Origin of the sequence: Chromobacterium haemolyticum (assembly GCF_002081825.1) — a bacterium.
GTDB classification, from domain to species: Bacteria; Pseudomonadota; Gammaproteobacteria; order Burkholderiales; family Chromobacteriaceae; genus Chromobacterium; species Chromobacterium fluminis.
This window is the reverse complement of the sequence record NZ_MUKU01000025.1, coordinates 1-53,913: the sequence shown is the minus strand read 5'-3', so window position 1 is coordinate 53,913 and position 53,913 is coordinate 1. Positions and strand designations below refer to the sequence as shown.

Below are 53,913 nucleotides of genomic sequence, written 5' to 3'. Positions count from 1 at the left end.
TGTTGCAGTTGATCCACGAGAGCGGCCGGCTGTATCCGGCGCTGGGTGGCGGCATCAGCCGGCGCAGCGGCGCTGAGCTGAGGCTGGATCTGCGCCTGAAATGCGAGGGTGGCGCCTGCGACGGCAGCCGCGTGGTGTTGAAGCCGCGTTTCTGGCTGGGAGAGGAGGCCAAGCCGGATGCGTTGCCGTCGCAGCAGCCTGAACCGCTGATGGAGGGCTACGCCATCGTGCCGGTCGGCCGCGGCGAGGTCGGCGTTGGCAAGCGGCTGATGGGTTGGGGTCCGTCGATGCTGTACAGCCCCACCAATCGGCTGTTTCCGGACAACGGCGCGGTGACGCCGCGGCGTGAAATCGCCGGCAAGCCGATGGCTTTCGCCAGTTTGCCCTTATCCGAGCGCGGCCGGCTTAACCTGCTGGCGGCCAATCCCAATCTGGACCCGGTGCCGGGTGTTCGCGCCAGCGACGGCCTGTTCATGCTGGTGCGTGGCGAATGGAACTGGACTGATCAGCCGGCGGCCACCGCGGGCGCGGTGCTCGCTGGCGGTGGCGGCTTCCAGCCGTATTTCGGCGGCTATGCGCAATACGGTCTGGACGACGCCTGGACTCTGAGCGGTGAGTTCGCCGCCTCGCGCGGTTACGCGCGCCGCGACATGGCCGGGCCGTGGCTGGCCCAGGACGACGAGCGCTGGCGCTGGGACGGCACGCTGGGACTGCGCTACGGCCTGGCCTCCGGCGCCGAGATCGGCCTGGAGCTGATATACAACGGCTACGCGATGACGCCGGAGGAGTGGGCCAATCCGCTGCGCGCCGCCGCGCCGTCCAGCGGCAGCAAGCCCTCGCATAACCGGCCGCTGCACCCGTTCGCGCAGCAGCGTTACGCACTGCTGCAAACCACCTGGCCCAAGCTGTTCGGCGATCGACGCTGGGGGCTGACCGCGCGTTGGCAACAGGGGCTGGACCGGCCCAGTTCCGATGCCTTCGTCGAACTGTCCTTCAGCCCCGGTGACGCTGCCACCGTTTACCTCGGTGTGTCGCGCAGCCGCGTGACGGACGATTTGAAGCAGACCAGGGCGTTGCCGCACAACGCCTACCTGGCGCTGGAAATCCATTTCTAAACCTGATCAAGACCTTATCGGAGGATTGCCGTGTACCTAGTTGAATTTGCATCGGTCACCAAGCGCTACCAGCTTGGCGATGTCGAGGTGGTGGCGCTCGATGGCGTCGACTTCCACGTCCAGCCTGGCGATTTTGTCGCCATCACCGGCCCCAGCGGCAGCGGCAAGACCACCATGCTCAATCTGATCGGCTGCCTGGACTCGCCCTCGGACGGGGAGGTGAGGGTGATGGGCAAGGCGGTCAACGCCCTGAGCGAGCCGGCACTGGACCAGTTGCGCAGCCGCACCTTCGGCATGATTTTCCAGAACTTCAATCTGATCCCGGTGCTGACCGCGGAGGAGAACGTGGCCCTGCCGCTGCATCTGCATGCGTTGTCGCGGCAGGAAATGCGCCAGCGCGTCGCCGAGGCGCTGCGCGCCGTGGGCCTGGAGCGCTTTGCCGGCTTCCGCCCGGACCAGCTCTCCGGCGGTCAGCGCCAGCGGGTGGCGGTGGCGCGCGCGCTGGTGACGCGTCCGCAGCTGATCCTGGCGGACGAACCCACCGCCAGCCTGGACACCGTCAACGCCATCGCGCTGGTGGAACTGATGAAGCAGTTGAACGCCGAGCAGGGTGTGACCTTCGTGTTCTCCACCCATGACGACCGGCTGCTGCAGCACGTCCGCCGCATCGTGGAGCTGCGCGACGGCAAGCTGTCCGTCACCCGCGAGCCGCAAGTGGCCGCGTCGCGCGACGGCCTTGTTCCACAAACCGACCGTTACGAGGTGATGTGATGTGGGGAATGGCATTTCGTAATTTGTACCGCGACCGGCGCCGTACGCTGGCCACGGTGGTGGCGGTGGGCGTCGGCCTGCTGGCTGTGCTGCTGTTTCTCGGCTACATCCGCTTTGTCGAAGGCTCGCTGGCCTCCGTGGTCATTTATCGCGAAGCTAACGCGCATGTGCAGATCTACCGCAAGGACGGACCGGAGCAACTGGCCGCGACGCCGGCACAGTATTCGCTGGACCGCGCCGAGCAGCGGATGCTGCATAAGCAGGCGCAGGAACTGGCGCACTTCCGCCGCGTGTCCGACCAATTGGTCGGCGTCGGCATGGTCAACGCCGGCGGCGAGAACGCGGTTTTCCTTGGCCGCGGCATCGATCCGGCCTTCGAGGCCGCGTTGCAGGCGGAAAGCCCGCTGGTCGCGCCGCCATCGGCGCTGGGCCGCGATGGCCTGTTGCTGACCCGCCAGTTGCAGGACTTGCTGGGCGCGCCGGCCAAGGGCGGCGATTTGCAGCTGTTCGGCGCCTCTTATTCCAACCGCCTCAACGCGGTGGAGGCGCCGTTGAGTGGCGAGTTCTCCACCGGCATCGAGGCGATCGAGGACAAGGGTCTGAAAGCGCCGCTGGGCCTGTTGCAATCGCTGTACGACACCGACGCGGTGTCGCGCGTGGTGGTGCAGCTGGACGACCGCGGCAATACCGCCGGCTACCGCGACGCGCTGGCGGCGCGGCTGGAGAGTCTGGCGCCGGGCCGCTACGAGGTGACCACCTGGAATCACCCGCAGATCGGCCAGCTTTACGTCAGTTTCATGGGCTTCTTCAACATGGTGTTCGCCTTCACCGGCACCGTGGTGTTCGTGATCGCCCTTACCACCATCCAGCACACGGTGGCCATGAACGTGGCTGACCGCACTCGCGAAATTGGCATGCTGCGAGCCATGGGCTTCAGCCGCGGCAAGATAGCCGGCCTGTTCGTGAGGGAAAGCGTGCTGACCACACTGATAGCCGCCTGCGCGGCCCTGGGACTCGCCTATATGACCATTTACGGAATCTTTTCCGCCAATCTGCAAACCCAATTGCCGCGTATTGCCGAGCCGGTGAAGCTGGCGTTGGATCTGCCGCTGGGCTGGGCGCTCGCCGCAAGCGCCGTGGCGGCGCTGGGCATCGCGCTGGGCGCGGCAGTCACCGCGCGCAAGCGCATTGGCGGCGAAGTGCGGGCCAAGGGCAAATCGGTGCCGCTGACTCGGCTGCTCGCCACTACCTCCTGCCTGATGCTGGCCACCTTGCTCACCGTCAGTCTGGCCCACGCCGAAGACGCGCCCAACGAAGCGACCATGCGCGACTGGCTGCGTAAGGCCGACCTCGCTCGTGGCGGCTGGGGCGCCTACAAGTGGTCGCTGAGCATTCACACCGAAGACCCGGCCGGCGCCACTACCACCACCTACGACATCGCAGTGCGCGATGGCAAGGCGCTGGCGCGCACGGTGGAGCCGAAGCGCTACCAGGGCGAGAAGATCCTGATCGCCTCGCGGGCGATGTGGTACGCCAAGCCCGGCCTGCGCAAGCCCGTCAGCATCAGCCCGCAGCAGCGGCTGGTGGGAGAGGCCGCCAACGGTGATATCGCCGCCACCCAGTACGCCCGCGACTACACCCCGGCCTATGTCGGCAGCGCCCAGGTCAACGGCGTGGACTGCCACAAGCTCAAGCTCGTCGCCGCCACGCCGGGCGCCACCTACGAGAGCATCGTCTACTACCTGGACAAGCGCAGTCTGATTGGCGTGAAGGCGGATTTTCTGACCGCCGGCGGCGTGGTGTTCAAGAGCGCTTCCTTCGAGTACGGCAACAAGGTCAAGGTCAACGGCCGCGAGCAGCCCTTCGTGTCCAGCATGAAGATCGTCAACGCCAACTTCCCGGACCGCTACAGCCGCCTGCAATACGGCCAGGTGGCGCCCAGCAATCCGCCGGACAGCCTGTTCGCGCTGGATACGCTGATGACCATGTGAGAGAGGCTGCGAGATGAACGCCAAATTGTTATTGAGCATGTCGCTGCGCAATGTGCGGCGGCAGGGCCGTAAATCCGTCGGCACCCTGGTGGTGATGGCGGTGTCCATCCTGGCGCTGTGCCTGTTGGCCGGCTATATGCAGTCCAATGTGGAACTGATCCAGAACGCCTTCATGCGCTGGGGCGCGCGCGGCCACCTGGTGATTGAGCGGCCGGCCTCGCAGCTGGCGCGCGAAGTGGAAGGCGCCGGCCAGAACCCGATCGGCGCCGCGATGCAAGCCGGCATCGACAAAGTGTTGGCCGCCGATCCGGAGGTGGCCGCCCGTGCCCGTATCCTGCGCGTTTCCGGCATAGTGTCCAATGCCCGCGTCAGTACCATCTTCGCCGGCATCGGTCAGGATGTGCAGGAAGTGCGCCGCATCAAGGGCCCGGCCTATGAGTATGACGTGGTGGCGGGCACGCCGCTGTGGCAGGAAACCCGCGCCCATCCGCTGGTGTTGGGCCAGGGGCTGGCCGCGATTCTGGGTTGCGAGGTGCCCAAGGTCGGCTTCGCCCCGGCGCAGCCGGGCCAGACCCCGGCCTCGCGGCCGATGCGTTGCCCGCCCGGGCCGCTGGAACTGACGGTGTCCACTCGCGGCACCGCACGCATCAACGCTACCCAGGCGTTGCCGACCGGCATCATGGATTGGGGCATCAAGGAAATCAACGACCGCCTAGTGGTGATGCCGATGGCCGAAACCCAGGCTCTGCTCAATACCCGCGAAATCAGCGAGTACCACGTGCTGCTGGCAGACGGTGCGGATCTGGACGCCGCGCGCGAACGGTTGTCTGCCAAGCTCAAGGCCGCTGGTCTCGACGTCACCGTTTTCCGCTGGTCCGACCGCGCGGCTTTCTATCAGCAGGTCAAGGCGGTGCTGGGTGGTTTCCTCAACTTCATCGCCATCGTCGCCGGCATCGTCGGCTTCACCAGCCTGCTCAACGCCAGTTACATGAACTTCGCCCAACGCGCGCGCGAATTCGCCACCCTGCGCAGCCTGGGCTTCACCCGCCGCTTCGTGATGACGCTCACCGCCCTGGAGAACAGCTGCCTGGCCGCGGCCGCGGCGCTGGCCGGCATCGCCTGCGCACTGGGCGTCACCTGGGCGGTGCGCGCGGCCAAGATCATGTGGACTCCGCCCGGCTCCAGCAACGCGGTGCCGGTGGAAGTGGCCTGGGTAGTGCCGGTTTACGCCCTGACCCTAGCGGGCGTGGTCATCCTGGCCGCGCTGGCCAGCGCGATTCCCACCCGCAAGATCCTGCGCCGGCCGATCCGTTCGGTGCTGAGCGAAGGCTGATCCCCCGTTGGACACACACAGCAACAAGGAGGCTTGAATGACTGAAATGGCACGTAAACGTCGCTGGTCCCGCTTTGTAGACCGGCAATCCGGCAAGGCCCTGATCGTTCCCATCGATCATGGCCTGACCATGGGTCCGTTGGATGGCTTGAATCGGGTGGAGGAGGTGCTGCGCTGGCTGGACCCGGAGATGGTGACGGGCATCGTCGCCCACAAGGGCTTCGCTCAGCGGTTGGGTGGTGCGCCCGGCTGCGGCCTGATGATCCACCTTAACGGCTCGCTCAATATCGGTGCCACCCCGGACCTCAAGCAGATGGTCACCAGCGTGGAAGCCGCGGTGCGCCTGGGTGCGGACGCGGTGTCGATCCAAACCAATTTCTGTGCCGACACCGCTGGCTACAACCTGCAATTGATCGGCCAGGTGGTGGACCAGGCCCACGCCTACGGCCTGCCGGTGCTGAATATGGTCTACGACAAGGGGCCACTGGCGGGTAAGACCCTCAACCATTTGCGCCATTTCATGCGGGCGGCAGTGGAGTTAGGTGTGGACGCGCTGAAAGTGGCGGCGCCGGAAGACCTGAACGCTATCCCGGAATTGGTGGATGGCATTCAAGAGCATACCCCGGTGTTGTTCGCCGGTGGCGCGCTGGCCGATGAACTGGCCTTGCTGGAGCTGGCCTCGGCGGTAGTTCGCCACGGCACCAGCGGCATCTGCGTTGGCCGTAATGTGTTCCAGCGCCCCAATCCGCTGTCGACGATGACCCGGCTACGCGACTTGTTCCGCTGCGGCGTGCCGGCGCTGGACTACCGCCGCCTGGCGCAGCCGGAAGTCGAGGCGCTAGAAAGCTGAGCGCGCGCGGCCAACGGCGGCCGGCATTTTCAAATTTGCGAGGTTCAAGACATGTCTATTGATTCCAGCCCCGGTTGCGTCGACTTGATGGTGGACCGTCATGTGCGCGCCGGGCGCGGCGATTGCGTCGCCCTGATCGAACGTGGCGCGGAAGGGCGCCGCGTCCTCAGTTATCGCCAATTGCAGGCTTTGAGCCTGACGGCGGCGCGAGAGTTGGACTTCCTGCTCGCCGGCCGCCGCCAGGGCCAGCGCGTGGCGCTGGTGGGGTCGGCGACTCTGGAAACGGTGATCTACTGGCTGGCGGCCATGCGTTCGCAGCGGCTTGCCTTCATGGTGCACCCGGACCTTCCGGCCGAACATTACGAAGGGCTGTGGCAAAGTTACGACCCGGACCTGATCCTGGCGGATCGCACCGCGCGTCAGCCACGTGCCGAGGCGATGACCGACCTGGCGACGCTGACGGCGCGCAAGAGCGCGCCGTCAGCGTCGCACTCGGTCGGGGACATCGAAGCCTGCTTCGACTTGAGCCCGGCGCTGGTGCTCGCCACCTCCGGTTCCACTGGGCGGCCCAAATTGTGCGCACATGCCCACCGCTCGTTCTGGGAGTTCGAGCGCACCGTGACTCGGCCGATGTGGGGACTGTGCGCCGAGGACAGGGTGCTGGCCAGCACCGGGCCCTTCTTCTCCTTCGGCCTGCAGGGACTGCATGCGCCACTCAGCGTCGGCGGCTGCGCGGTGCTGCTGCCGGAGTGGAGGCGTCACGGGGATTTTCTCGACGCCATCGAGGCTGAATCCGTTACCGCTTTCCTGGCGGTGCCGACCCTGTACCACCTGCTGATGGCGCGGGCGGAGCGTGCTTACGACTTCAGCGCGTTGCGACTGTCCTTCTCCGCCGGCGAACGCCTGCCGTCGGCGATCCGCCAGCGCTGGGAGGCCTGGACCGGTTCGCGGATGCTGGACTCTATCGGCACCACCGAAACCTTCGCGCCCTATCTGTCCGAAACCGTAAACGGCGGAGCCGGCCTGCGCTGTGTCGAAGGCTTCCGTTACCTGGAAACGCCGCATGCCAGAGGCGCCGACGAGCCGTCCGATGCCTTCACCTTGGACCTGTCCGGCGGCTGCCTGATGCTGGGCTATTTGCGGCCTGGCGAAGCCGGCACCATCGAAGCGGCGTCGGCAAGCTTCCCCACCCGCGATTTGTTCGTGCGGACCGACGAGGGCCTGAGTTTTGTCTCGCGAGACAGCGAACGCATCAAGGTGGCCGGCTACTGGGTCAGTCCACAGGAGCTGGAAGCCTTCCTGCTGGACGATAAGCGGGTGCTGAAGGCGGCGGCGCTGCCGGTGCTTACCGCCGAAGGGCTGACCCGGCTGCGCGCTTACGTGGTCGCCACCGCCAGCGGCTACGCCGGCGCGGCCTTGGTGGAGGATTTGATGAAACGCGCCCAGAGCGAGCTGAGGCCCAAGGCGCTGCGGCCGGACCGCATCGAGCTGGTGGCAGACATCGCCACCACGCCCAGCGGCAAGCTCAAGCGTCAGGAGTTGCAAGGCCTGGTCAGTCATCCGTCGGCCACCGCCGGTGCGGTCCTGGCCGGGTGAATCAGGCAGGGATCAGCCCTAGGGTCAAGGCTCTGGCCACCGCCTGGCGCCGGTTTGACACCTTCAACTTGTTGATGATGTTGCGGATATGAAAATTCACCGTCGACTCAGAGCAGCGCAGGATGCGCGAGGTTTCCCAGGAGGTTTTGCCGGCGGCGGCCCAGCGCAGGCATTCTTGCTCGCGCTGCGTCAGACTGACCGCTGCGGCCTGACCGGCCTCCTCGATGCGGCAAACGGCTTCATAAGCGTAGGAGCACAGCAAATGCACCGTCGGCGTCAGCGTTTGCAGCCATTGGTCGGTGCGCGCGTCGGCGCGGGCGTCGCAGGCCACGGTCATCATCATCGGCTGACTGCGGCCGACGCCGCGCAAAGAGGCGGCCACGCCGGCGGAAACGCCGTAGGAGGACGCTTCTTCGAACAGGTGCTGGGCGGACTCGTCCTCAAAGCGGCCGCGGTGCCAGATCAGCGGCACCGCCGACTGCCGGCAATGACGCACAACCGGATCACGGCCCATCCATTCCAGCCGCGCGTAACGCTCCATCCAGGCCTCCGGATAGTTGGTTTCCACCCGGAGCGAGGGTGTGCCGCCGCTCATGGACTCAATGCCGATCAGGAAGAAGTCCAAACCGATATTGGAAACCAGCTGTTGGCAGTGCTGTTTGACCTGCTCGATCGTCGCCGCCGACAGCAGATCGGGCAAAGCGCGGATGACATGCTCTTGCGGATGCATCTGACCCTCTTTGACTTTCAACTGGGGCTCTAGGAGCAAAAGGGCAATTAAGCGCACGGTTTGTCTTGCCGGGAAAAGTCTGACAGCCGCATCAAAAAATAACAAATGAAAATTATGTCAAGTTGAATATTTATGTCAAATGATTTGTATTTAGTATTAATTTATTTGTTTTGTCAATGTAATGACTTTTTATAAAAAAAGACAAATGGCAGATATTTGCCGGTTTTGCTGACAATTGCCGATATTTGGCTTCTTTAATGGCGCGGTAACGCGCCAAGCCCGGCATCTGGCCCGCGCCGAGTGGCTCTCCGTAGCCGACCGCAAGGCTGTGCCATTGCCGCAACGCATTAACCGCCGGTCCGACAGGGCCTTCTCAATCTTGGTGTTGGAGCAAACTCATGGACATGCAAATGGCGCTCTTGGAATCGACCAAAGAGCAATTGATCGAACGCATTCGTTCTCATTCCTTCCTGACGCGCTGTCGCGCCGGGGAAGTCTCGCTCGACGAGTTGAAGATCTTCCTGGTGCAGCAAGGTTTGTACAGCGCCTACTTCACGCGCTACCTGTGCGCGATGATGGCCAATCTGCCCAGTAACGAGGAAGTGCTGGAGCTGGCGGAAAACCTGTTTGAGGAACTGGGACTGGCGCCGAACAGCCCGCGCCCGCATCATCTGATCTACCGCGAAATGCTGGAGCATTACTCGGTGTCGCTGGACGGGGCTCAGCCGCTGGCCGGCACGCGCCGGCTGATCGACAGCATGTTCCAGCATTGCCGTAACCTGAACCCGGCAGCGGGTCTGGGGGCCTTGTGTCTGGGCGCTGAGGGGCTGGTGCCGCCGATGTACGGCGACATCATCCTCGGCTTCGAGGCGCTGGGCGCGGCGCGGCGCGACATCGAGTTCTTCCACATTCATGTGGAGTGTGACGACGGCCACGCCGAAACCATACGCGACATCATGTTGGACATCGCCAGTTCCGCGCCGGAGCAGATCGACCTGATGTTGAACGCCGGTCACCGTCTGGTGGACGCGCGCCTGGAGTTCTTCAGTTCCATCGAGGCCGCGCTTTGGGAGGCGCCGCACTCCCAGCCCGCCACCGCATGAGGGCGGTCCTCCCGTGCGGGGAGGCGTTCCGCGTCCTTCGGGCCGGCCTCGCGCGGAGCGGCCGGCTCTTTTCAAGAAAGGAGACGCCATGACCGACACCATGGCAATGGACAAGCAAAGCCTGATCGAACGGGCGAAGACGCAGATGCAACAGCATCTGGGCACGCCGGACTGGTCACTGCGCGAAAAAGTGGCCCTGACCTGTCGCATCCTGTTCGCGCAGGGCCACGATTCCGGCCTGGCCGGACAGATCACCGCACGAGCGGAGCGACCAGGCGAATACTACACTCAGCGCCTGGGCCTGGGTTTTGACGAAACAGCCGTCGGCAACCTGCTGCGGGTCAACGCTGACCTGGAGGTGCTGGAGGGCGACGGCATGGCCAATCCGGCCAATCGCTTTCATAGCTGGATCTACCGGGCACGGCCGGACGTGCGCTGCATCATCCATACCCACCCGATCCACGTTTCGGCGCTATCCATGCTGGGGCGCCCGTTGACGATCGCTCACATGGACGCCTGTATGTTGTACGAGGACGTGGCCTTCCTGCCGCAGTGGCCCGGCGTGCCGGTGGGCAATAGCGAGGGTGAGATCATTAGTGGCGTGCTTGGGGACAAGCGCGCGGCGCTGCTGGCTCACCATGGTTTGGTGGTGGCCTGCCGTTCGGTGGAAGAAGCCTGCATGATGGCGATCCAGTGCGAACGCGCAGCTCGGCTGCAACTGCTGGCGGAAGCGGCAGGAGAAATCCGTGAAGTGGAGCCGGTGCTGGCGCGGGAAGCGCATGACTGGATCTTGCAGGACAAGCGCTCCCAGGCCGGCTTCGCCTACTACGCGCGCCGCGCGCTGCGCACGGTGGAGGCTGGGGCCGGGCATCCGCTGGCGACATCGGGCACGGTATGAGCATTGACGCCATCCTGCTTTCAGTCAGTACCGGAAGCGTGATTCCAGGCTTTAAGCTGCGTGACTGGTCGGCGCTGCGACCACGCCGGTCGGCTCACGTCTTTCGCCGAAAAAGGGATTGTATGTTGCACAAGTTACACCGCTTGTCCGCCTGTCTGATCAGCCTTTACATCCTATTCCACCTGCTCAATCATCTGACCGCTTTGGCCGGCATCCAGGCCCATATCGACTATATGCGGGCCTATCGCCTGCTGTACCGCTTCCCGCCGGCGGAAACCTTGTTGCTGGCCTGTGTGTTGTTCCAGGTGGGCTCCGGCCTGTATTTCGTGTGGGCGCGGCGCGGCAGTCGGCAGGGGTTTTTCGATCATGCCCAAGCCTGGTCCGGCCTGTACCTCGCTTTCTTCCTTCTGTTCCACCTTAGCGCGGTGCTGTACGGCCGCTGGGAACAAGGCGTGGACACCAATTTCTATTTCGCCGCCGCCGGCCTGCACCTGGGCAATTATTTCCTGTTCTTCATGCCTTATTACTTCTTGTCTATCGTTGCCTACTTCACCCATATCGGCTGTGCGCTGGGCTGGTTGCTGCAACCGCGGTTGGGACCGCGCGGTGGCGATCGGCTGGCCTGCGGGATGATGGTGGCCGGCGCGTTGCTGTCCGGCGTCGTCATCGCCACCTTCAGCGGTGCCTGGTATCCGGTGGTCATTCCGGCCGCCTATCAATTCACCGGCTTAGTGCGATGAGGGCACCGACGCTGGCGCAAAGACTCGAGCGGGCACTGGCGCGCCGCGCGCTACGGCTGCCCGCGCCCTTGCTCAAAGTGCTGGCTGGTGCGCCGCGCCGCGTCGACGGGGTGACGCTGAACCCTCAGCTGCAACTGGTGTTGCGGCTGCGGCGTCTGGGCCGCAAGCAGGGTTGGCATCGTCTCGGCGTGGCCGCCGCGCGGCGGGAGCTGGATTGGGAGGGCAGCCTGCTGGCTCAGCAGACGCCGCAGCGCGTGTTGGTAGAGGATGCGATGCTGCCTGGGGCCGCCGGCATGATCCGCGTGCGCCGCTACCGACCCGCCGGGCTGGCATTGCCGGCGCCGACGCTGGTGTTCTATCACGGTGGCGGCTTCGTGGTCGGCTCAATCGAGTCGCACGATCTGCCTTGCCGCGCTCTGGCCGTCGACGCGCGCTGCCAGGTGATTTCGGTGGATTACCGGCTAGCGCCAGAACATCCCTTTCCCGCCGGAGTGACGGATGCCATCCACGCTTTCCGCGCGCTGGCAGCGGATTGCGCCGCCTGGGGCATGGACCCGAAGCGGCTGGCGGTGGGCGGCGACAGCGCCGGCGGCAATCTTGCCGCCGTGGTCGCGCTTGTCACGCGCGAGGACACCACGCGGCCGCGTCTGCAATTGTTGTGGTATCCGGTGGTGGACAATAGTGCCGGTTTTCCCTCTATCCAGCTTTTTGGCGACGGTTTCTACCTAGAGCGGGCCACCATGGACTGGTGTGTGCGCCACTATACCGATGGTGGCCAGTTACGCCATCCGCGGGTATCGCCGCTGTTCGACGAGCTGGACGGCGCGCCGCCGGCCTATATTCAAACCGCCGGTTTCGATCCGCTGCGCGACGAGGGCGAGGCCTACGCCGCCAAGCTGGCGGCCGCCGGTGTGTCGGTTCGCTGCGAGCGGCAAGCGGGGCTGATCCATGGCTTCTTCAATATGGCCGGCGGCATCGACGAAGCTGCCACAGCCTTCGCCGCCGCTGTGGCCGCGCTGCGTCGGGCCTGGTTAGTCGAGGTAGAGCGGGAGCCTGAGCCGGCGATATAAGCGGCGATGTGCGCCGACTTATTCTGCAAGAACCTGTTCAAGGCCTGCGCGTATTCCCGTTCGCGAGGCGGGGAGCAGCTTGGGCAGTGTCCAGCGGAGGCGAAAATGCGAAACGTAATATGGTGGATCGTGGGGTGCTGGGCAATGACGGCGGCGGCCGAGGTGCCGGGCTGGGCCAGTTATCAGCATGGGGACTACGCCGCCGCGCGAAGGCAGTTCGAGCAGGCGGCCCAGGCGGGCGACCGGGTGGCTGCTTTCGATCTGGCGATGATGCATTGGAGAGGAGAGGGCGGCGCGCCTGACCGGATGCAGGGAGAGCGCTGGTTGCGTCGCGCAGCCGACGCGGGTCTGCCGCAGGCGCAGCACGCTTTGGGAGTGTTGTACGAAAACGGCCAGCAGGTGGCCAAGTCGCAGGCCGAGGCGACGCGTTGGTTCCGGTTGGCCGCGGATCAAGGCTATCTGCCGGCAGAGTTGGATCTGGGCACTCAGTACTTCCTCGGTCGCGGCGCGGCCAAGGATTACCGGCTGGCGGCGTATTGGTACGAGAAGGCCGCCCGGCAGGGCGACGTGGGCGCGCAGTATCTGATCGCCAGCATGTACGAGCATGGCGACGGGGTGGAGCGGGACTTGCCGGCGGCGATCCGCTGGTACGCCAAGGCGGCCGCGCAGGGCGATGTCGGCGCCAGGCTCAAGGCCTTGGACCTGGCCAAGCGGGCCAAGCCGCCGGCATGACGGCTTGAAACCTGCTCAGGCGCGGGCCGGGCCGCGGCGCATCGCCGCCAGGCACTGGCAGGCGGCCTGCCAATCCTGAACGCCGCGCAGGCCGCGCACGATGATGCCGGCCAGAGTGTCGTTGCAGGCATCCGGGCCGAACTGCATCAGCATTTCATGCAAGGCGAAATGCAGGGAGGCATTGTGCTGAAGCAGCAAGCCCACCTGTTCATGGACGAAGCCGTCCACCGTGGCCTGGCCGTCGCGGTCCACGTGAACATGGTGGCGCGGACAGAAGCCGGAGCGGATCAGCGCCTGGTCCGCGCGCACGTCGTCGAGAAAAGCCTGCGCGCTGTGGTGCAGAAAGCCGCACGCCATGATCAGGCTGGCTACGGAGTAGGGTTTGGTGGTGGTGGCGTCGGCGACGAGGGCGTTGTCCGGCAAGGTGGCAAGCATTTATGTTCTCCTGTTATCTTTGTAAACCGCGCTAATTGGCATAAATCGTCGGTTTTAATATTTTTTCCGCGCTTTTGTATCATTCATGCGAATGGATTGGCAAGCCCGTCGAAAGGACGGTTGCCAGCCGCGGCTGCCAGGGTTTTTCTTGGGACGATGGCCATTTAGAATGAACGCTTTATTGACTGTTTGTTCCCATCCGCATGCACATTGTTTACCTGCACGGCTTCAATTCCGGTCCTCAATCGCTGAAGGCGAACGAAACCGCCGCTTATCTGCAACAGAACGCTTTCGATGCGACGCTGCACAGCCCGCAGCTGTCGCCGCATCCGGCCGAGGCGATCGAGCAGGCGTCCGCCCTGGTGGCGTCCTTGCCGGCCGACACCTTGCTGATCGGCAGTTCGCTCGGCGGTTATTACGCTACCTTTTTGGCCGAGCGCCATCAACGCCCGGCGGTGCTGATCAATCCGGCGGTGCGGCCTTACGACGATTTGGCGCGCTTCATCGGCGAGCAGACGAATCCTTACACCGGCGTGGTCTACACCTTGAGCGATGCTGATATGCACGCCTTGCTGGCGCAGCGCGTGCCGCAGCCGTCTGCGCGCCGTTACTGGCTGCTGTTGGGCAGTTGCGACGAGGTGCTGGATTGGCGCGAAGCAGCAGCGCTGTATCTGGATTGCCGCCAGACAGTGTTCAACGGCGACGACCACAGACTTGAAGCCTGGCCGCGCATCCTGCCGGAAGTGTTGGCTTGGGGACGAGGGCAATTATTGGTCTGATGTAGAAACAGTCTGTTCTGCGACAGCGGCTTGCCCGGGACGGCGGCGCTGCCGCACACTGGATTTTTTGAGCCTAGGAGGCCGCCATGACTCAAGCTGTCGTTTTCTCCCACACCGGCGGGCCGGAAGTGCTTGGTCTGCAAAGTCAGGAACTGGCCGCTCCGGGACCGGGCCAGGCGCGGGTGCGTCATACCGCCATCGGCGTCAACTTCATCGATACCTATCAGCGCAGCGGTCTGTATCCGTTGCCGCTGCCGTCCGGCCTGGGCCAGGAGGCGGCCGGGGTAGTGGAAGCGTTGGGGCCGGGGGTGTCCGGTTTGGCGGTGGGAGACCGCGTCGCTTACGCCGGCGGCCCGCTGGGCGCTTATAGCACCGAGCGGCTGCTGCCGGCGACGGTGCTGGTGAAGATTCCCGACGGCATCAGCGACGAATCCGCCTCCTGCATGATGTTGCAGGGCATGACTGTGGAGTATCTGGTGCAGCGCACCTACCTGGTGAGGCCGGGCCAAACCGTCTTGTGGCACGCGGCCGCCGGGGGAGTGGGACAGATCGCGGTGCAATGGTTGACGGCGCTGGGCGCGACGGTGATAGGCACCGTTGGTTCCGACGCCAAGGCCGACATCGTGCGTGGTCTGGGCTGCCAGCATGTGATCAATTACAGCCGCGAAGACGTGGTGGCGCGAGTCAGCGAGATCACCGGCGGCCAGGGGGTGCCGGTGGTCTATGACTCGGTGGGCAAGGATACTTTCCAGATATCGCTGGCTTGCCTGAGTCCGCGCGGCATGTTGGTCAGCTTTGGCAATGCGTCCGGCGCGGTGCCGCCGTTCGCGCCTTTGGAGCTGACCAGTCGCGGTTCGCTGTTCTTTACCCGGCCCAAGCTGGCCGATTACATCGCCAGCCGCGCGGAGCTGGAGGCCTCGGCCCAGGCGTTGTTTGAACGAGTGGCGGACGGCAGGGTCAAGGTGGAGCCGTCGCACCGTTATCCCTTGGCGGAGGCGGCGCAGGCGCACCGCGATCTGGAAGGACGCAAGACCAGCGGCTCCATCATCCTGCTGCCTTGAACGGGCAGCGACGCCGGCCAGGCGTCAGGTTCTTATTCTTGGTGCCAGGGTTGGCGCTGGTGTCGCTCCAGCCAAGCCAACGCCCGGCCGTCGCTGTCGACATGGCCCAGATAGCCGGCCAGACTGACGCCGGGCGGGCAGCTTAGGTCCGTGTCGCGCCAGCTTTGCAGCCGGTCCACCCGGAAGCTGCGGTAGTCCAGTCGCAGGCCGCACCAGGCGGCCAGCAGCCAGCGGTCGCCCCAGAAAAACAGAGCCAGCGGCAGCAGCGCGCGTTGGCTATCGCGGCCGCTTTCGTCGCGGTAATCCACCCACAGCGCTTGACGGGAGACGATGGCGTCGCGCAGCGGCGCCAGCCGCTCGCGCGGGTAATTGCCCGCTGTGGGCGCGTACAGCGGCTCCGGCGGCAGGCCGGAGGAACCCAGCACCGCGTGGATGCGGCCCAGCGCCGATTGCGCCGCCGAGGCGGTGTCACGGTCCGCCCAGGCCGCCAGCATGCGCGCGCCCACTTCCAGCGCCGCCAGCTCGCGCGCGGAAAACGCCACCGCCGGCGGCGTGAAGCCGGCTTCCAGCCAATAGCCTTCGCCGGCCTCGCCGTTGAGCGGTGCGCCGCTGGCCATCAGATCCGCCATATCGCGGTAGACGGTGCGCGGCGTCACTTCCAGCCATTCGGCCAACTGCCGGGCGGTGGTGCGGCGGCGGCCGCGCAGCAGCAAGAGGATTTGAACCAGTCGGTCGGCTCGGCGCATGTTTAGTCGGGTTCCCGCAGCATGGATGGCGGCAGTGTCGCTTGCATCGCGCGCGCGATCAACAGGAAATCGGCGCGGCCGATTTCCAGGTGGCCGAAGCGGAAGGCGTAGCCCCAGCGCGCCGGATCCGCGATGAAGGTCAATTGGCCGAGCAGCGGCCGGATTTCGGCGTCCTCGGCCGGCCAGAACGCGATGTTCCGCCGGTAGGGCTCGAAATCGGCGCTGACCCGGAACGGGTAGACCCGGTCGTCCGCCGCCTGGCCGACGGCGGTGAAGCGCTGGCAGGGCTCGCGCCCTTCCAGGCTGAGCACCGGCGAGTAATAGATCAGGCCATCGCCGGCCGCCATCCGCTTCAGCGGCGCGGCCTTGCCGTGGCAGAGCTGGGCGAAGCCGCCGGCCAGCCCGCGCCGCACATGGTCGCGGCTGGCCACGCCTATCCAGTAGCGTCGGCTCATGCGGCGCTGTGCAGGCCGATCAGATTGCCGTCCAGGTCGGAAAACAGCGCGATGTGCCCCCAGGTTTCCGGCAAGCGGGTCTTGGGCTGCACCACGATGCCGCCGGCGGTTTTGACCCGTTCCAGCGTGGTGTCGAGATCGGCGCCGCCATCCAGATAGACGCGCACGCCGTCTACATGGGGACGGGCTTGGGGGCAGCTCAGCAGCGCGCCGCCGCAACTGTCGTCGGTTTTGGGAAACAGCGCCATGCGGGCGTTGTCGAAGCTCTCCTCGAGCAGCACCACCTGCAATACCTGCTGATAGAAGGCGACGGCGCGCTCGAATTGGAGCACGGGAATTTCAAACCAGTGTAGAACGGGGGGCATGGCACACTCCTTAGAAGGGGTTTTTAGCGATCCGGCCGCGAGCGTTGCTGCGCCGCGTTCAACAGGGCGGAGGCGGCGTCGCGGCCATGGAAGGCAGTGTGCGGCCCCCCTGCTGACAGCGTGTTGTCAGCAGGCGCTCCGCGTCGGCGATTTTTTTTGTTTGGGCAATGCCACTGGTGGTTGGGCGGGCAAAAACCGCTCGGCCGGACACGACCCGGTCACGAGGATGTGGCAAACTGCCAGACTGTTTCCCGGCGCGCCGGGACGGCTGTTTTTTTAATCGACCGCAGGAGGAATAAGAAGTGGAAACCTTACTGCAGTTTCTGGGCTTCAACGGGTCTGGTCTGCTGCAAACCTTGCTCAGCCTGTTGACGGCTTTTATCTTGGGCTCGGCCATAGGCTACGAGCGCCAGTTCCGTCAGCGCACCGCTGGCCTGCGCACCAATACCCTGGTGGCGGTGGGTGCGGCGGCCTTTGTCGACATGGCGCTGCAGCTGGACGGCACCGGCGGCGCGGCGCGGGTGGCGTCCTATGTGGTGTCCGGCGTTGGTTTTCTCGGCGCCGGCACCATCATGAAAGAGGGCTTGAACGTGCGCGGTTTGAACACCGCCGCCACATTGTGGGGTTCGGCCGCAGTCGGCGCCAGCGCCGGCGCGGGTCAGATTCCGCAGGCTTTTCTGATCACGCTGTTCGTGCTGGCCAGCAACACCTTGTTGCGCCCGGTGGTGAACTCGATCAACCGCAAGCCCATCGACGACGAAACCAGCGAAGTCACGTACCAGTTGTGCGTGATCTCCAGCCGTTCCGGCCAGAAGCACGCGATGGCCTTGCTCAGCGACCTGCTGGAGGAGTCCAAGTATCCGGTGGGAGATCTGGACGTGGAGCCCTTCGGCGACGATGAGGTGGAGATGACCGCCACCTTGCTGTCCACCTCGGTGGAGTGGGAGGAGCTGGAGGAGATCGCCGCCAAGCTGGTGGCCCAGCCTTTCATCAGTCAGGCGTATTGGAATCCCAGTACTTCGGAGTGAGAAGGATGGGGAAAGATCACGCCCTGGGCCGCTTATCGGTCCAGGGCGTTTTTTATCGGCGGGAGAAGCTGTTCAAAGTCTCGCGAGCAAGAGCGAGACAAGGCGAAAACCGCTGAGAAAGCGGAATGTACGCGTGGCACATGAGCATTCCGAAGCGGGTTTCACCTCCTTAATCTATCCATCCCGCTGACGCGCAGCGGGCTTTGAACCGCTTTTTAACCTTCCGCCAGCGCCGCCATCACCTTGGCCGACAGCGCCTGCGGCTGCGCGGTGACGCGCAGCAGGTGCCGTACCGCCGGGTGCGGCGGGCGGTGCACGGCGATGCCGTCGGACAGCAGCTGGCGATGGATGGCCTCGCTGCTGGCGGCGTCGCGATAGGCGATGCAGACGAAGTTGGTGTGCGAGGGCATTACCACGAGGTCGCGCGCGCGCAAGGCGTCGGACAGTTTGTCGCGCAGATGGATGGTGGCGGCGATCAGCTGACGGGAATAGTCGGGATCGTCCAGCACGATTTGCGCCGCCAGTTGGGCGAAGCTGGACAGCGCGAATTGCGGCCGAATCTGGTCAGCCTTGGCGACGATGTGTTGCGGACCTATGGCGTAGCCCACCCGCAGGCCGGCCAGCGCATAGGCCTTGGACAGCGTGCGTAGTCGCAGCGTGTTGGGCAGCGCGCCCTGAGGCGGCGCGTCCTGCGCGTCTACGCAGAAATCGACATAGGCCTCGTCCAGGATCAACAGCGTGGACGAAGGGAGGGTCTCGCGCAGCGCCAGGATGTCGTCCGCGCTCCAGTAGTGGCCGCTGGGATTGTCCGGGTTGGCGAGATAGAGCACGGCGGCGCGCTCGGCGCGAGCCACTTCCGCCAGCCGCGGCAGATCGGCCTGCAGCCGGTCTCCTTGTTGCTGGTAGGGCACTTCCAAAATGCGCGCGCCCACGCCTTCGGCGAAATAGCGGAAGGTGGGATAAGTGCCGGCGGTGCACACCACCGCGTCGCCGACATTACAGGCCAGGCGCAGCGCCAGCAGGATCAGGCTGTCGGCGCCGGTGTCGAACAGCACCTGGCTCGGGTCCACGCGGTTGTGGGCGGCTGCGCGCTGGCGCAGTCCGTGCGCGTAGGGGTCCGGGTAGAGCCGGGCCAGCTCCGTCATCATCTCGCCGAACTCCGCCGTCAGCGGAGAGGCCGGCTTGGCCATGCTTTCATTGGAGCCGATGCGCGCGCCGATGCGGTGACCCAACGCCGCTTCCAGCTTGGCGATGCCGGGGAAGGGGTTGACGATGGTGTGATGTTCCAGGTGACGGGCAAAGTGGGACATCGGCGGCTCCTTTATCTGCAGATACAGCCTTTGAGTGTAAAGGATATGACTGATGTGCAGGAAACCGCGTGGGAATATCAATATGTCTTCGGCATTTCCCGCTATCGCCGCACCGCCCGGAAGCGCGGCGGGAACCGTCAGCGAGAGGCGGGAGAGGCGGGAGAGGCGGATTCTACCGCGGCGCGAGGGGAGGAGGCGTCGGCCTTGACCGCGGGTTTGGCGGCGGGCGCGGCGGCGGCAGGTTTGGCTGCGGGGGCGGGCAAATACAGCGGGCCTTTGAAGCCGCAGGCGGCCAGGAACAGGGTCAGGCTTGCACAAGCCAGCAAGGTGCGCATACGAATGAGTTCCAATGTGGCAAAATCCCGATACTAGCAAAGCTGCGGCGCGCCGTGTGATTACGTTGCGCCCGGCGCTCAAGGTCTGAGCCGCGCCAAGACGGCGTCCAGGCCGTCATTCAACGGGAAAGCGCAATGAACGAAACCGAATTTCTGCGGTACACCGACGCCATCTTCACGCGCATCGAAGCCGCCATCGACGACAATGATCTGGACGCCGACTACCTGGTGTCCGGCAATGTGCTGGACATCGAGTTCAGCGACGGCGCCAAGATCATCGTCAACCGCCACACCGCCAACCAGGAACTGTGGATAGCGGCCAAGAGCGGCGGCTACCACTTCGCCTTCCGCGACGGCCGCTGGATCGCCGCTCGCGACGGCTCGGAATTTTTCTCCACCCTCAGCGCCGCCATCGCCGCCGCCTGCGGCGAAACCATAGAGTTTGATGAATGAGCCACTTGGTGTGGCTGGGGCTGGGCGGGTTGGCGGTGTCGGCTTTCACTTCGTCCACTATTCTGCCCGGTAATTCCGAACTGGCGCTGTCCGCTTTTCTGTACAAATGGCCGGACTGGTTGTGGCCGGCCCTGCTGGTGGCCACGGTGGCCAATACCGCCGGCAGCGTCACTAGCCTGTGGCTGGGGCGGCTGGCGCCGCGCAAGGAGCTGCCGCCGCGGCTGGCCGGCTGGTTCCAGCGCTTCGGCCCGGCGGTGCTGGCCCTGTCCTGGTTGCCGGTGGTCGGCGACGCCATTCCGCTGGCCGCCGGCTGGCTGCGTCTGCCCTGGTGGTCCAGCATTTTGTGGCTGACCCTGGGCAAGGCGGCGCGCTATCTGGCTTTGGCCTGGGGCGTGCTGCTGTTGTCGAGTTGAGAAGGCATGAACAAGGCAATAAAAAAGGACATGCGGGAGCATGTCCTTTTTTGTATAAAGCGCGCGGAATCAGCAGCCTTGCTTCAGCGCCAGTTCCAGGCTCTTGTTGTAATGCTGAGCCGCCAGTTCTTCCTTGCCGGTGGCTTCGAACAGCCGCGCCAGCTCGGCGTGGGCGCACAGCGTCGGCGAGATCGAAGCGCTTGCCTCCAGATAGCTTTGAGCCTTGCCCCACAGCTGCTGGCACAAGGCCAGCCGGCCCAGCGCCATTAGCAGCCAGTGGTCGCGCGGGCGTTTTTTCAGCCAGTTTTCCGCGGTTTTCAGCAGCTCCAGGCGTTTGTCCTCGCTCAGGTGCTCGGCCAGCTTGCCCAGCTCGCGGGACAGCTCCGGGGTGTCGTGATCGTCGTTGGCCAGAGCGCCGGCCAGCAAGGTGGCGGCGTAGTCGTAGTCCTGCAGCATGATCAGCCGCGCCACCACTTGGTCCATCAGTTGCGGGTTGCTGCGTTCTGCTTCCGGGATGCGGCGCAGCCAGTCGCGGATTTCCTGGCCGCCCAGCAGGGTTACCAGCTGTTGCTGATAGGCGGCCAAACGATAGCGCCGCGCCTGTTCCGGCTCCAGCGCGTCGGCCTTGAGCAGTTTCTCGGTCAGCGTCAGCACCGCCTCCGGCTGTTTCTGCAGCAAGCGGACCTTCAATTCCAGCCGCAAGGCGTTGGTCAGATTGGGCGACAGCGCGCGCGCGCGTTCGATGGCGGCCAAGGCGCCCAGCGGGTCCTTGGCTTCCAGCTTCAATTCGGCGTCCAGCATATGGCGCGCCAGCTGCAGCCGCGGCGGCATCGCGTCCAGTTGCGCTAGATAGCCGTCGCGCTTGTCCAGATCGCCGGCGGCGCCGGCGGAACGGGCGGCGATCAGCAGCGCCAATGCTTTGTTTTCCGGCGAGTACTCGTTGTCCAGCGACTTGCTGGCTTCGCGCTCGGCTTTCTGGAAGCGGCCTTCAAAATAGGAGATGCCGGCTTCGCGCAGCGCGTGGCGGGAGGCTTTCAGCTTTTTCTGGCGCTGGAAGCGGCGCACTTCCGCCGGCAGATTGGCGGCCACGGCCACCATGCGCAGCACTAGGTGCACCACGAAAATCAGCGCCACCACCGACACGATCAGCAGGTTGAACGACACTTCCATCCGATACGGCGGCAGAAACAGGATGGCGTAGCCGGTGTTCAGGGTGGCGGCCAGGCCGACCAGCACCGCGAGGGCAAACAGCCCGGTAATCCACAAGGCGAATTTCACGGTTTATTCTCCTGCCGCGCCTTGGGCGTCGCGCACCGATTTGAGGCTGGCGTTCATATCCGGCAGCGCCACGTCGAGTGGTGCGCTTTCCAGTTCGCCCAGTGTGCCCAGCCATTGGGTGACGGCCGGCGCGTCGCGGTCGAAGTAGCGCTGCACATAGCTGCGCGCGGCGACGATGTCGGCGGCGAAGGTCTTGCCGTCGCGCTGGATCAGCGCCAGACGAGCGTCCAGCAGACGCATCTTCAAGTTTTCCCGCAAGAAGAAAGCTTGCTCCGGCGACAGCAACAGCGCTTCGGGCTTGTCCATGCGGCGGATGTGGATCAGCTCGCCCAGGCTCTTGCTGACGTCGGCCACCAAGCGTTCCCACAACGGCGCGCTGGCCGGCGTCGCGGCCTTGGACTGCGGCTTCTGGCTGGCCAGGCGGTGGGCGTCCACCGCCAGCGGCAGGCTGTCGGCGGATAGCATCAGCCGGTCCAGCTTGACGGTGAGTCCGACGCTGTCCAGATAGGGCAGGGCCTTGAGTTTTTCCAGGTCGGTGGCCACCGCCTTTTTCACGCCGATCAATTGCGGGCGGTCGAATTTGGCCAGGCGCGCGTCCACCATCTCCAGAGCGGACACGGCGGCCGGCACGTTGCCGGCCAGTTGCAGCTGCTGGCTGGCGATGGCCAGGGTGTGTTCCACCTCGGACAGCAGCCAGTCGGTGCGGTTCTTGGTCAGTTCCTGGTACATGCCGTTTAGGGTCGCGTACTGTCCGGCGGATTCGTTGACGCGGGCCTCCATCAGCGCCAGCCGGCCTTCGGTGGCGCGGTTGGCGATGATCGCCTGCTCGGTCATCGCGCGCAGCTCCTTGGCGGATCCGCTGCCTTCGGCCAGCCGGCGCGCCAGTTCCTGGCGGGCGGCGGTCAGTTCCTGCTGGGTGCTGAAGTACTGCCAGCCGGACACGCCCAGCGCGGCGATGGCGATCAGCAAGGCCGGACTCAGCGATTTCTTGGACTCGGGTTTGGCGGTTTCGGTGATCTGGGATTCGCTCATGGGTGACGACAGAACCATTTTTTAAGGCCGGCGACCAGCGCGCTGTCTTCGGCCCGGGTTGTCATGATGCGCGTCGCGCCTTGCGCGGCGAGCCGGTCGGCAACGCGCGGATGCGGCACGCAATACAGCAAGCATTGTAACGTCCTGATTCGACTGGGGCCAGCGAGACGGAACAATTGCTCTACGATTTCGCCGGAAGTGACGATCACGGCGTCCGGCGGCGCGCGGTCGAAGGCCGTCCAGTCCGGCGCGCCGTCCAGCCGGCGGTAGATCTCGGCGAACTCCACCGCCGCGCCCCGTGCGGCCAGGTTTTGCGCCAGCAGTGGCCTGCCGCCGACGCCGCGCACGATCAGCGTACGTTGCCCGCGCATATCGGCCAGTTCGGGCAGGGCCAACAAAGCTTCGCTGTCGCTGCCCTCGGTTGGGTGCAGCACCGGCAGGCCGCTGAGCGCGGCCAATTTCGTGGCGCTGGCGCGGCCGACGCAGACCAGCCGCTTGTCGGCTAGGTCCAGCGTTTGCAGCGTCGGCCAGGCCTGGTCTATGGCGCTGGGGCTGACGAAAATCAGGCAGTCGGCCGTCGCCGCTTGCCCAGGCAAAGCGGCCAGCGCGTCCGGTTCCGACGCGATTTCCATCAGCGGCAGATGGCCGGCGTCGAAGCCGGCTGCGACGAGCAGACGCAGCAGCTCGGCGCTTTGCGCCTGCGGACGGGCGACCAGGACGCGCGGCATCGTCGTCTCAGCGCGGGTCGGCCAGCACCGCCTCGATCAGCGGGCCGGCGCCGTCGTCCAGCAGCTTTTTGGCCACGGCGCGGCCCAGCGCGTCGGCGTAATCGGCCGGGGCGCTGGCGCTGGCGGTCAGCATCACGGAACCGTCCGGGCTGGCGACGAAGCCGCCCAGCGCCAGCGTGCCCTCGTTGAGGGTGGCGAAGGCGCCCAGCGGCACCTGGCAGCTGCCGCCCAGCTCGCGCGCCAGCGCGCGCTCGGCGCTGACACAGGCGTGGGTGGCGGCGTGGTTCAGCGGCGCGAGCAGTTGCATCAGGTCGGCGCGGTCGGCGCGGATCTCGATGCCCAGCGCGCCTTGTCCGGCAGCCGGCAGGCTTTCCGACGGCGGCAGTTCCTTGCGGATGCGCTCGGAGAGGCCCAAGCGCTTGAGTCCGGCGGCGGCCAGGATGATGGCGTCGAATTCGCCGTCGTCCAACTTGCGCAGCCGCGTTTGCACGTTGCCGCGCAACGGCTTGACCACCAGCCGCGGATAGCGGGCACGGATCTGCGATTCGCGACGCAGGCTGGAGGTGCCCACCACCGCGCCGTCCGGCAGCTCCGACAAGTCCGCGTAGCGGGCGGACACCAGAGCGTCGCGGGGGTCTTCGCGCTCGCAGATGGCGGCCAGCGCGAAACCTTCCGGCAGCACCATTGGCACGTCCTTGATCGAATGCACGGCCAGGTCGGCGCGGCCTTCGGCCAGCGCCACTTCCAGCTCTTTGACGAACAGGCCTTTGCCGCCGATTTTGGACAGGGTCTTGTCCAGAATCTGGTCGCCCTGGGTGGTCATGCCCAGGATGTCCACGCTGAGGTGGGGGTAGAGCGCTTGCAGCCGGGCCTGGATGTGTTCGGCCTGCCACATGGCCAGCCGGCTCTCGCGGCTGGCGATGACGATTTTGTCCATGAAAACCGGTTTCCGATTGGGCTATGTGCTGGGATGGCGGGCATTCTAGCATGCCCGCCCGACGCGCAGCGCCGCGGCATTGTCCAGGCGGGGGCGTAAAGCTTGATGTTGCGCAATGCGCACTCAGGTCAATATCTAACCGGTTAAATGACAGTAGTGTTGCCACTACAGCGGTAAGCCTGCTTATGATGTTTTGCATGCGAAACGAATCGTCTGAAGTCAGCGCAGCCGGCGGCCGCGCCGACTTGAGCCGATTCAAAACTAGGAGCGGTCACGGCCGCGGCCGCCCGTCACCATCAAGGAATACCGAATGAGCGATTTAGACAAGGACTTGCCGTTGCGCGCCGATCTGGCGCGCCTGGACTGCGCGCTGGCCGAAGTGTTGAGCGAACAGGCCGGCCCCGAGGTCTACGCCGAGGTGCGTGCCATCGCCGGCCGCAGCGCGGAGGAACGCAGCCAGCCCTTGGCGGCGGAATTGAGCCCGGCGGCGGCGATGGCGCTGGTGCGCGCCTGCGGCTTGTACGCCCAGCTGTTCAACATCGCCGAGGACCTGCACCATGTGCGCCGCCGCCGGGCCCACCGGCAGGCCGGCTCCGCGCCGCAGCAGGGCAGCCTGTCGCGCGCGCTGGGCAAGCTGAAGGCCGACGGCGTCAGCATCGCCATGCTGGCCGATACCCTGCGCGACGCCTATGTCGGCGCCATCCTCACCGCCCACCCCACCGAGGTGCAGCGCCAGAGCGTGCTGGACGGCCACCGCGCGGTGCGCCGTTTCCTGGGCAAGCTGGCGGCGGCGGACCTGACGCCGGAAGAAGAAGAGGAACTGGAGGCCAAACTCAAGCGCGTGATCGTCGCCTTGTGGCAGACCTCGGAAATCCGCCACTTCAAGCTGGCGGTCAAGGACGAGATCGAAAACGGCGTCGCCTACCACCCGCTGACCTTCTTTCAGGCCTTGCCGGCGCTATACCAGCGTCTGGATCGGCAGATCGAGGCCATCTGGGGCCAGACCACGCCGCTGCCGTCCTTCATCCGCGTCGGTAGCTGGATAGGCGGCGACCGCGACGGCAACCCCAATGTCGATGCCGCGGTGCTGCGCCACGCGGTGACGCGCCAGGCGCAGGTGGCGTTTGAACATTATCTGTACGAACTGGCGGCGCTGTACCGCGAACTGTCGCTGTCGCAACGCCTGGTCGGCGTCAGCCCGGCCTTGGTCGCCTTGGCGGCGCTGACCCCGGATCAGGAGGAGAGCCGCCGCGAAGAGCCGTATCGGCGCGCGCTGGCGGCGATGGAGGCGCGGGTGTTGGCCACCGGCCTGCAGCTGGGCGTGAGCCTGAGCGGCCGTTGGCCGGCTGGCAGGCCTTATGCCGACCAGGCCGAGTTCCAGGCCGACCTCACGGTGCTGGACGCCTCGCTGCGCGAACACGGCAGCGCGACGCTGGCCGACGGCCGGCTGGCGGAACTGATCCGCGCGGTGGACGTGTTCGGCTTCTTCCTGATGCCGCTGGACCTGCGCCAGTTCGCCGGCAGCCACGAGGCGGTGGTGGGCGAGTTGTTCGCCCGCGCCGGGCTGGAGGAGTTCGCGGCGCTGGACGAGGCGGCGCGCAGCCGGGTGCTGCTGCGCGAGCTGGCCACGCCGCGGCTGCTGTATTCGCCCTATCTGGACTACAGCGCCGAGGCGGAGAAGGAGCTGGCCATCTTCCGCGAGGCGGCCTTGATCCAGCGCCAGTTCGGCGCCGACGCCATCGGCCAGAGCATCATCTCCAACTGCGCCCAGGTCAGCGACATCCTGGCGCTGGCGCTGCTGCTGAAGGAGGCCGGCATGATCCGGCTGGTGGATGGGCAGCCGCGCGCCAGCGTCAACCTGGTGCCCCTGTTCGAAACCATCGCCGATCTGGACCGCAGCGCTCAGGTGATGACGGCGCTCTTCGCGCTGCCGTGGTATCAGCAGTTGCTCGACAGCCGCGGCCGCATGCAGGAGGTGATGCTGGGTTATTCCGACAGCAATAAGGACGGCGGTTATCTGACCAGCCAGTGGCAGCTCTACCAGGCGGAGAAGCGGCTGGTGCGCTGTTTCGCCGACGGCCGGGTCAAGCTGCGGCTGTTCCACGGGCGCGGCGGCTCGGTGGGCCGCGGCGGCGGCCCCTCGTTCGAGGCCATCATGGCGCAGCCGGCCGGCAGCGTGGCCGGGCGCATCCGCATCACCGAGCAGGGCGAGGTGATCGCGTCCAAGTATTCGGACCCGGCCATCGGCGGCCGCAACCTGGAGGCTCTGGTGGCGGCGACGCTGGAAGCCAGCCTCAGCGGCTGCGCCAGCTGCGAGACCGACGAGACGGTGTTCGACGAGCTGTCGGACGCCGCCTACCGCGCCTATCGCGAACTGGTGGAAGCGCCGGGCTTCATGCAGTACTTCCTGGAGGCGACGCCGATCAACGCCATCGCCAAGCTCAACATCGGCAGCCGGCCGGCCTCGCGCAAAAGCCTGGCCTCGATCCAGGACCTGCGCGCCATTCCCTGGGTGTTCTCCTGGTCGCAATCGCGGGTGATGTTGCCCGGCTGGTTCGGCGTCGGCTCGGCGGTGCGAGCCTTCATCGAGCGTCACGGCGAAGCCGGACGCGCCCGTCTGCAAAGCCTGTACCGCAGCTCGCCGTTCTTCCAGGTGGTGCTGTCCAATATGGAGCAGGTGCTGGCCAAGGCCGATCTGGGCATCGCTCGCCGTTTCGCCGGCCTGGTGGAGGACCGCGCGCTGGCCGAGGCGCTGTTCGGCCGCATCCAGGCCGAGTGGCAGGCGACGCTGGACGCCTTCTACGCCATCACCGGCCAAAGCGCGCTGTTGGAGAAGAACCCGACGCTGCATCGCAGCCTGGAAACGCGCTTGCCGTATCTGGACGCGTTGGGCCTGTTGCAGGCGGAATTGCTGAGCCGGCTGCGCCGCCAGCCGGACGACGCCGAGGCCTTGTATGCGATCCACCTGACCATCAACGGCACGTCGGCCGGCCTGCGCAACAGCGGCTGAGGCCAGGCGCGGCGGCGGAGAGGCCCGACGCCGCGCTGAGCCGATGCGCTGCGGATTTTGAACGGGCCTCTCAGCCCTGGCGCAACAGTTCCAACAGCGCCGCGCCGTCCAGCCGCGCGCTGAGGTCGCCGCCGTCCAGCAAGCTGTCGGCCAGCTCGCGCTTGCTGGCGTGTAGCGCCACGATCTTTTCCTCTATGGTGTGCTGGGCCACCAGCCGGTACACCGTCACCGGTCGCTGCTGGCCCATACGGTAGGCGCGGTCGCTGGCCTGGTCTTCCACCGCTGGGTTCCACCAGGGGTCGAGGTGGATCACGTAGTCGGCGGCGGTCAGGTTGAGGCCGGTGCCGCCGGCTTTCAGGCTGATCAGGAACACCTCGCCTTCGCCGGCCTGGAAGGCATCCATGCGCGCCTTGCGTTGCGGGCCGGGCACCGCGCCGTCCAGGTATTGGTAGCGTATGCCCTGCTCGTCCAGCCAGCGGCGGACGATGGCGAGGTGATCGACGAACTGGCTGAACACCAGCGCCTTGTGACCGTTGTCCAGCAGTTCCAGCATCAGTTCGCGGAACAGCGTCTGCTTGGCGGAGGGCAGCGCGCTGTCCGGCTGGGTCAGCGTGGGGTGGCAGCAGAAGCGGCGCAGCCGGGTCAGCTCGGCCAGCACTTGCATCGCGCCGCCCTCGGCCTCGCCCGGCTGGCCCAGCTTGTCCAGCGCCTGCTGGCGCATCGCCTCATAGACTTCCATTTCCGCCTCGCTTAGCGGGACGGCGCGGGTGATGTCGGTGCGCGGCGGCAGCTCGGTCAGCACCTGTTGCTTGGTGCGGCGCAGCAGATAGGGGCGGATCAGCGCTTTCAGCGCTTCGCGGGCGTTTTCGTCGCCATCGGCGATGGGCTGGGCGAAGCGCTGCTGGAATTTGTCCTCGTTGCCCAGCAGGCCGGGCGCGACGAAGCGGAAGAGGCTCCACAATTCGCCCAGATGGTTTTCCACCGGCGTGCCGCTGGCGGCCAGGCGGAAATCGGCATAGAGCCCGTGGGCGGCCTGGGCGCGCTGGCTGGCGGCGTTTTTGATCGCCTGCGCCTCGTCCAGCACCACGCTGGCCCAGCGCACCTCGGCGAAGGCGTCGGCGTCGCGCTGCAGCAGGCCGTAGCTGGCCACCACCAGATCGCCGGGGCCGGCGCTGTCCAGCCGGCGTTGTTGCTGGTAGGGCCGCAGCCGCAGGCCGGGCGCGAAGCGGGCCGCTTCGGCCAGCCAGTTCAGCGCCACCGAGGTGGGCGCCACCACCAGCTGCGGGCCGAGCGCGGCGCGGCTGAGCAAGAGCGCCAGCGTCTGCACCGTCTTGCCCAGGCCCATATCGTCGGCCAGGCAGGCGCCGGCGCCCCAGTGGGCCAGCCGCGCCAGCCAGTTGTAGCCTTGCTGCTGGTAAGGCCGCAGCGTGGCGCGCAGGGTGTCCGGTATTTCGGGTTCGAAGCTTTGCAGCGATTGCAGCCGCCGCCATTGTTCATTCCAGCCCGCGTCGCCGTCGAAAGCGCCGGCCTCGGCCGCCAGCTCGCCCAGCCGCGGCGCGGCCAGCGGGCTCAGGCGCAGGCCGCCGGGCGCGGTGTGGTCGGCCAGCAGCGTCAGCTGGCGCAGGCGGGCGGCGAGGGAGTCGGACAGCGCCAGCCAGTCGCCGTCGGACAGGCGCAGGTAGCGGCCGGACTGGCCGGCTAGCGCTTCCAGCAGATGGCGCAGCGCCAGGATGTTGCCGTCGTCCAGCCCCAGTTCGCCGTCCACTTCCAGCCAGCCGCCCTTGCGCTTGGCGCTCAGTTTCAGCTGCGGCAGGCCGACGCCGGCGCGGATGCGCTGGCGCTGGCCGGACGGCCATTCGCATTGCAGGGTGTCCGCGTCCAGCGTCTGCAGTTCGGCCAGCAGGTCCAAGGCCGCCTGCTGGCCGTCCAGCACCCATTCGTCGCCGTCGCGGCGCGCGGCGGCCAGCGTCGGGCAGGCGGCGTGGACCTGGCGCTGGCGAGCGCGTTCGGCGGGAAGGTCGCGCTTGAGCTGCAGCGCGATGCCGTCCGCGCTCACCACCAGGCCGGGCGCGCCGCGGCCGGGCGCGTACAGCGCGCTGGCCGGGTGCGGGCGCACTTTCAGTTGCAGCCGCAGGCCGGCCTCGTCCAGCCGCAGCAGCGCGCGCAGCGTGGCGTCGGCCGGCTGGCTGGGCAGGCTGTCGTCGAAGCTGGCGCTGACATCGTGCAGGGGCAAGTCCGGCGCGATATCGCGGATGGCGTCCAGCACTTTCTTGCGGGCGTGCCAGGGCAGGCTCAGGCTGTGGCCGAGCAGGGCGGCGATCTGGCGCACCTCCTCGTCCAGTCGGTAGACCGCGAGACGGTCCGGCGCCAGCTTGCGCCACAGCACGCCGGCGCAGGCGGCGATGCCGGGGGGGCTCAGCCGCAGGGAGATCTGTTCGCCCTGGCGCTCCAGTTCCAGCGCCACTTGGCCGGCCTCCACCCGCAGCGCCTGTTCCGGCGCGTCGGCCCAGTACAGCGCCGGGTGGCCGACCAGCAGCGGCAGCGCGGCGAGCGCGTCCAGCGCTGCGTGGCCGTCAGCGGCGATGTCGGCCTGCAAGGCGTCCAGCGCGCGCAGGATCAGTCGGTCCTGGCCGCTGAGCCAGTCCAGGCCGTCCTGTTCGGCCAGCAGCCTGGCTAGCGGCAAGCGCCGGCCGCGGCCGTAGCCGTCGGGGCCTCGCGTTTGCTCGCAGGGCTGCAGTTCGACGCCGGAGGCTTCGACGCGCAGCCGCCAGGCCAGGCGGGTGGGGGGAGTGTGCATGCGGGAAGGCGCCGCCGCGCGGAGGCGGCGGCGTTCAGGCTTAGACGCGGCTCAGCGCGCGGGCTGCGGCGGCCAGGGTCTGCTCGATGATGTCGTCGCTGTGGGCGCTGGAGACGAAGCCGGCTTCGTAGGCGGACGGCGCCAGGTAGACGCCCTCGTCCAGCATCGCGTGGAAGAAGCGCTTGAAGCGTTCAATGTCGCAGCGGGTGGCTTCGGCGTAGGACTTGGGCGCTTGCTCGCTGAAGTAGAAGCCGAACATGCCGCCGACGCTGTCGCTGCTCATGGTCACGCCGGCTGCGCGCGCGGCGTCGGCCAGGCCCTGGGCCAGGCGCGCGGTGCGGCGGCCCAGCGTTTCATGGAAGCCCGGCTGCTGGATCAGCTTGAGGGTGGCGAGGCCGGCGGCCACCGACAGCGGATTGCCGGACAGGGTGCCGGCCTGGTAGACGTTGCCCAGCGGCGCGATGCAGGCCATGATGTCGGCGCGGCCGCCAAAGGCCGCCAGCGGCATGCCGCCGCCCACCACCTTGCCCAGCGTGGTCAGGTCCGGCTTGACGCCGTGCAGGCCCTGGGCGCAGTTCAGCGCCACGCGGAAACCGGTCATCACTTCGTCGTAGATCAGCACCGAGCCGTGTTGTTCGGTCAGGCTGCGCAGCGCCTGGACGAACTCGGTCGATGGCTGGATCAAATTCATATTGCCGGCGATGGGTTCCAGGATGACGCAGGCGATCTGGCCGCCGATTTCGCGGAAGGTCTTGTCCAGTTGTTCAACGTCGTTGTACTGCAGCACCAGGGTGTGCTTGGTGCAATCGGTCGGCACGCCGCCGGAGGATGGGTTGCCGAAGGTGAGCAGGCCGGAGCCGGCCTTCACCAACAGGCTGTCGGAGTGGCCGTGGTAGCAGCCTTCGAACTTGACGATCAGGTCGCGCCCGGTGAAGCCGCGCGCCAGGCGGATCGCCGACATGGTGGCCTCGGTGCCGGAGGACACCAGACGCACTTGTTCGATTGAAGGCAGCAGCTTGCGGATTTCTTCGGCGATAAGTACCTCGCCCTCGGTGGGCGCGCCGAAGGACAGGCCGCCGACGGCCGCTTCCTGCACCGCGCGCACCACGTCCGGGTGGGCGTGGCCGACGATGGCCGGACCCCAGGAGCCGACGTAGTCCAAATACTGTTTGTCGTCGGCGTCCCAGAAATAGGCGCCTTCGGCGCGCTTGACGAAGCGCGGCGTGCCGCCGACCTGGCCGAAGGCCCGCACCGGCGAGTTGACGCCGCCGGGGATGGATTTCTTGCCACGTTCAAACAGCTCCAGATTGCGGGACATGTGCGTTTCCTTGTGGGCGGCCGCGGCCGCGGATGTAGGTTCGGATTGGGACGGGCGCGGAGCCCGTGCTTAGCCGCCATTTTAACCGAGGCCGACGGCGGGAGGGTGTGGATAAGTCAAACCTCGGCCTGAGTGCTGTGGATAAGCTTGGGGGAGGCTACCAGCGGCTATAGGGGGTCTTGGATAGATAGGCGTTGGTGTAGCGGCCGTCCTCGGTAACTTCCTCGCCTATCCAAGCGGGCTTGTCGAAGGGAGTGCTCTCATCCGGCAGCTCGATTTCCGCCAGCACCAGTCCGGCGTTGTCGCCGAAGAACTCGTCCACTTCCCAGATGAAGCCGCCGTGTTCGATGCGGTGGCGCAGCTTGTCCACCACCATCGGACACATCGCCCCCATGATGGTTTGCGCGTCGGCCAGCGGCACTGGGTATTCGAATTCGTGGCGGCTGACGTTGCTGATATTGCTTTTCAACGTCAGCCAGGCCTGATCGCCGACCACGCGCACGCGCACGGTGCGCTCTTTTTCCACCGATAGATAACCCTGGCGGTATTGCACGCCGGGGGCCAGACCGCGCCAGGCATCGCCGACGACGATGAAGCGGCGTTCGATTTCCACAGCCATCTTAGTACGTACTCCTAGTGGGCGATCTGTTCGCCCTTGGGTTTGCCGCAGGCCTCAGCCCGCGGCGAGATTTGCAGATACAGCGACAGGCTGCTTTGCTGGGGCACCACGCCGCTGCTCTGGCCGTAAGGTGTGGCGCGTTGGGGCCAGCTGCCCACCAGTTCCGGCTGAGCGCCGATCAGGGTCTGGGCGCTGACCACGCGTTTACCGTCCTGGTCGCTCCAGCTGGCGTTGGCGCTCAGCAGCGGCTTGTGTTGGGCGCGCGCCGCGGCGATGGTGCCGCCAACGCTGAGCAGGGCGTCGCCCACCTCGCGCTGGCCGGAGAAGGCGCCCTTGGCGTCCACGCACATCGGCAGCCGCAGCAGTTCCGCGCCGTCGCGGCGCAGCGTGGCCACCACTTCCGGCGGCAGCGCCGGTTTGGACGGTAGCGGAGTGGCGGCCCAGGCGGGCAGACAGCCCAGCCACAATGCAATCCATTTGCGCATGCGTCGATCTCCTCAGAAGGGTTTGACCACCACCAGGATCACCACCGCCAGCAATACCAGCACCGGCAGTTCGTTGAACACGCGGAACCAGCGGTGGCCGCGGCGGTTGGTTTTGGCGGCGAAGTCGCGGTAGAGCTTGCCGCACCAGCCGTGATAGCCGACCAACAGCAAGACCAGGGTCAGCTTGGCGTGCAGCCAGCCGCCGCCTATGCCGAAGCCCAGCCACAGCCCGAGGCCGGTGGCCAGCGCCAGAACGCCCAACGGGGTCATGAAGCGGTACAGCTTGCGCGCCATCAGCAGCAGGCGTTGATATTCGGCGTCTTGTTCCGCCAGCGCCAGATTGACGTAGAGGCGAGGCAAGTAGAACAGCCCGGCGAACCAGGACACCACGAAAAAAACGTGGAAGGCTTTGAGGTAGAGGTAGCTCACGATGTCCTTGTCGTTGAGGCGGGGGCCGCCGCGGACCGATGCGCGGTGCGGGGCAGGGCTTGGCCGGCGGCGTTCACGCCGAGGCCTCGTAGCGTTGTCTGACGGCCTTGGGCAGCTTGGCCAGCACCAGCCGGCGCGCGTCGGCGATGCCGGCGTGCAGTTGTTCCAGGTTCAAGGCTTCCAGCGACGCCACTTCTATCCAGCGCGCCCGCGCCAGATACGGCGCCGGCCGCACGCCGGGCAGGCCGCTGAGGACCAGAAAATCGTCGGCGGCCACTTTGTACATCACGTTGTCCTCGTGGAACAGGGCGAACATCTTGCGTTCCAGGCTGAGCACGCGCCGGGTTTCCCACTTGATGTCGAACTCGGCGCCCGGCAAGGCGCAGGCCCGGGCCAGCAGCGCGTCCACGTCTTCTTTGCGCAAGGCCATGTTCAGGCTTTCTTAGCCGCCTGGTACAGCGGCATCACTTGCGGGATGCGCTGTTGCAGGTCGCGGATGCGGGTGGGGCCGGACGGGTGGGTGGACAGGAATTCCGCGCCGCCGCTATTGCCGGCCGCCATCATCTTGTTCCAGACATTCACCGCGGCGTTGGGGTCGTAGCCGGCGCGCGCCATCAATTCCAGGCCCATGATGTCGGCTTCGGATTCCATGGTGCGGCTGTTGGGTTTTGACAGCGCCACGTCGGCGGCCATCGAGGCCATGTCCATCTGGTTCTGTTTGAGGCCGGCGACAGCGCCCACCAGCGACAGGCCCACTTGCTGCGCGTAAGCCTGGCTCATGCTTTCGCGCGAGTGCTCGCGCAGCGCGTGCGAGATTTCGTGGCCGATGACGGCGGCCAGTTCGGCGTCGCTCAGCTTGAGCTTGGTGATCAGGCCGGAGTAGACCATGATCTTGCCGCCGGCCATCGCGTAGGCGTTGGGCTCGTCATTGCGCATCACATTGACTTCCCATCGCCATTTGGCGGCGTCGGGGCGGAACACCGGCGCCTGAGCGATCAGGCGCTGGGAGATCTTGCGCACCCGCGCCGTCATCGCCGCGTCGGCGTTGAGCTGGCCGGCGGCGCGCGCCTTGCCCAATTGCTGGGCGTAGGACTTGGCCGACATCTGCTCCACTTCCTGGCTGGACAGCAGCATGGTTTGGCCGCGGCTGACGCCGACGGCGCCGCCCTGGGTGGTGTTGACCTGGGCACAGCCGGCGAGGGCGGCTGCGGCCAGCAGGCCGGCCAGGGTTTTGCTCCAGAAACTTTTCATTGCGGTATGGCCTCTTGAGCGCCAGGCGTCGCCTGACAGGCGAGCGGCGGCGCGGCGGGATATCGCGGCGGGCGCGGGTTGCGCCGGCTCAGATTTCCACCATTTCGAAATCGTCCTTGCGCGCGTCGCAGTCCGGGCAGGTCCAGTTGGGCGGAATGTCTTCCCACTTGGTGCCCGGCGGGATACCATCCTCCGGACGGCCGGCTTCCTCGTCGTAGATAAAGCCGCAAATCAGACACATCCAAGTACGCATCGCATCACCTTGTGATCGAGTAAAACAGTTATTCTAAGAGTGGTCCGCGACACTGACAATGCGCCCGCCGGCCGCTCCGACCCTATACAGAACGAAGAGGTTTCAGTCTTGACCACTCAGCCCACTCCTCCCGTGGTCCTCACCCTGGCGGGCTCGGACCCTTCCGGCGGCGCTGGCATCCAGGCCGACATTCTGACGCTGGCCAGCCTGGGATGCCACCCTTTGTCGGTGATCACCGCGATCACGGTGCAGGATACCGTCGGCATCAATGACTTTATGGTGCTGGACGCGGACTGGGTCAATGACCAGGCGCGTTTTCTGATGGAAGACATCCCGGTCACCGCTTTCAAGATAGGCATGCTGGGCAGTGTGGAGAACGTGGCGGTGGTGGCGCAGCTGATTGCCGACTACCCTGACATCCCGGTGGTGTTGGATCCGGTGCTGGCCAGCGGCGGCGGCCACGAGCTGGCCGACGAGGACTTGATCGCGGCGATGCGCGACATGTTGATTCCGCAGGTGTCCATCCTGACGCCCAACAGCATTGAAGTGCGGCGCATCGCCAGCAATGACGCCGACGAGGACGAGGACCTGACGCTGGAGCAGTGCGCGCAACGCATCCTGGCGCTGGGCTGCCCGCATTTGCTGATCACCGGCACTCACGAAAACACCAAGGAAGTGGTCAACCAGCTGTACGGGCCCGGCGGCCTGGTGCGCTCCGACACCTGGGAACGCTTGCCCGGCAGTTATCATGGTTCCGGCTGCACGCTGGCCTCGGCCATCGCCGGCATGTTGGCCACTGGCCTGTTGTTGCCGGAAGCGGTGAGGGAGGCGCAGGAATACACTTACCAGGCCTTGTTGAACGGTTTTCGGCCCGGCATGGGCCAGTTCTTGCCGGACTGCATGTTCTGGGCGCGCGGCGACGACGAGGACGACGATGCCGGCCAGGCTTAAGGGGCTGTACGCGATCACGCCGGACACCGAGGACAGCGCGCGGCTGCTGAGCCTGGCGCAGGCGGCGGCGCCGCACATCGACATCCTGCAATACCGCAACAAGAGCGAGGACGCGGTTTTGCGTCTGGAGCAGGCGCAGGCGCTGGCAGAACTGTGTCGGCGTCACGACGTGGTTTTCATCGTTAACGACGACGTGGAGCTGGCGGCGCGCGTCGGGGCGGACGGCGTGCATCTGGGCCGCGACGACGCCGCCTTGAGCGCGGCGCGGCGGCGCTTGGGCGCCAGCGCGTTGATAGGCGCGTCTTGCTACGACAGCCTGGAGCGAGCGCGGCGGGCGGTGGCGGCCGGCGCCAGTTACGTTGCCTTCGGCGCGGTGTTTCCGTCCGGCACAAAGCCGGACGCGGCGCGCGCGGGGCTGGGGCTGTTCGCCGAGGCGCGGGGCTTGGGCGCGCCCCTTGTGGCGATAGGAGGCATTGATGCCGCCAACGCCGGACAGGCGCTGGCGGCCGGCGCGGACGCGATCGCGGTGATAGGCGGTGTGTTCGGCGCGGCGGATCCGGCCGGAGCGGCTCTGGAACTGGCGGAAATATGCCGCCGGGGCGGCCGCTGAAAGCAAAACCGCCGCGCATGGCGCGGCGGTTTGACGATGCTCTGTTTCAGGCTTGGTGCCTGCTCGCGATTTCAGATTTGGCTGGGCCGCGAACTGCCATCGATCAAAGCCTTGCTGACCTCGCCGGGTTTGATGATGCCGTGCTCCACGCTGTAAGCCAACAGCTCAAGCAAGTAGTCGTGGCGGAAAATCAAGGAACCTTCCCATTCGCTGCCTTGCTCGCCCTGGATGGCGGGCAGGGTGATGATCACGCGTTCGCCTTCTATCGTGTCCAGCGCGAAGGCCTCCACGTTTCTGGCGATTCCCGTTAAGGATCTTGCAGAATGCTTGCCATAATTCAAGGCGCGTATGCTCATTGCTGACTCCTGTCGCATCATGGTTTCTCTTTGGCCCGCGTTGATCCTGAAATGGCCGCCGCGACGGTTCCCTGGCGTCGCGTTGCCGGCGCGGCCTTTGAGGCGGCGCGCATGGCGGAAGGCGAGATTTGCGTTGCGCAGGGGGCCTGGCGGCGTTTCAAGTATTTTTTTGTCGAGTGGCCGGCATCTTGATATTGCGCCGCAGCGTCGCGCTTGAGGGCGCGAGCCGGCGGGATGCGTCAGCCGCTCAGGTTTGCCGCGTGATTGGAGCGGCGATGCCGGCGTGGGATGGCAGTCCGGTCGCACGGTTTACCGCTCCAGGCTCAGAGCATAGCGTTTTTATGCCTATGGGGTAACTCCAGAAAAATGGAGAACGCCCAGTCGGGTATCACAATTGTTTGGAGCCGATCAGTCGGCTGAAAAGCGAGGTCGGCATTTTTCGGTGCATGCCAGCGGCAATCAGCGCATCGCATAATTCAGCGCGTCGCTGAGTGGGCAAGCCCAGTTTTTCGCAAATATAGTTCTTGCTCTTGATAATCGAATCCGCCACCCGTGTTTTGGGCTTGGGCCGATATTTGTTCATGAAGTCGGCAATTTGCTTGAAGTCCCAGTTCAACAACATCAGGAAGCAGACTTCCTGTTCGTACTCCGTCAATTCCACATCAAGTAGTTTCAATTCGCCTTGCACTTGTTCTATGCTGCAGCCGGCGCCAAATTCCAAAATGTAATTGGGCATCAGGTTGATGAAGTTGGCGATTTCAATTTCATGGGCGTAATAGATGGTGCCCAGGATGGAGCGCGTCGCTTCGTGTTTGAGCAGATGCTTGGAAAACACCCGCGCCTTGAGGCCGTCCCCGTATTCATGCACGTTGAGGATGGAGACTTTGCGTGCCGGGTCGCAGGTCCGCATCAGCGCCAAATCTTCCTGCACGTAGCAATCGGCGAACTGGGCGGTGCCTTCGCAGGGCATTTCCTTGTCCAAACGGTCTACCACGTCGTCTCCGCGTTTGAGCGCCACGATTCTGGCGTAGGCGTCGCTGGACGCCAGATGACGGGAGTTGGCGTCTTTGGCGCCGACGATCATGTCGGTCTGACCGGAGATCTGGGAGACGGATTGGCGGAACTGAGCCACGAATTCGCTTTGCTCTTCGGAGAAGCGTTCAGGGGAGACGAGCTGATAGTCCATAGTGTGCGCCTGGTGCGGAGGTTGGTCATGTCGGGGTGCGCTGTCTTGGCCTCGCTGTTGCGTCGGCCGCTGTCCAATATTTGCTGCGCGCCGGCGAGATGCTTGGAATGGCGTTGAAACCGGTTTTGGAACGCGGCGCGCTGTATGCGCGCGCGTTTCCATGTGGCAACGCCTTGTCTCGCTCTTGTTCGCTAAGCTTTGAACAGGCTCTAAGCTGGGCACTTATAGATTTTTTGTTTCGATAGTGTCAATGCGAATGGCCGTTTGGCCTTGATTAACTGTACTAAAGGATTAAATCGCGTGGAGATGGAGAGGAACGCGAGCAGGCTTGAAATAATTGACGGCGTTTAATGGTTATTTTGTCCGATTTTATTATTTGTTAGGAATATCATGAAGGTGATTGATTGGAAGTTGGAGCTTGAAAATGGCGTTTACGACAAGAGCGTGGGCATCAAGATCCTGAAATTGGCCGGCGATGCCGGTTTCAGCACTTATTTAACCGAAATCGCTCCCGGCGTGGCGATCAATGGACATTATCATCGCCATGGCGACGAGCATTACCATATCGTCAGCGGCCGCGGCGAGATGAGACTGGTGGATGTGGCTACCGGAGCGGCGCGGACCCAGGCCGTGGCGGAGCAGAGTTCCTTCGTGGTGCCGGCCAATACCCAGCATCAACTCAGCAATACCGGCGCCGCGCCGCTGGTGTTGATGTTCAGCTGTCCGGCCAGTCATCTGGCGGAGGATCGTCACTTTCTGTAGCCGCATCGAAGCGGAACAGCTCGGCGGGGGTGTCGTGGGTGATGCGCCGGCGGCGCTCCCTATCGGGCAGCCACTGTTCCAGCAGTTCCAAGGTGCGGGCGTAGCGGATGGAGCCGAACTGAGTATGCGGCCAATCGCTGCCCCATAGCAGCCGCCCCGGCCCCAGCGCGCTGTCCAGCAGCGGCAGCGCGGCGCGGGCGATGTCCTCGCCGCGGCCGGCCAGGCCGTTGCGGTAGGCCGCGGAGATTTTGACCCAGATGCGGCCGCTGGCCGCGCCGGCGTCCAGCATGCGCCGGAAGCCGGGGTCGTCCACGCCCAGCGCCGGGTGCGGACGGCCGAAGTGATCGATGACCACCTTGACCCCGGCGTCCAGCAATGGCGGCAGCAAGGTGGGCCAATCCTGCGCCGCGCGATGCACCTCCACTTGCCAGTCCAGGTTGGCGGCATGCGCCAGACAGCGGCGCCACGCCGGTGAATTCAGATCCGGCAGCGGCCGGCCAATCAAGTTCAGCCGCAGGCCGACGACGCCGGCGTCGTCCATGGCGCGCATGGCCGGCAGCGGGCATTCCGGCGCTATCACAGCGATGCCGCGCAGCCGACCCTCGCTCTCGCGAAGGCCCTGCAACAGATAACGGTTGTCGTTGCCCAGAAAACTAGGTTGCACCAGCACGCCGCCGGCTATGCCGAACTGGTCCAGTTGCGCCAGATAGGCCTGCAAGGGCGCGTCCCGGTACGGCTTGTAGCGCAGCGGGGCGGCGCCGATCTGTCGGCGCAGGAAGATATGGGCGTGTCCGTCTATCATCGGCGCCGGGTTCAGCCGCAGGCCTGACAGGCGGCGTCGCGCGCCGCGCCCAGGTCCAGCGCCGCGTCGATGTCGGCGGCGTTCAGCACTTTGTGCCGGATGCTGTGGGACAGGAGGGCGAGCAGGTATTCGCGCCGAAAAATCGGCGAGCCCTCCCATTCGCTGCCGGCTGTGCCCAGGATGATGGGCGAGGTGATGATGACTCGCTCTCCCTGGATGGTGTCCAGGGCGAACTCGTCATCGGTGATCTGGTTGGCGATTTCGTCTAATGCCATGGTGACCTCACAATTTCAATGAAATGGCGCGTCTGCCGTTCAGGCCGAAGCGCGGGCGTTGCGGGGTTCCGGCCCGCGCGGGTCCGGCTGCGCGTCGTTCAGCGGCTTGCCCTTGGTTTCCGGCAGGCAAAACACGGCCAGCGCGACGATGGAATAAGCTATCGCGGCGCTGACGCCGATGGAGGCGCCCAGGGTCCAGTCGTCGCTCAGGTAACCGACCAGCAAGGGAAAGCCGGCGGACAGGATGCGGCCGAAGTTGTAGCAAAAGCCCACGCCGGCGCCGCGCATGCCGCTGGGGTAGAGCTCGTTGAACAGCGCGCCCAGGCTGGAGGGAATGCCGGCGGCGAAGAAGCCCAGCGGAAAGCCCAGGAACAGCATCAGCGGATTGCTCAGCGGCGCGAACACGTAGATCAGCACCGTGGCCACGCAACAGACGGAGAACAGCAGCAGGTTGAGGCGGCGGCCGATGCGGTCCAGCAGGTAGGCGCTGGCCATGCAGCCGCACCAGAAGGCGACGATGATCACCGCCAGATAGCCGCTGGTGCCGAGAATGGACAGGTGGCGCTCGGTCTTGAGGAACATCGGCAGCCAGGTCATCAGCGCGGCGTAGCCGCCGTGTGCGCCGACGCCGATCAAAGAGCCGATCAGGGTCATGCGCAGCACGTCGGGTTTGAAAATATCCAGCAAGGGCACCGTGGGCGCGGCCTGGCGTTCGCGGCGCGGCGGCTCCGGGATGTGGCGGCGGATATAGATGATGAAGAAGGCCGGCAGGATGCCGATGCCGAACATCACGCGCCAGGCGATCTCCGCCGGGAACAGCAGGAAGATCGTCGAGTACAGCAGCACCGAAGCGCCCCAGCCCACCGCCCAGGCACTTTGCACCGAGGCCATCGCCTTGCCGCGGTGTTCCGGCCGAATGATCTCCGCCATCAAGACCGCGCCGGCGGCCCACTCGCCGCCGAAGCCGAAGCCCTGCAGCGCCTTGAACACCAGCAATTGTTCGTAGCTTTGGGCGAAGCCGGACAGCAGGGTAAACAGCGAGAACCAGATAATGGTGATTTGCAGCGCCAACACTCTGCCGATGCGGTCCGACACCGCGCCCATGATCCAGCCGCCCAGCGCCGACGCCACCAGGGTCACGCTGCCTATCATCCCGGCTTCAGCCTTGCTCAGGCTGAAGGCGGCGATCAGTGCCGGAATGGCCAGGCTGAACATTTGCACGTCCAGCGCGTCCAGCGCCCAGCCGCCGAAACAGCCCCAGAAGGTTTTGCGTTCACCCGGCGAGACCTGCTTATACCAATGCAACATGATGCTGCCCTTTATGGTTCTTGCTTGTTGTCGATGCGCCGCCTCGCGCCGCTGCCATGGCGCGGGCGGCGTGGAATCAGCGGATGTCCGCCTGGTAGCGGAATTTGTCGGCGCGGCCGCGCACGCTGCGCCATTCCAGCGGGCTGCCGTCGTAAGCCTTGGCCAGGCGTTCCAGCACGATGGCCGGGGTGCCGGGAGCGAGTTGAAGCAGTTCGGCGTGAGGCGGGGCGATGGCTTCCGCGGTCAGGGTTTCGCGCGCGGAGGCCACTACCTGGTGGCAGCAATCCTCGTACAGCGGGTACAGCAGATCGCCGAAGCTGGGCAAGGGGATGGCCAGCAGGGCCTGGAATCGCGTTGCCGGCAGCCATATCGATTCGGCCAGCAAGGGCTCGCGGTCCAGATAGCGCAAGCGGGTTAGGTGGATGGCTTGCCCGCCAGGCGAAAGTTGCAGGCTGTCGGCGATGGCCGGCGGCGGCGTCAGTTGCTCGCGGTGCAGGATCTTCGCTTCAGGGATGCGGTAATTGCCCGCCGCGTCGTGAAAGCGGAAAAAGCGCAGCAGCGAGGATTGGAAGTTGGCCGGCTTGATGAAGGTGCCTTTGCCTTGGCGGCGTTCCACCATCTCGTCGGCCACCAATTGATCCACCGCTTTGCGGATGGTGCCGATGGAGGTGTGGAAGCGTCCCACCAGCTCCGCTTCGGTGGGGATGGCCTCGCCGGGTTTCCACACCCGGTTGGCGATGTCGCGCGCCAAAGCGTCGCGCACTTGCTGGTACAGGGGCAGGCGAAGGTCCGCCTGACGCATGTCAGTCATATGGTCATATATATGAATTAATTTGATGGCCGCAACGATGACAAATTAATGAACGCCAAACAAGAGCTAAAACGTTTGATCAGGGCAAATCTGTACTAAAGGACGGTGTTTTGCGCGGAAAAGCGCGGGCGGGAGCGGCGGGGACGGCAAACAGACCCGGCGGTGCCGGGCCTGAGGGCCTGTTTACGACAGTCCGGCGGTCATGTCTTTACGGCATGGCCGGCCGGCGAGAGGGCGGGTGGAAATCAGATGCTGGCGGCGAGGCGCGAGCCTTGATCAATCGCCCGTTTGGCGTCCAGTTCTGCCGCCACGTCGGCGCCGCCTATCAGGTGCACGCTTTTGCCGGCGGCCTGCAAGGGCGCCTGCAGTTCGCGCAGCGGATCCTGGCCGGCGCAGATGATCACATTGTCCACCGGCAGCAGTTGGGCTTCGCCTTTGACCGTGATGTGCAGGCCGGCGTCGTCTATTTTGTCGTAGCTAACGCCGGACAGCATGCGCACCCGCTTCATCTGGAGGCTGGCGCGGTGAATCCAGCCGGTGGTCTTGCCCAGTCCTTCGCCCACCTTGCTGGTTTTGCGCTGCAACAGGTACACCTCGCGCGGGCTGGGGTGCGGCTGCGGTCCTTGAGGGCTGAGGCCGCCCGGATGCTCCACCGCCATGTCCACGCCCCATTCGCGCATGAAGGCGGCGGCGTCCAGCGAGCTGGACTTGCCCTCGTGGGTCAGGAATTCCGCGGTGTCGAAGCCGATGCCGCCGGCGCCGATGATGGCGACACGCTTGCCCACCGGTTTGCCGTGCTTGAGCACGTCCAGGTAGTTGAGCACTTTGGGGTGGTTCACGCCGGGAATCTCCGGCGTGCGCGGGGCGATGCCTGTGGCCAGCACCACCTCGTCAAAACCGGCGAGATCCGCCGCCGCCACGCGGGTGTTCAGCCGCTGTTCCACCCCGGTCTGCTCCAGCTTGCGCTTGAAGTAACGCAGGGTTTCGTAGAACTCTTCCTTGCCGGGGATGCGCTTGGCCACATTGAACTGGCCGCCGATTTCCGCCGCGGCGTCGAACAGCGTCACTTGATGGCCGCGCTCCGCCGCCACGGTGGCGAAGGCCAGGCCGGCCGGACCGGCGCCGACGACCGCCAGTTTTTTGGCCTGAGGGGTTTTCTCGTAGTTCAGCTCGGTTTCGCGGCAGGCGCGCGGATTGACCAGGCAGCTGGTCAGCTTGCCCTGGAAGATGTGGTCCAGACAGGCTTGGTTGCAGCCGATACAGGTGTTGATTTCGTCGCCGCGGCCGGCGGCGGCCTTGTTGACGAAGTCCGGGTCCGCCAGGAAGGGGCGCGCCATCGACACCATATCGGCACAGCCGCCGGCCAGGATCTCCTCGGCCACTTCCGGCGTGTTGATGCGGTTGGTGGTGATCAGCGGAATCTTCACCTTGCCCATCAGCTTCTTGGTGACCCAGGCGAAGCCGCCGCGCGGCACCATGGTGGCGATGGTGGGCACCCGCGCCTCGTGCCAGCCGATGCCGGTGTTGATCAGCGTGGCGCCGGCCTTTTCGATCTTGCCGGCCAATTGCGCTACTTCGTCCCAGGAGCTGCCGTCCTGCACCAGGTCCAGCATGGACAACCGGTAGATGATGATGAAATCGCTGCCCACCGCGGCGCGCACCGCTTTCACGGTTTCAATGGCGAAGCGGATGCGGTTTTCAAAGCTTCCGCCCCAGTCGTCGCTGCGCTTATTGGTGGCGCGGGCGATGAACTGGTTGATCAGATAGCCTTCCGAGCCCATTACTTCCACGCCGTCGTAACCGGCCTGCTGCGCCAACCGCGCGCAGCGGGCGAAGTCGGAGATGGTTTGCCAGATGTCGGCGTCGGACAACTCGCGCGGCTTGTAGAAGTTGATCGGCGCGATCAGCGGCGAGGCGGACACGCATTTTTCCTGGAAGCTGTAGCGGCCGGAGTGCAGGATTTGCAGCGCGATCTTGCCGCCGGCGGCGTGCACCGCGTCGGTAACCAGCTTGTGGTGAGGGACCTCGGCCTCGTCGGCCAGCATCGAGGCGCCCTCGGCGACACAGCCTTCCGGATTCGGGCCGACGCCGCCGGTAACGATCAGACCCACGCCGCCGCGGGCGCGCTCCGCGTAAAAGGCCGCCATTTTCTCAAAGCCTTGCGGGGCTTCTTCCAGGCCGGTGTGCATCGAGCCCATCAGCACGCGGTTTTTCAGCGTGGTGAAGCCCAGGTCCAGCGGAGCCAGCAGGTGCGGGTATGCCGTCATGTTTTCGTCCTCGTGTAGATTTCTCGCGCAGATCATTGTGGCCGCGGCCGCCGTCCGGCGCCAGCGCGGCGGGCAAGTGTTTGATTGCTTGGACTTGCCAGTGTTGGCGTTGAAGATACTTACTAGTAAGTAAGGTGTCAATCGACGCGATGGACAGTTGAGGGTATATATGGGAAGCGCCAAATGAAAACGCCGCCGGGACAAACCGGGCGGCGTTGCTTGCAAGTAGCGGTAACGCTTACTTGAAGTTGTACTTGATCGAGTAGATCACAGCGTTCTGGTAAGCCTTGGAACCCAGTTTCTGATCAGCGTAACGGTATTGGATGCCGGTGGTGATCGCTTTGACCGGGGTCCACCACAATGCCAGCGCGCCGTTCTGACCGGTTTTGCGGATGTACGGATTGGTGAACTTGTCCTGACGGTTCAGCTCGGTCTCATGCCATTGAGTAATCATCAAGTCTTGGCCGAAGGCTTGGAACGGGTACATCATGACGTAGCCGGCCATGTAACCGTTGTAGCCGGAACCGATGCCGAAGGAGTCCAGTTCGTTGTGCACGCCGATGAACGGCTTGATGGTCAGGTTGCCGAAGCTCAGGCTGGTGCCCAAGCCCAGAACGCGGTTTTGGGTGAAGAACTCGTTGCCGCGGGTGTCGTAAACGTGGCCGTACAGTTGAACCGGAACATTGCCGATCTGGGTCATGTTGTAGCGGGCAACCACCTTGGTGGTGTAGCGACGGTCCTTGGTGCCGGTGCCGTTGTTGCCTTTGCCCGGGTTTTCCAGGTCGAAGAAGCCGTACAGTTCGCCCCAGTTGCCACCCATGCCGCCTTCGGCTTCGAGATAGCCGAAATCGCGCTTGCCCGATTGCTCGGTGGTGCGGTTAGACCAATCCAGCCAGTTTGCGCTGACATTGCCAAAGGAGTAATCACCGGCTTGCGCCACGGTACAGCCGCCCACCAGAGCCAGGGCCAGCAGCAGATTGCGAGTTTTCATTGTTTCACCAGAATATTGTGCGTGTAGCGTGTAGTGCGCGCGGACAGACCTGTCGGCGCGGGCGCAGACTAGCTCAGAAATATTCGTTTGCAAAGTATTTACAATGTGCTTGTCGCATTTTTGTCATTTTATGTGAATGCGATGTATTTTTGGCTGTAGATATTTCGCATGAAACATTAAATGTTGTGGAACTACAGTTTTTTGCTACAAAAATGCGTGTCCGGCCAACCGTAGCGCCGTAAATCCACCTTGCCGGCCGCGCTCAATTCCACTCCGTCCTCCTCCAGCAGCAAGCGCTGCCAGTCGGCCTGCTCGCTGCCGGGCCGCGAGATGCGCCCGCCGGAGCCGAGTACCCGAAACCAGGGCACGCTGACGCCGTCCGGCAGGTGGCTGAGCAAGCGGCCGACATGGCGGGAATGGCGAGGGTAGCCGGCCTGTTCCGCCAAGGCGCCGTAGGTGGTGACCCGGCCCGGCGGCAGCGCCAGCAGCAGCGCGATCACCTTGCGTTCAAACTCGGGGGGCATTGGGGCTCAGCGGTAGCGAGGGTTGGCGACGTAGGGGTTGCTGCGCTTTTCCTCGCCTATGGTGGTCAAAGGACCATGGCCCGGCACCACGGTAGTGTCGTCCGGCAACAGGAACAGCTTTTGCTGGATGGCGTCGATCAACTGCTGGTGATTGCCCATTGGAAAGTCGGTACGACCGATCGAACCTTGGAACAGCACGTCGCCGGCGATCAGCAGCCGCGCGCCGGCGCTGTGGAACACCACGTGGCCCGGCGTGTGGCCGGGGCAGTGGATCACGTTCAGCGTTTCCTCGCCCACGCTGACGGTGTCGCCTTCCTCCAGCCAGCGATCCGGCGTCAGCGCCTCGCTGCGCGGAAAGCCGAACATATGGCCTTGCTGGGGCAACTGGTCCAGCCAGAAGCTTTCCGCGCGTTGCGGGCCTTCTATCTTGACGCCCAGTTGCTCGGCCAGCCGCGCGGCGCCGCCGGCGTGGTCGATGTGGCCGTGGGTCAGCAGCAGTTTTTCCACCGTCAGGTTCTGGCGGGAGATCCACTCGGCAATGCGCTCGATATCGCCGCCGGCGTCCACCACCGCGGCGCGACCGCTGGCGTCGCACCACAGGATGGAACAGTTCTGGGCAAACGGCGTGACTGGAATCACGTGGAAGTGCAAGGACATGGCGCGCTCGATTCAATGCAATGCGGCATTGTGGCACGAGTCGGCGCGCAAGAGGAGGGCGGGCCGTCGCGGCCCGGGCCGGTGCAGAGTCCAAGCCGCCTCAGAGCCTGTTCAACGCCCTTGCCTCACTCTCCCGCCGACGCGCGGCACATTTTGAGCAGGCTCTCAGTCCTTGCGGCCGTCCCAGGACAGTTTGCCCGCGCCGTGGGCGAACACCATCAGCAAGCCGCCCGCCATGGCCAGGTTCTTGGTCAGCTGGATCATTTGCTGGCTATTGCCCGGCTCCCAGTGGAAGAGCAGCGCCGAGGCGACGGAGAAACCCGCCAGCAGCAGTGCTACCCAGCGCGCTTTCACGCCCAGCGCCAAGGCCAAGCCGCCGCCGATTTCCAAAGCGATCACCAGCGGCAGCAAAAAGCCGGGCACGCCCATTGCGGCCATATATCCCTGAGTGGCGGCGTAGCCGGCGCCTAGCTTGCCGATGCCGGCCAGAAAGAAAACCTGCGCCAGCAGCACGCGGGCAAGCAATGTGATCCATTTATCCATCTTGCGTTCTCCTGCCGGCGCGCCGGCCTTGATTGATGACGCCGGCCGCGGAGGGCGGCCGGCCATGAACGGACTATACGGATAGGCTCGGCGCGAAAAAAGCGCAAAAAACCGCAAGAGTCGATCAAAAAATCCGACCAAGCCGCGGCTACAGCTTGAATTTTCCGATCAGCGAATCCAGTTCCTCGCCCAAGCGCGCGAGCAAGGTGGTGGCCTGTTGCGCCTGGCTGATGGATTCGTCGGTTTGCAGCAGCATGCCGTGGATGTTTTCGATATGGCGGGCGATCTCCTGGCTGGCGCTGGATTGCTCGGAAGTGGAAGCGGCGATGTCGCCCACGGATTCCACCACTTGTTGGGCGTGGCCGCTGATCTGCTGGATCGATTGCGCTGATTCCTCGGCCAGCTTTACCCCCTGGTCCACTTGGCGCAGCGCGCCGTCCATGCTGTCGGAGGCCTTGGCGGTGTCCTGCTGCATGGTCTGGATCACGCCGGAGATTTCCAGCGTGGCCTGGGAAGTGCGCTCGGCCAGCTTGCGCACTTCATCGGCCACCACGGCGAAGCCGCGGCCCATCTCGCCGGCGCGCGCGGCCTCGATCGCCGCGTTCAAGGCCAATAGATTGGTTTGGTCGGCGATGTCGCGGATCACCGACACGATGCCGCTGATCTGGTCCGAGCGTTGCTGCATGCCGCCCAGCACCTCGGCCAGCTCGCGCACCGTCTGCGAAATGCGGCCGATCTCGCGCACCGTGGCGTCGACATTGGCCGAAGCCTCGCTGGACAGCGTGTCCGCCTCGCGCGCACGCTGTTCCGCCACGCGAGCCGATTCCGCGATGTGGCTGACGCTGACCGACAACTGCTCCACGCTGGCGGCGGTGGCGTTGGCCGCCTCGGACTGTCGCGCCGAGCTGCCGCGAATCTGATCCACATCGCCGGACAGCTGACGCACCGAACCCAACACATCGCCGGCGTGGCGGCGCACGTCCAGCATCATCGCGCGCAGCGAGCCGGTGAAAGTATTGAAGGCGCCGGCGGCCAGGCCGATCTCGTCGCGGCTGGCGATGGGCAGCGCGCGGGTCAGATCGCCGCTGCCGGAGGCCAGCTCGCTCATTGCCGATTGCAGCCGGCCCAGCGGGCGCAGCAACTGGCTGAGCGTGGCGCCTAGCAGCAGCAGGATCAGAGCCAGAATGCCCAGACTGATCAAGGCCGACTGCCAGCTGGCGGCGCGTACTGGGGCGAACGCCTCGCTCAATGGGATGGAAATGCGCACCGCCCACGGCATGCCGGCCTCGCCCACGGTGATGGGCATGATGAAGTGGCGGAAGCCGTCGTCGCTGTCGTACTCCGCCGGCTGGCCGCCCTTGATCGCCGTCTTGGCCGCCGCCGGCAGGCCGGCGTCCGCCTTGCCGTTCAACGCCGGATCGCGGCCGGCCAGTTGAACGCCGCTGTTGGAATACAAGCTCATGAAACCGCTCTGGTAAGGCTTGACCTTGGCGGCCAGCTCCTGCAAATGACCCAGCGCGATATCGCAACCGGCCACGCCCAGCACCTTGCCGTTGACCAGAAGGGGAAAGGAAATGGTGCCCATCAGGATCTTGATGTCGGGGTCCACATAAGGCTCGGTCAACATCGGCTTGCCGGTCTTGCGCGGCTCGGTGTAATAGGCGCTGTCGTCCACCCCCTCGCCGCCCCACACCACGTCGATCTTGCCGCTCTTGCGATACCAGTAGACGCCGCTGCGGCCGGTTTTGTCGTTGTGCTCCTTGCCGGCCAGCTCCGCATCGCGGCCGTCCAGCGCGTTGGGCTCCCAGATGGCCCAGTAGCCGACAGCGTCCGGGTTATTGGGCAATTGGCCCTTAACGATGTCGGATACTAGTTGGCGGGCGTTGGGCGGCAGATTGTGTTTGACCGCCACTGCGGATTCGGCCACGACCTGAGCCGAATCGTAAGTCTTGCCCAGCAAGCGCTGCACCTGGCCGGCCTCGCTTTCGGCCAGCAGCTTGGCGTTGTCCAGTACCGCCTTCTCCGCGCTCTGATAACTGGCGTAGATATTGACGCCGGCCAACACGCAAAAACCGATCAGGATCAGCAGGCCGGAACTGGCCAGAATCTTGCCCTTGATGGTGGTGATCATGGTTGTCCCCATCGTTTCATATGTGTTTTTCCCCAAAAGCCGTTGCGAGCGGACGCCGGTTCCGGGCCCGGTTATTATGGTGTGGGCCTGCCGGCGACGTCGGTTTCCAACGGCATGCCGCCTTTGTATTAAATAGCTTAAATGGGGTAAAGGGAAATTTTGCAATCGGCGGGCCACATCCTGGCGCGCCGCGACGATACAGGGAGAGTTGAAGAGTGTCGACGGAAGCACACGCCCGCCCGGAACGCGCGGAGCGTCCGGCGGAGGCCGCGCGGCGGCTAGCGCTGGCGCGGCTGGAGCAAGTGGAGGCGCAGCACGGCGTGCGCATCCTTTACGCGGCCGAAGGCGGCAGCCGCTGTTGGGGCTACGCCGCGCCGGACAGCGATTACGATGTGCGCTTCGTCTACCTGCAAGCGGCGGAGTGGTACGAGGCCGGCGGCCAGCGCGACGTGATCGAACTGCCTTTGGCCGACGGTTTGGATATCAGCGGCTGGGAGCTGCGCAAGGCCTTGCGGCTGACGCTGGGCGGCAATGCCGCGCTGCTGGAGTGGCTAGCCTCGCCGCAGGTTTACCGCCAGCATCCGGCGGCCTGCCGGCTGTTGCGAAACCTGGGCCAGGAGCACTTCGCCGGCGATGCCGCCTACTGGCATTATCTGTCGGCGGTGCGCAAGAACTATCGTGGGCGCAAGCGCGAACAGCAACTGAGGCTGAAAAAATACCTATACGTGCTGCGGCCCTTGCTGGCGGCGCAATGGCTGCTGCGCTGGCGCAGCATGCCGCCGCTGCTGCTGGGAGAACTGGCCGACCAGACTTTGGACGATGCCCGGCTGCGTGACGAATTGGCCGGCCTGTTGGCCTTGAAGTCCGCTGGCGGCGCGCCCGAATACGGGCCGGCCACGCCGGGCCTGCACGATTACATTGAGCGGGAAATGAGGGCTTACGAAGCCGCGGCGCGGCCGAGCCGCTACAGCGACTGGGCGCGGGCGGACGCATTGCTGGAGCAAGTACGCCTGGCCTGTGGCGTTTGAACAGGCGGGGGCCTTGGTTTCAGTGGCCTGTGTCTGAGAACCTGTTCTAAGACTCGCGAGCAAGAGCGAGACAAGGCGAAAACGAGCGAAAAAGCGGAATGTACAAGTGGTACATGAGCATTTTGAGCTTGTTTTTAACGCCGTATCGCCGAAGCGCAGCAGACTTTGAACAGGTTCTGACGGCGCCACCCGCCCGACAAGCCTTATGACGCAGGGTGGATGGAGCGACGATGCCCACGCGGAATCGCGATGGGATCGATGCTTGGGCCTTGGTGGCGGGGTTTGGTGGGTATCGCCTGTCGGCTCCACCCACCCTACAAATACCCCGACAAACCATCCGCCGTAGGGTGAGTGGAGCGCAGCGATACCCACGCAAGGCGCTTAGCGGTTTCTCAGGCGGATGCGGCGGAAACGTGCTTCCAGGCTAAACCGCTGACCCAGCGCCAGGTAGAGCTGGTGCTGGCTATCCACATGCCGGTAGACCCGGACCCGGTCTGCACCCAACAGCATCATGATTTCCAGATAGTTGAAGAAACCCATCCACTGGCCGCGACCATCGCGGTCGTCAAAATCGATGTCGCGCGCCACGCGACTGAGCAGGCCCTTGCCGACGTATTCCCGATTGTCCTTCATCCATTGCAGCAGGTGGGCCGCGCATTCGCGGCCATACGCGCTGTCGGCGTGGTAATCCTTACGGGGCGCGGGCATTTGCCAGTAATGCCGATAGGTGCGGCCGGGGCACAAACGAACAAAGGGGAGCAAGGCTTCCTGCTGCTCCAGCGAGTGCAGTTTGTAGCGGCGACGACGGGGGAATTTGTGAGGATGTTGCATGGTGTTTCTCCTGCTGTGACACAAGATAAACCACCTGCCGGGGAAGGCTGAGGTATTAGGCAGGCGCGTGGCAGGATTGGCGTACTGGTCTACTTACCAAACCAGCGAGTGCATAACACTCCCCCACCATGCGCCTGCCAAATGGCGCGGCCATGGTAAAGCAGCTCGCGCGGCATGCCGCGCAAGCAGAATTGGTAAGTAGATAACGGGACGCCAATCCCGTGTGCCGCATGTGGGCGGCAACGGGGGGATTGTTGCCGACCGGGTGCGGAGGGTCAAGGCATGGTGGCAAGGCTTGCGCCGCATGCGGCGTTGTACGCGAAATTCTCCTTGTAATTCAACTGTTTCCCTAACCGGCTTTAAAAGCCCCGCGGCGGGCCTTGCGGCATCATAGGCCCATGACCCGCATATCCGACATCTCCTCCTTGCACTGGCAGCCGGCCTTGCAGGCCCGCGATCAGGCATCCCCCGCTGACATCGTCGAGAACCTCGACGACATCCATCAGGCCTTGCGCATCATCCTGGGTACGCCCAAGGGCAGCGATCCGCTGCGGCCGGAGTTTGGCAGCGATTTGTTCCGTTATCTGGACTACCCGGTGGACCGAGCCCGGCCGCATGTGGTGCGCGAGGCGGTGGAGGCGATTAGCCACCCCTTGTACGGCGAGCCGCGCGTCGCCGTGGCGCGGGTGCTCTACAGCGTAGGCGGCAACGGCGACGCGCGGCTCACCGTGCAGTGGCGGCTGGCCGACGGCGTGATCCGTGAAACGGAGCTGCGGCTATGAGCGGGGCGGCGCCCAATATCCTGGCCAACGACGAGCGTTTCGGCCACCTGGCACAGCTCACCACCCGTTTGGGCGACGCCGATCTGAGCTCCCTGCTGGTCTATCTGGTGGACCAGGTGGACGCCGGCTGGCTGCCGGCGCTGGCCGAGCAGTTCCACGTCGCCGGCGACGAGGGCTGGCGGCTGAGCCAGGGCGAACGCCAGCAGCGCGAGCTGATCAAGCAGTCCATCCATCTGCACCGCAGCAAGGGCACGCGCTGGTCTTTGCAGCAGGTGCTGGCCACGCTGGCGCTGTCTGGTCAGATCAGCGAATGGTTCGAATACGCCGGAAAACCTTATCACTTCAAGATCCGGATCGACTTGGCCGCGCGCGGCATCGACGCCGCCACGCTGACGGCGCTGGAGGCGATGATCAACGAATACAAGAACGCCCGCTCGGTGCTGGAACGGCTGGCATTGGTGTTGAGCAACCGCAGCGCTGTGCCAATGTTGGCGCTGGCCACTCAAGTGGGCGAGCTGGCCACGGTCTACCCGTTCCAGCCCGAATCACTGCAACAGCGCGCCAGTTTGAACGTGGCGCTGGCGTATGCCAGCGTCGAGACGGTCACGCTTTATCCCACAGCATGAGATCCCTAGAACCCTTCCCAGGAGCAATCGATGGCCAATGAGTTTTTCACGCTTCTCACCGCCAGCGGCAAGGCCAAGCTGGCGGCGGCGCAAGCCAACGGCGCGCCGCTGCAGATCAGCCAGATGGCGGTTGGCGACGGCGACAACGGCGGCTACTACACGCCCAGCGAGAGCCAGACCGCGCTCAAGCACGAAACCTGGCGCGGCGCGCTCAACCACTTGGCGGTGGACCCGAACAATCCCAACTGGGTGGTGGCGGAAGCGGTGCTGCCGGATACCGTGGGCGGCTTTTACATCCGCGAGGTGGGTTTGTTCGATAGCCGCGGCGATCTGATCGCCATCGGCAAATTCCCGGAGAGCTACAAGCCGCTGTTGGCGGCTGGCTCCAACAAGCAGCTTTATGTGCGGATGATTCTGGAAGTGTCCAACACTGCGGCGGTGACGCTGCTGGTGGACCCCAGCGTGGTATTGGCCACGCGCTCTGCGGTGGATCAGCGCATCGCAGAGGAACTGGCGAAGCGGGATGCCAAGCCACGGGATTTCCATCCGCTGCAAACCTTTCCGGCTCAGGCCTACCGCCGCAATGTGCTGATCAATGGGGGGTTCGACGTGTGGCAGCGCGGCGCCAGTCAGACTGTGGGCGGTTATGGCTCGGTGGACCGTTGGCTTCTGGATTTGGGTGGCGGCCCGCTTGGCGGCGCGACTTTGTCGCGAATGGCGGCCAGTATCGCCGAGACCGAAACCTTGGGGGCGACGACGAGCTTCATGCGTCTGACGCTGAGCAAGCCGCCGGCCAGCAAGGTCAACGAGTACTGCCAGGTATGCCAGCCGGTGGAAAACCTGCGGCGTTTCACCGGCAAGCGGATGACGCTGAGCTTCTGGGCCAAGGCGGATCAGCCGCGCAAGATGGTGGCCTATGTTGAACAGTGGCTGAAACGACCGCCAGCCGCATCCGACAAGATCAGAGCGCTGGAGGCGGTTCCAGTGGAGCTGACCAGCCGCTGGCAACGCTTTGTCTTCTCTTTCTCCTCGCCCAGCCTACAGGGGCGCGAACCGGGGAACGAGGCTTCTCTGGCTGTTTTTCTTGGGGTGTCGTACAGCGATGCCTACCCAGCCTTGAATGCGATTACCGGCGCGCAAACCGGCACTTTCGATATTGCTCAGGTGCAGTTGGAGGAGAGCCCAGTGGCGACGCCGTTTGAGTATCGCAGCTTTGGCGAGGAACTGACTTTGTGTCAGCGGTATTTTGAGAAAAGCTATCCGCTAAATGACTTCCCCGCTAAAAACTATGGAGCCGATTCTGCTTTCGCACCGGCTATCTTCAGCAAGATGTTTCATTTGAATGTCGGCACTTCTGGTGATAAGCAAATTAATATGACCATTCCGTTTATGGTAGAGAAACGGATTGAGCCGGCTATTGTGATTTATGACGGTTTGGGTGCGGTTGATAGAATGGCTACGAGTAATGGAAATGGCGTGATTCCCGCAGCTAAGAGTAGTTCTACCAAGTTTGTAAATATGATTCCCCCTACTGGCTCAAGTATTACTTGGGTTGCATGTCACTGGGTGGCGGATGCTGAGATTTAATGAATCTATAGGGGGAGTGAAGGTGAATGCCATGTATCGTTTAACCAAGCAGCCGGATGGAGTGATTCGAGTTGTCGATGGGGCGTATATCCCTAAAGGGCACCGCTGGTGGGATGAATATGAACTCTGGTTGCAGCAAGGTAATCAACCGGAGCCGCAGTTTGTGCTAGGGGAGTTACAAGAACAACTACTGCGAGATATCGATATCGCCACTGATGTCGCGCGCAATGAGGCTTTGGGCAGCGAGCTGCGCCTGGCCGAATACCAGCGCGCCGCCGCCGAGGCGCAGGCGTTCCAGGACGCCGGCTATAAGGGGACTTCCAGAAACCTCCCGTTCTGGCATGATCTGACCTGCCCCCTGACCGAGACACACCCATGAAGAGCCTGTTCGCCGCCGAAGAACGTGAAAGCAAACTGTCCAAGCTAGGAGACCCGCTGA

57 protein-coding genes (1 of these 57 only partly in view) are annotated in these 53,913 nt (G+C 64.9%); 25 read left to right on the top strand and 32 right to left on the bottom strand.

Annotation, left to right across the window (positions count from 1 at the left end; all coding sequences use genetic code 11):
• The 6 genes in view from B0T39_RS17150 to B0T39_RS17125 are tightly spaced (at most 51 nt apart) and all read left to right on the top strand, a layout consistent with a single transcriptional unit that may run on beyond the window.
• A protein-coding gene (locus B0T39_RS17150; protein ID WP_081548711.1) for a hypothetical protein crosses the window boundary here: on the top strand, positions 1 to 1,115 show its 3' portion. Its footprint begins 130 nt before the window's first position; the window shows 1,115 of its 1,245 coding nt (coding positions 131-1,245); its start codon lies beyond the left edge, outside the window; its stop codon occupies positions 1,113 to 1,115.
• A gap of 30 nt (positions 1,116 to 1,145) precedes the next feature.
• Positions 1,146 to 1,886, top strand: coding sequence for an ABC transporter ATP-binding protein (locus B0T39_RS17145; protein ID WP_081548709.1), 741 nt, complete (start codon positions 1,146 to 1,148; stop codon positions 1,884 to 1,886).
• Positions 1,887 to 1,894: 8 nt separating this feature from the next.
• Positions 1,895 to 3,877 (top strand): outer membrane lipoprotein-sorting protein, encoded by a 1,983-nt coding sequence (locus B0T39_RS17140; protein WP_141111274.1) that lies wholly within the window; start codon positions 1,895 to 1,897, stop codon positions 3,875 to 3,877.
• Positions 3,878 to 3,890: 13 nt separating this feature from the next.
• Positions 3,891 to 5,210 (top strand): ABC transporter permease, encoded by a 1,320-nt coding sequence (locus tag B0T39_RS17135; RefSeq protein WP_081548705.1) that lies wholly within the window; start codon positions 3,891 to 3,893, stop codon positions 5,208 to 5,210.
• Between the two features lie 37 nt (positions 5,211 to 5,247).
• Positions 5,248 to 6,060, top strand: a complete 813-nt coding sequence (locus tag B0T39_RS17130; protein ID WP_081548703.1) for a class I fructose-bisphosphate aldolase — start codon at positions 5,248 to 5,250, stop codon at positions 6,058 to 6,060.
• 51 nt (positions 6,061 to 6,111) lie between these two features.
• Positions 6,112 to 7,656, top strand: coding sequence for a class I adenylate-forming enzyme family protein (locus tag B0T39_RS17125; RefSeq protein WP_081548701.1), 1,545 nt, complete (start codon positions 6,112 to 6,114; stop codon positions 7,654 to 7,656).
• Between the two features lies 1 nt (position 7,657).
• Here the strand turns inward: B0T39_RS17125 and B0T39_RS17120 are convergent, their stop codons facing one another.
• Positions 7,658 to 8,386 carry an autoinducer binding domain-containing protein gene (locus B0T39_RS17120; RefSeq protein ID WP_081548699.1) on the bottom strand — a complete coding sequence of 243 codons (729 nt, stop codon included), beginning with the start codon at positions 8,384 to 8,386 and terminating at the stop codon, positions 7,658 to 7,660.
• 398 nt (positions 8,387 to 8,784) lie between these two features.
• On the opposite strand from B0T39_RS17120, the gene B0T39_RS17115 reads away from it, so the two are divergent.
• The 5 genes from B0T39_RS17115 (at position 8,785) to B0T39_RS17095 (ending at position 12,929) form a co-directional block, all read left to right on the top strand.
• Entirely contained in the window at positions 8,785 to 9,489 is a 705-nt protein-coding gene (locus B0T39_RS17115) for a TenA family transcriptional regulator (protein WP_081548697.1), read from the top strand.
• 88 nt (positions 9,490 to 9,577) lie between these two features.
• Positions 9,578 to 10,387 (top strand): aldolase, encoded by an 810-nt coding sequence (locus B0T39_RS17110; protein WP_081548695.1) that lies wholly within the window; start codon positions 9,578 to 9,580, stop codon positions 10,385 to 10,387.
• A gap of 122 nt (positions 10,388 to 10,509) precedes the next feature.
• A complete protein-coding gene (locus tag B0T39_RS17105; RefSeq protein WP_081548693.1) occupies positions 10,510 to 11,127 on the top strand; it encodes a hypothetical protein in 618 nt (205 codons plus the stop codon).
• Positions 11,124 to 12,197, top strand: a complete 1,074-nt coding sequence (locus tag B0T39_RS17100; RefSeq protein WP_081548691.1) for an alpha/beta hydrolase — start codon at positions 11,124 to 11,126, stop codon at positions 12,195 to 12,197. The genes B0T39_RS17105 and B0T39_RS17100 overlap by 4 nt, the downstream gene beginning before the upstream one ends.
• A gap of 105 nt (positions 12,198 to 12,302) precedes the next feature.
• Positions 12,303 to 12,929 (top strand): tetratricopeptide repeat protein, encoded by a 627-nt coding sequence (locus B0T39_RS17095; RefSeq protein ID WP_081548735.1) that lies wholly within the window; start codon positions 12,303 to 12,305, stop codon positions 12,927 to 12,929.
• A 15-nt stretch (positions 12,930 to 12,944) separates the two neighbouring features.
• Here the strand turns inward: B0T39_RS17095 and B0T39_RS17090 are convergent, their stop codons facing one another.
• Positions 12,945 to 13,364 carry a hypothetical protein gene (locus B0T39_RS17090; RefSeq protein ID WP_043589344.1) on the bottom strand — a complete coding sequence of 140 codons (420 nt, stop codon included), beginning with the start codon at positions 13,362 to 13,364 and terminating at the stop codon, positions 12,945 to 12,947.
• A 203-nt stretch (positions 13,365 to 13,567) separates the two neighbouring features.
• Between B0T39_RS17090 and B0T39_RS17085 the strand changes: the two genes are divergently transcribed.
• Positions 13,568 to 14,143: a YqiA/YcfP family alpha/beta fold hydrolase gene (locus tag B0T39_RS17085; RefSeq protein WP_081548689.1), complete on the top strand. Its 576-nt coding sequence runs from the start codon at positions 13,568 to 13,570 to the stop codon at positions 14,141 to 14,143.
• A gap of 86 nt (positions 14,144 to 14,229) precedes the next feature.
• Entirely contained in the window at positions 14,230 to 15,204 is a 975-nt protein-coding gene (locus tag B0T39_RS17080; protein WP_081548687.1) for a quinone oxidoreductase family protein, read from the top strand.
• 32 nt (positions 15,205 to 15,236) lie between these two features.
• On the opposite strand, the gene B0T39_RS17075 is transcribed toward B0T39_RS17080, so the two are convergent.
• The 3 genes from B0T39_RS17075 to B0T39_RS17065 are packed head-to-tail and all read right to left on the bottom strand — an operon-like array spanning position 15,237 to position 16,770.
• Complete coding sequence (locus B0T39_RS17075) at positions 15,237 to 15,950, bottom strand: helix-turn-helix transcriptional regulator (RefSeq protein WP_081548685.1); 714 nt, start codon at positions 15,948 to 15,950, stop codon at positions 15,237 to 15,239.
• Positions 15,951 to 15,952: 2 nt separating this feature from the next.
• Positions 15,953 to 16,405 (bottom strand): EVE domain-containing protein, encoded by a 453-nt coding sequence (locus tag B0T39_RS17070; protein ID WP_081548683.1) that lies wholly within the window; start codon positions 16,403 to 16,405, stop codon positions 15,953 to 15,955.
• Positions 16,402 to 16,770 (bottom strand): VOC family protein, encoded by a 369-nt coding sequence (locus B0T39_RS17065; RefSeq protein WP_081548681.1) that lies wholly within the window; start codon positions 16,768 to 16,770, stop codon positions 16,402 to 16,404. The genes B0T39_RS17070 and B0T39_RS17065 overlap by 4 nt, the downstream gene beginning before the upstream one ends.
• A 302-nt stretch (positions 16,771 to 17,072) precedes the next feature.
• Here B0T39_RS17065 and B0T39_RS17060 point away from each other — a divergent pair, with 302 nt between their 5' ends.
• Positions 17,073 to 17,798, top strand: coding sequence for an MgtC/SapB family protein (locus tag B0T39_RS17060; protein ID WP_019103569.1), 726 nt, complete (start codon positions 17,073 to 17,075; stop codon positions 17,796 to 17,798).
• Between the two features lie 215 nt (positions 17,799 to 18,013).
• Here B0T39_RS17060 and B0T39_RS17055 read toward each other — a convergent pair whose 3' ends face one another.
• Complete coding sequence (locus B0T39_RS17055) at positions 18,014 to 19,108, bottom strand: pyridoxal phosphate-dependent aminotransferase (RefSeq protein WP_081548679.1); 1,095 nt, start codon at positions 19,106 to 19,108, stop codon at positions 18,014 to 18,016.
• Between the two features lie 137 nt (positions 19,109 to 19,245).
• The gene (lptM, locus tag B0T39_RS17050) at positions 19,246 to 19,458 is read right to left on the bottom strand and encodes an LPS translocon maturation chaperone LptM (protein ID WP_217806268.1); all 213 of its coding nucleotides are present in this window, start codon (positions 19,456 to 19,458) and stop codon (positions 19,246 to 19,248) included.
• Positions 19,459 to 19,578: 120 nt separating this feature from the next.
• On the opposite strand from lptM, the gene cyaY reads away from it, so the two are divergent.
• Together cyaY and B0T39_RS17040 are read left to right on the top strand one after the other, a co-directional pair.
• On the top strand, positions 19,579 to 19,896 hold the full coding sequence (cyaY, locus tag B0T39_RS17045; protein WP_081548675.1) for an iron donor protein CyaY: 318 nt from the start codon (positions 19,579 to 19,581) through the stop codon (positions 19,894 to 19,896).
• Positions 19,893 to 20,309, top strand: coding sequence for a YqaA family protein (locus tag B0T39_RS17040; RefSeq protein ID WP_081548673.1), 417 nt, complete (start codon positions 19,893 to 19,895; stop codon positions 20,307 to 20,309). The genes cyaY and B0T39_RS17040 overlap by 4 nt, the downstream gene beginning before the upstream one ends.
• Before the next feature lie 69 nt (positions 20,310 to 20,378).
• On the opposite strand, the gene B0T39_RS17035 is transcribed toward B0T39_RS17040, so the two are convergent.
• The 4 genes from B0T39_RS17035 to hemC are packed head-to-tail and all read right to left on the bottom strand — an operon-like array spanning position 20,379 to position 24,284.
• Positions 20,379 to 21,587, bottom strand: a complete 1,209-nt coding sequence (locus B0T39_RS17035) for a heme biosynthesis protein HemY (RefSeq protein WP_081548671.1) — start codon at positions 21,585 to 21,587, stop codon at positions 20,379 to 20,381.
• A 3-nt stretch (positions 21,588 to 21,590) separates the two neighbouring features.
• Positions 21,591 to 22,619, bottom strand: a complete 1,029-nt coding sequence (locus B0T39_RS17030; RefSeq protein ID WP_081548669.1) for a uroporphyrinogen-III C-methyltransferase — start codon at positions 22,617 to 22,619, stop codon at positions 21,591 to 21,593.
• Positions 22,616 to 23,347: a uroporphyrinogen-III synthase gene (locus B0T39_RS17025; RefSeq protein ID WP_081548667.1), complete on the bottom strand. Its 732-nt coding sequence runs from the start codon at positions 23,345 to 23,347 to the stop codon at positions 22,616 to 22,618. Before B0T39_RS17025 ends, B0T39_RS17030 begins: the two co-directional genes overlap by 4 nt.
• Positions 23,348 to 23,354: 7 nt before the next feature.
• Positions 23,355 to 24,284, bottom strand: coding sequence for a hydroxymethylbilane synthase (gene hemC, locus B0T39_RS17020; RefSeq protein WP_081548665.1), 930 nt, complete (start codon positions 24,282 to 24,284; stop codon positions 23,355 to 23,357).
• Between the two features lie 310 nt (positions 24,285 to 24,594).
• Here hemC and ppc point away from each other — a divergent pair, with 310 nt between their 5' ends.
• A complete protein-coding gene (gene ppc, locus B0T39_RS17015) occupies positions 24,595 to 27,294 on the top strand; it encodes a phosphoenolpyruvate carboxylase (RefSeq protein ID WP_081548663.1) in 2,700 nt (899 codons plus the stop codon).
• A gap of 70 nt (positions 27,295 to 27,364) precedes the next feature.
• Here ppc and B0T39_RS17010 read toward each other — a convergent pair whose 3' ends face one another.
• From B0T39_RS17010 to B0T39_RS16975, 8 genes are all read right to left on the bottom strand, one after another.
• Positions 27,365 to 30,091, bottom strand: a complete 2,727-nt coding sequence (locus tag B0T39_RS17010; protein WP_081548661.1) for a DEAD/DEAH box helicase — start codon at positions 30,089 to 30,091, stop codon at positions 27,365 to 27,367.
• A 40-nt stretch (positions 30,092 to 30,131) separates the two neighbouring features.
• Complete coding sequence (gene hemL, locus B0T39_RS17005; RefSeq protein ID WP_081548659.1) at positions 30,132 to 31,409, bottom strand: glutamate-1-semialdehyde 2,1-aminomutase; 1,278 nt, start codon at positions 31,407 to 31,409, stop codon at positions 30,132 to 30,134.
• A 157-nt stretch (positions 31,410 to 31,566) separates the two neighbouring features.
• On the bottom strand, positions 31,567 to 32,028 hold the full coding sequence (locus B0T39_RS17000) for a CYTH domain-containing protein (protein WP_081548657.1): 462 nt from the start codon (positions 32,026 to 32,028) through the stop codon (positions 31,567 to 31,569).
• A gap of 14 nt (positions 32,029 to 32,042) precedes the next feature.
• Positions 32,043 to 32,513, bottom strand: a complete 471-nt coding sequence (locus tag B0T39_RS16995; RefSeq protein WP_081548655.1) for a hypothetical protein — start codon at positions 32,511 to 32,513, stop codon at positions 32,043 to 32,045.
• Positions 32,514 to 32,525: 12 nt separating this feature from the next.
• Entirely contained in the window at positions 32,526 to 32,942 is a 417-nt protein-coding gene (locus tag B0T39_RS16990; protein ID WP_081548653.1) for a CopD family protein, read from the bottom strand.
• Positions 32,943 to 33,015: 73 nt separating this feature from the next.
• On the bottom strand, positions 33,016 to 33,372 hold the full coding sequence (locus B0T39_RS16985) for an MmcQ/YjbR family DNA-binding protein (protein WP_081548651.1): 357 nt from the start codon (positions 33,370 to 33,372) through the stop codon (positions 33,016 to 33,018).
• Between the two features lie 2 nt (positions 33,373 to 33,374).
• A complete protein-coding gene (locus B0T39_RS16980) occupies positions 33,375 to 34,193 on the bottom strand; it encodes a M48 family metallopeptidase (protein ID WP_081548649.1) in 819 nt (272 codons plus the stop codon).
• Between the two features lie 88 nt (positions 34,194 to 34,281).
• On the bottom strand, positions 34,282 to 34,446 hold the full coding sequence (locus B0T39_RS16975; RefSeq protein ID WP_039756174.1) for a rubredoxin: 165 nt from the start codon (positions 34,444 to 34,446) through the stop codon (positions 34,282 to 34,284).
• 108 nt (positions 34,447 to 34,554) lie between these two features.
• Between B0T39_RS16975 and thiD the strand changes: the two genes are divergently transcribed.
• A complete protein-coding gene (thiD, locus tag B0T39_RS16970) occupies positions 34,555 to 35,397 on the top strand; it encodes a bifunctional hydroxymethylpyrimidine kinase/phosphomethylpyrimidine kinase (RefSeq protein ID WP_081548647.1) in 843 nt (280 codons plus the stop codon).
• Positions 35,381 to 36,007: a thiamine phosphate synthase gene (gene thiE, locus B0T39_RS16965; protein ID WP_081548645.1), complete on the top strand. Its 627-nt coding sequence runs from the start codon at positions 35,381 to 35,383 to the stop codon at positions 36,005 to 36,007. Before thiD ends, thiE begins: the two co-directional genes overlap by 17 nt.
• A gap of 71 nt (positions 36,008 to 36,078) precedes the next feature.
• Here thiE and B0T39_RS16960 read toward each other — a convergent pair whose 3' ends face one another.
• Positions 36,079 to 36,363, bottom strand: a complete 285-nt coding sequence (locus B0T39_RS16960; RefSeq protein WP_141111273.1) for a hypothetical protein — start codon at positions 36,361 to 36,363, stop codon at positions 36,079 to 36,081.
• 388 nt (positions 36,364 to 36,751) lie between these two features.
• A complete protein-coding gene (locus tag B0T39_RS16955) occupies positions 36,752 to 37,549 on the bottom strand; it encodes a hypothetical protein (protein WP_081548641.1) in 798 nt (265 codons plus the stop codon).
• 390 nt (positions 37,550 to 37,939) lie between these two features.
• Here B0T39_RS16955 and B0T39_RS16950 point away from each other — a divergent pair, with 390 nt between their 5' ends.
• A complete protein-coding gene (locus B0T39_RS16950) occupies positions 37,940 to 38,311 on the top strand; it encodes a cupin domain-containing protein (protein ID WP_081548639.1) in 372 nt (123 codons plus the stop codon).
• Here B0T39_RS16950 and B0T39_RS16945 read toward each other — a convergent pair.
• The 10 genes from B0T39_RS16945 to B0T39_RS16900 form a co-directional block, all read right to left on the bottom strand.
• On the bottom strand, positions 38,265 to 39,113 hold the full coding sequence (locus tag B0T39_RS16945) for an amidohydrolase family protein (protein ID WP_081548637.1): 849 nt from the start codon (positions 39,111 to 39,113) through the stop codon (positions 38,265 to 38,267). The genes B0T39_RS16950 and B0T39_RS16945 overlap by 47 nt on opposite strands.
• Positions 39,114 to 39,124: 11 nt before the next feature.
• On the bottom strand, positions 39,125 to 39,388 hold the full coding sequence (locus tag B0T39_RS16940; protein WP_081548635.1) for a hypothetical protein: 264 nt from the start codon (positions 39,386 to 39,388) through the stop codon (positions 39,125 to 39,127).
• A gap of 39 nt (positions 39,389 to 39,427) precedes the next feature.
• On the bottom strand, positions 39,428 to 40,696 hold the full coding sequence (locus B0T39_RS16935) for an MFS transporter (protein WP_081548633.1): 1,269 nt from the start codon (positions 40,694 to 40,696) through the stop codon (positions 39,428 to 39,430).
• Between the two features lie 76 nt (positions 40,697 to 40,772).
• Complete coding sequence (locus B0T39_RS16930; protein WP_196783821.1) at positions 40,773 to 41,507, bottom strand: GntR family transcriptional regulator; 735 nt, start codon at positions 41,505 to 41,507, stop codon at positions 40,773 to 40,775.
• Between the two features lie 245 nt (positions 41,508 to 41,752).
• Positions 41,753 to 43,774 (bottom strand): NADPH-dependent 2,4-dienoyl-CoA reductase, encoded by a 2,022-nt coding sequence (locus tag B0T39_RS16925; RefSeq protein WP_081548631.1) that lies wholly within the window; start codon positions 43,772 to 43,774, stop codon positions 41,753 to 41,755.
• Between the two features lie 238 nt (positions 43,775 to 44,012).
• Positions 44,013 to 44,765, bottom strand: a complete 753-nt coding sequence (locus B0T39_RS16920) for an outer membrane protein OmpK (RefSeq protein WP_081548629.1) — start codon at positions 44,763 to 44,765, stop codon at positions 44,013 to 44,015.
• A gap of 191 nt (positions 44,766 to 44,956) precedes the next feature.
• On the bottom strand, positions 44,957 to 45,289 hold the full coding sequence (locus B0T39_RS16915) for an MGMT family protein (RefSeq protein ID WP_081548628.1): 333 nt from the start codon (positions 45,287 to 45,289) through the stop codon (positions 44,957 to 44,959).
• A gap of 6 nt (positions 45,290 to 45,295) precedes the next feature.
• Positions 45,296 to 45,946 carry an MBL fold metallo-hydrolase gene (locus tag B0T39_RS16910; RefSeq protein ID WP_081548626.1) on the bottom strand — a complete coding sequence of 217 codons (651 nt, stop codon included), beginning with the start codon at positions 45,944 to 45,946 and terminating at the stop codon, positions 45,296 to 45,298.
• A 165-nt stretch (positions 45,947 to 46,111) separates the two neighbouring features.
• Positions 46,112 to 46,489 carry a DoxX family protein gene (locus B0T39_RS16905; protein WP_081548624.1) on the bottom strand — a complete coding sequence of 126 codons (378 nt, stop codon included), beginning with the start codon at positions 46,487 to 46,489 and terminating at the stop codon, positions 46,112 to 46,114.
• Between the two features lie 148 nt (positions 46,490 to 46,637).
• A complete protein-coding gene (locus tag B0T39_RS16900; protein ID WP_176219586.1) occupies positions 46,638 to 48,620 on the bottom strand; it encodes a methyl-accepting chemotaxis protein in 1,983 nt (660 codons plus the stop codon).
• Between the two features lie 215 nt (positions 48,621 to 48,835).
• On the opposite strand from B0T39_RS16900, the gene B0T39_RS16895 reads away from it, so the two are divergent.
• The gene (locus B0T39_RS16895) at positions 48,836 to 49,648 is read left to right on the top strand and encodes a nucleotidyltransferase domain-containing protein (RefSeq protein WP_081548620.1); all 813 of its coding nucleotides are present in this window, start codon (positions 48,836 to 48,838) and stop codon (positions 49,646 to 49,648) included.
• A 381-nt stretch (positions 49,649 to 50,029) separates the two neighbouring features.
• Here the strand turns inward: B0T39_RS16895 and B0T39_RS16890 are convergent, their stop codons facing one another.
• On the bottom strand, positions 50,030 to 50,479 hold the full coding sequence (locus tag B0T39_RS16890; protein ID WP_081548618.1) for a hypothetical protein: 450 nt from the start codon (positions 50,477 to 50,479) through the stop codon (positions 50,030 to 50,032).
• Positions 50,480 to 50,877: 398 nt separating this feature from the next.
• On the opposite strand from B0T39_RS16890, the gene B0T39_RS16885 reads away from it, so the two are divergent.
• The 4 genes from B0T39_RS16885 to B0T39_RS16870 are packed head-to-tail and all read left to right on the top strand — an operon-like array spanning position 50,878 to position 53,853.
• Positions 50,878 to 51,261 (top strand): GPW/gp25 family protein, encoded by a 384-nt coding sequence (locus B0T39_RS16885; RefSeq protein WP_043589406.1) that lies wholly within the window; start codon positions 50,878 to 50,880, stop codon positions 51,259 to 51,261.
• Positions 51,258 to 51,887 carry a phage tail protein I gene (locus B0T39_RS16880; RefSeq protein WP_081548616.1) on the top strand — a complete coding sequence of 210 codons (630 nt, stop codon included), beginning with the start codon at positions 51,258 to 51,260 and terminating at the stop codon, positions 51,885 to 51,887. Before B0T39_RS16885 ends, B0T39_RS16880 begins: the two co-directional genes overlap by 4 nt.
• A 30-nt stretch (positions 51,888 to 51,917) precedes the next feature.
• Positions 51,918 to 53,474, top strand: a complete 1,557-nt coding sequence (locus tag B0T39_RS16875; RefSeq protein WP_081548614.1) for a phage tail protein — start codon at positions 51,918 to 51,920, stop codon at positions 53,472 to 53,474.
• A 31-nt stretch (positions 53,475 to 53,505) separates the two neighbouring features.
• Positions 53,506 to 53,853, top strand: a complete 348-nt coding sequence (locus B0T39_RS16870) for a hypothetical protein (RefSeq protein WP_081548612.1) — start codon at positions 53,506 to 53,508, stop codon at positions 53,851 to 53,853.
• Positions 53,854 to 53,913 lie beyond the last annotated feature (60 nt).

What these genes read in the sequence shown, in the direction of transcription:
- B0T39_RS16925 (WP_081548631.1), bottom strand. Translation starts at nt 43,774, where the DNA reads ATGACGGCATACCCGCACCTGCTGGCTCCGCTGGACCTGGGCTTCACC.
- B0T39_RS17140 (WP_141111274.1), top strand. Translation starts at nt 1,895, where the DNA reads ATGGCATTTCGTAATTTGTACCGCGACCGGCGCCGTACGCTGGCCACG.
- B0T39_RS16905 (WP_081548624.1), bottom strand. Translation starts at nt 46,489, where the DNA reads ATGGATAAATGGATCACATTGCTTGCCCGCGTGCTGCTGGCGCAGGTT.
- B0T39_RS17085 (WP_081548689.1), top strand. Translation starts at nt 13,568, where the DNA reads ATGCACATTGTTTACCTGCACGGCTTCAATTCCGGTCCTCAATCGCTG.
- B0T39_RS17115 (WP_081548697.1), top strand. Translation starts at nt 8,785, where the DNA reads ATGGACATGCAAATGGCGCTCTTGGAATCGACCAAAGAGCAATTGATC.
- B0T39_RS16880 (WP_081548616.1), top strand. Translation starts at nt 51,258, where the DNA reads ATGAGCGGGGCGGCGCCCAATATCCTGGCCAACGACGAGCGTTTCGGC.
- B0T39_RS16930 (WP_196783821.1), bottom strand. Translation starts at nt 41,507, where the DNA reads ATGACTGACATGCGTCAGGCGGACCTTCGCCTGCCCCTGTACCAGCAA.
- B0T39_RS16980 (WP_081548649.1), bottom strand. Translation starts at nt 34,193, where the DNA reads ATGAAAAGTTTCTGGAGCAAAACCCTGGCCGGCCTGCTGGCCGCAGCC.
- B0T39_RS16900 (WP_176219586.1), bottom strand. Translation starts at nt 48,620, where the DNA reads ATGATCACCACCATCAAGGGCAAGATTCTGGCCAGTTCCGGCCTGCTG.
- B0T39_RS17130 (WP_081548703.1), top strand. Translation starts at nt 5,248, where the DNA reads ATGACTGAAATGGCACGTAAACGTCGCTGGTCCCGCTTTGTAGACCGG.
- B0T39_RS17110 (WP_081548695.1), top strand. Translation starts at nt 9,578, where the DNA reads ATGACCGACACCATGGCAATGGACAAGCAAAGCCTGATCGAACGGGCG.
- B0T39_RS17090 (WP_043589344.1), bottom strand. Translation starts at nt 13,364, where the DNA reads ATGCTTGCCACCTTGCCGGACAACGCCCTCGTCGCCGACGCCACCACC.
- B0T39_RS16885 (WP_043589406.1), top strand. Translation starts at nt 50,878, where the DNA reads ATGACCCGCATATCCGACATCTCCTCCTTGCACTGGCAGCCGGCCTTG.
- B0T39_RS17000 (WP_081548657.1), bottom strand. Translation starts at nt 32,028, where the DNA reads ATGGCTGTGGAAATCGAACGCCGCTTCATCGTCGTCGGCGATGCCTGG.
- B0T39_RS17010 (WP_081548661.1), bottom strand. Translation starts at nt 30,091, where the DNA reads ATGCACACTCCCCCCACCCGCCTGGCCTGGCGGCTGCGCGTCGAAGCC.
- hemL (WP_081548659.1), bottom strand. Translation starts at nt 31,409, where the DNA reads ATGTCCCGCAATCTGGAGCTGTTTGAACGTGGCAAGAAATCCATCCCC.
- B0T39_RS16910 (WP_081548626.1), bottom strand. Translation starts at nt 45,946, where the DNA reads ATGTCCTTGCACTTCCACGTGATTCCAGTCACGCCGTTTGCCCAGAAC.
- B0T39_RS16960 (WP_141111273.1), bottom strand. Translation starts at nt 36,363, where the DNA reads ATGAGCATACGCGCCTTGAATTATGGCAAGCATTCTGCAAGATCCTTA.
- B0T39_RS17095 (WP_081548735.1), top strand. Translation starts at nt 12,303, where the DNA reads ATGCGAAACGTAATATGGTGGATCGTGGGGTGCTGGGCAATGACGGCG.
- B0T39_RS17100 (WP_081548691.1), top strand. Translation starts at nt 11,124, where the DNA reads ATGAGGGCACCGACGCTGGCGCAAAGACTCGAGCGGGCACTGGCGCGC.
- B0T39_RS17040 (WP_081548673.1), top strand. Translation starts at nt 19,893, where the DNA reads ATGAGCCACTTGGTGTGGCTGGGGCTGGGCGGGTTGGCGGTGTCGGCT.
- hemC (WP_081548665.1), bottom strand. Translation starts at nt 24,284, where the DNA reads ATGGACAAAATCGTCATCGCCAGCCGCGAGAGCCGGCTGGCCATGTGG.
- B0T39_RS16940 (WP_081548635.1), bottom strand. Translation starts at nt 39,388, where the DNA reads ATGGCATTAGACGAAATCGCCAACCAGATCACCGATGACGAGTTCGCC.
- cyaY (WP_081548675.1), top strand. Translation starts at nt 19,579, where the DNA reads ATGAACGAAACCGAATTTCTGCGGTACACCGACGCCATCTTCACGCGC.
- B0T39_RS16890 (WP_081548618.1), bottom strand. Translation starts at nt 50,479, where the DNA reads ATGCAACATCCTCACAAATTCCCCCGTCGTCGCCGCTACAAACTGCAC.
- B0T39_RS16945 (WP_081548637.1), bottom strand. Translation starts at nt 39,113, where the DNA reads ATGATAGACGGACACGCCCATATCTTCCTGCGCCGACAGATCGGCGCC.
- B0T39_RS17120 (WP_081548699.1), bottom strand. Translation starts at nt 8,386, where the DNA reads ATGCATCCGCAAGAGCATGTCATCCGCGCTTTGCCCGATCTGCTGTCG.
- B0T39_RS17125 (WP_081548701.1), top strand. Translation starts at nt 6,112, where the DNA reads ATGTCTATTGATTCCAGCCCCGGTTGCGTCGACTTGATGGTGGACCGT.
- B0T39_RS17030 (WP_081548669.1), bottom strand. Translation starts at nt 22,619, where the DNA reads ATGAGCGAATCCCAGATCACCGAAACCGCCAAACCCGAGTCCAAGAAA.
- B0T39_RS16935 (WP_081548633.1), bottom strand. Translation starts at nt 40,696, where the DNA reads ATGTTGCATTGGTATAAGCAGGTCTCGCCGGGTGAACGCAAAACCTTC.
- B0T39_RS17065 (WP_081548681.1), bottom strand. Translation starts at nt 16,770, where the DNA reads ATGCCCCCCGTTCTACACTGGTTTGAAATTCCCGTGCTCCAATTCGAG.
- B0T39_RS16915 (WP_081548628.1), bottom strand. Translation starts at nt 45,289, where the DNA reads ATGCCCCCCGAGTTTGAACGCAAGGTGATCGCGCTGCTGCTGGCGCTG.
- B0T39_RS17025 (WP_081548667.1), bottom strand. Translation starts at nt 23,347, where the DNA reads ATGCCGCGCGTCCTGGTCGCCCGTCCGCAGGCGCAAAGCGCCGAGCTG.
- B0T39_RS16955 (WP_081548641.1), bottom strand. Translation starts at nt 37,549, where the DNA reads ATGGACTATCAGCTCGTCTCCCCTGAACGCTTCTCCGAAGAGCAAAGC.
- B0T39_RS17080 (WP_081548687.1), top strand. Translation starts at nt 14,230, where the DNA reads ATGACTCAAGCTGTCGTTTTCTCCCACACCGGCGGGCCGGAAGTGCTT.
- B0T39_RS16985 (WP_081548651.1), bottom strand. Translation starts at nt 33,372, where the DNA reads ATGGCCTTGCGCAAAGAAGACGTGGACGCGCTGCTGGCCCGGGCCTGC.
- B0T39_RS16870 (WP_081548612.1), top strand. Translation starts at nt 53,506, where the DNA reads ATGTATCGTTTAACCAAGCAGCCGGATGGAGTGATTCGAGTTGTCGAT.
- thiE (WP_081548645.1), top strand. Translation starts at nt 35,381, where the DNA reads ATGCCGGCCAGGCTTAAGGGGCTGTACGCGATCACGCCGGACACCGAG.
- B0T39_RS17070 (WP_081548683.1), bottom strand. Translation starts at nt 16,405, where the DNA reads ATGAGCCGACGCTACTGGATAGGCGTGGCCAGCCGCGACCATGTGCGG.
- B0T39_RS17075 (WP_081548685.1), bottom strand. Translation starts at nt 15,950, where the DNA reads ATGCGCCGAGCCGACCGACTGGTTCAAATCCTCTTGCTGCTGCGCGGC.
- B0T39_RS16950 (WP_081548639.1), top strand. Translation starts at nt 37,940, where the DNA reads ATGAAGGTGATTGATTGGAAGTTGGAGCTTGAAAATGGCGTTTACGAC.
- B0T39_RS17105 (WP_081548693.1), top strand. Translation starts at nt 10,510, where the DNA reads ATGTTGCACAAGTTACACCGCTTGTCCGCCTGTCTGATCAGCCTTTAC.
- B0T39_RS16975 (WP_039756174.1), bottom strand. Translation starts at nt 34,446, where the DNA reads ATGCGTACTTGGATGTGTCTGATTTGCGGCTTTATCTACGACGAGGAA.
- B0T39_RS16995 (WP_081548655.1), bottom strand. Translation starts at nt 32,513, where the DNA reads ATGCGCAAATGGATTGCATTGTGGCTGGGCTGTCTGCCCGCCTGGGCC.
- ppc (WP_081548663.1), top strand. Translation starts at nt 24,595, where the DNA reads ATGAGCGATTTAGACAAGGACTTGCCGTTGCGCGCCGATCTGGCGCGC.
- B0T39_RS16875 (WP_081548614.1), top strand. Translation starts at nt 51,918, where the DNA reads ATGGCCAATGAGTTTTTCACGCTTCTCACCGCCAGCGGCAAGGCCAAG.
- B0T39_RS16920 (WP_081548629.1), bottom strand. Translation starts at nt 44,765, where the DNA reads ATGAAAACTCGCAATCTGCTGCTGGCCCTGGCTCTGGTGGGCGGCTGT.
- B0T39_RS17135 (WP_081548705.1), top strand. Translation starts at nt 3,891, where the DNA reads ATGAACGCCAAATTGTTATTGAGCATGTCGCTGCGCAATGTGCGGCGG.
- B0T39_RS17055 (WP_081548679.1), bottom strand. Translation starts at nt 19,108, where the DNA reads ATGTCCCACTTTGCCCGTCACCTGGAACATCACACCATCGTCAACCCC.